The following is a 56,786-nucleotide window of genomic DNA, read 5'->3' as shown; positions in this document are numbered from 1 at the left end:
GCGAATTCATTCGTTTTGCCCCGGTTCCGGTGCTGATTTACCCGCGCTCGGAGGCAGAAAGCTAAACGCCGAAAGCGTGGTACAGATGGGAAGTATGCGCGAACACCCAGAAAACGATCTCTCCTCTCCGGCGGACCGCTTCAGCCGGGTTCGCCCCGAGCCGCAGGATTTTGACGCGCTTGCCGACGAGCCGGATCCTTTCGACGTCGCCCAGCGCAACAAGCGCTCCACGGTGCAGGCTATCGTCTTTGCCGCCTGCGCGGTGGCGATCACGCTCGTCACGGGCTTCGTGCTCAAGTGGATCCCGGGGGTAAGCGAAGACAACTGGGCGATCGTCACCTCCATCCCGCCGGTGGTCGCGCTGTTGGCTTGCGCCGTGATCATGGTGCGCAAGCTCAACCGCTACGAACGGTGGGTGCCGTGGATGGGCGTGTTCTGGCTGCCGCTGGTGCCCTTCACCATGGTCGTGCTCATCATCACCATCGGTGCCCTCGCCACCTAGGCTTGTGCACAGTCCTTACAATATGGGTTGCGCTCACGGCACTCAGGGCAGCTGAGGTACTGCACTCGGCACTCCGGCTCGTTGGCGCAGTTGTAGAAGCGGTTCGTCGCCTCACCACAGTGCACGCAATGGCCCAGCTGCACGTAGTTTGGATCCTCTTCCCCATCACCAAACTCGGTGTGCATGCGCTTGTCAAAGACGTAGAGGGAGCCCTCCCACAGCCCGGAGTTGCCATACTTTTCGCCGTAGCGCACGATCCCGCCGTCGATTTGGTAGACGTTTTCAAACCCGCGGTTGATCATCAGGCTGGAAAGCACCTCGCAGCGGATACCGCCGGTGCAATACGAGATGACTGGCTTCTCTTTCATCCAGTCGTACTTACCGCTGTCGAGCTCCCGGATGAAGTCGTGGGTCGTCTCGACGTCCGGCACCACCGCGTTCTTAAACCTGCCGATCTCGGCCTCGCGGGCATTGCGACCATCGAAAAAGACGACGTCCGGGTTGTTGTGCACCAGCTCGTTGACCTCTTCGGGCTTGAGGTGCTTCCCGCCGCCGACCACGCCGTGCTCGTCCACCTTCAGCTCGCCGGGCGCGCCGAAAGACACGATCTCCTCGCGCGCCTTGACGGAGAGCTTGGGAAAGTCGTCCCGTCCGCCCTCGGACCACTTGAACTCGATCCCGCGGAAGTATTCGCGCGTCTTCTTCGCGTACGTCTTGCACGCATCAATCGGCCCGCCGACCGTGCCGTTGATGCCGTCCTTGGACACGATGATCCTCCCGTGCAGGCCAAGCCCTTCGCACAGGTCGCGCTGCCACAGCCGCACGGCATCTGGGTCGGCGATGGGCTGGAACTTGTAGTACAGGAGGATTTTGTTAATGCTGGCCACGGATATTTACCATCTGATCCTTGTACGCCACCGCGTCGCGCGTGTAGACGCGACGGTGGGTGCCGACCTTGTGCCCGGTGAGCTGGCCCTCGTCGATAAGCTTGACCACAAAGGGGCGAGACACGCCGAGTAAGTTGGCCACCTGCTGGGTGGTCATCTCCTCCTCCGGGCCGGGCGCCTTGACCAGGCGGCCTTCTGCCAGGTCCTCGATAATGTCGCGGAGCCACACTGCCGTTTCCTTCGGCAGCGTGACGGTATCGGCCGCGCGGGTGCGGGCCTGCGAGAGGTTGTTGTTTAAATCTGCCAGTGCTTGCTCTACCGGTGAGAGCTTCTCTTCCGTTGCCATGTGCGCCATCATACGAACAATCCGCAACGAGCGCAATAGGAGAAGCGCAAAGCGTGCAAATTCTAGCGCTTGTGGTAGAGCCCCTTCTTCCAATACTTCGGCTCGGAGGTCACCAGCACTCCCAGGTTGCGGAAGATCCCCTCGTCCACGGAACCGAGGATCGTCGAGGTGTGGGCATCGCACCCGCGAAGGCTTCGTAGCTGGTCGAGTGCTTTCGCCGCATCCTCGTTCGTCGAAGCAGACACCGACAACGCAATAAGCACCTCGTCGGTGTGCAGGCGGGGGTTGACCGACCCCAGGTGCTTCGTCTTGAGGGTTTGGATCGGCTCGATAGAGTCCGGGGACAGCAGGTGCACGGCGTCGTCGATACCCGCGAGCTGCTTCAGCGCGTTGAGCAACACCGCCGCCGAGGGCCCGAGCAAATCAGAGGTCTTGCCGGTGACGATCGTGCCGTCCGGCAGCTCGAGCGCCGCCCCCGGCTGGCCGGTCGCCTCAGCAACCTCAAGCGCCGGCGCGACCACCACACGATCCACCGTAGTCACCTCGGCCTTGCGCATCACGTTGGCAATCCTCGCGGACTCCGTATTCGCTTTCTCCGCGCGACGCTCCGCCACCAACGCCTTGTAGTAGCGGCGGATGATCTCCTGCTCTGCGGCGTGGCGGCACGCTGCGTCGTCGGAAATGCAGTAGCCCGCCATATTCACGCCCATGTCCGTGGGTGACTCGTACGGCGTTTCCCCGGTGACCTCGCGCAGCAGCGCCTTGAGCAGCGGGAAGACCTCGATGTCGCGGTTGTAGGAGGTGACCTTCTCCCCGTAGGCCTCCAAGTGGTACTGGTCGATCACGTTGATGTCGTCCAAGTCAGCGGTGGCCGCCTCGTAGGCCAGGTTCACCGGATGCGACAGCGGCAGGTTCCAGATGGGGAAAGTCTCAAATTTGGCGTAGCCAGCAGGGACACCACGCTTGTGCTCGTGGTAGACCTGGCTCAAGCACGTCGCCAGCTTGCCGGAGCCGGGCCCCGGCGCGGTCATGACGATGAGGTCGCGGGAGGTCTCCACATAATCGTTGTGGCCGAAACCCTCATCGGAGACCACGGTCGCCGTGTCGTTGGGGTAGCCGGGAATCATGTAGTGGCGCGAGACCTTCAGCCCCAGCCGGCCGAGGCGCTCCAGGAAGGCCTCAACGTTCTCGTTGTGCCCCTCAAGCTGCGTAACCACCACGTTTTCCACCAAAAAGCCGCGGTCACGGAACACGTCGACCAGCCGCAGCACATCGTCCTCGTAGGTGATGCCGAGGTCGGCGCGCACTTTCTGGCGCACCACGTCGCCCGCGTTGAAGCAGATGACGATCTCCACCTCGTCCTTGATTCGGTCGAGCATGGCGATCTTGTTGTCCGGGGTGAACCCGGGCAGGACGCGGGAGGCATGGTGGTCGTCGAAAAGCTTGCCCCCCATTTCTAAGTACAACTTGCCGCCGATCTCCCGCCTGCGCGCGGTGATGTGCTCGGACTGCATCTGGATGTATTTTTCGCGGTCAAACCCGATCGTGTACGGCATAGGGGCAATAATACAATTTTGGGCATGCAGTCTCGGAAGTGCCACGATGCCTGAGGGCCACGTCATTCACCGCCTCGCCGCGCGCCTCAACGATGAGTTTCGCGGCGCGCCGCTCGCCGCCTCCTCCCCGCAGGGCCGCTTCGATGCCTCGCTTATCGACGCCCACCCGCTGATTCGTGCCCAAGCCCAAGGCAAGCACCTCTTCCTCGAGTTTGCGCATGTTGTTGTGCACATCCACCTGGGGCTGATCGGCTCACTGCGCTTCGAGCCGGCCGAGGACATCTGGGGCCAAATCCGGCTGCGGCTGGTGCCCGACGGCGGCGAAGGCACAGTCGCCGCGAACCTGCGCGGGCCGCAGACCTGCGCCTACCTCAGCGGCGCAGAGGTCGCCGCCATCCTGGAACGCAGCGGCGAGGACCCTCTCGACAGTGATTCGGACCCCGACGCCCTGTGGGCGCGCGTGCACCGCTCGAAGCGCACGATCGGCTCGCTGATGATGGACCAGTCCTACTTCGCCGGGGTGGGCAACATCTACCGCGCCGAGCCGCTGTTTAGACAACGCATCTCCCCGTTTACACCCGGCCGCGCGCTCGACCGGGCCGAGTTCGACGCGCTCTGGGAGGACCTGGTGGAACTCATGCGCTACGGGTTCGAGCACGGGCGCATCGACACGGTGCGCGATGAGCACTCGCCGGAGGCGATGGGGCGGGCGCCCCGCAAGGACGACCACGGCGGCGAAGTCTACGTCTACCGACGGGCCGGCCAGCCCTGCTACGTGTGCGGCGACGAGATCGCGCTGCGGAAGGTGGAGGGACGCAACCTTTTCTGGTGCCCCACCTGCCAGCGCGACTAGCCTGGCCGGTATGTACGCCTGCACGTTTACCGCCGACCAAGTCCGCGCCGCCGAACAACCCCTGCTTGATGTGCAAACTGCGCCCGACGAGCTGATGCAACAGGCCGCGCACGCCGTGGCCCAGGTAGCGCGCGCCATGGTTGCGCCCGGCGCGCGGGTGCTCGCGGTGGCCGGGCCCGGCGGCAACGGGGGTGACGCGCTCTACGCCGCCGCGGAGCTCGCCATGTCCGGATACCGGGTCGACGCCCTGCTGGTGGCAGGCCGCGCCCAGGAGCGCGCGCTGGGTGCGCTGCGCAACGCGGGAGGAGCCGTGGTCGACGGCGTTTCTGACGAGTATGACCTGGCCATCGACGGCATGACCGGCATCGGTGGCACCGCCGGCCTGCGCGAGGAGTACGCGGAGGTCGTGGCCGCACTGAACCGGCTGCGCGTGCTTTCGGTGGATGTGCCCTCCGGCGTCGACGCCGACACCGGCGAGGGCGGCAACCTGCACGTCACCGCGGAGGCCACCGTGACATTTGGCGGTTTTCGACGCGCCCACGTGCTCTCTGCTGCGTGCGGGGTGCAACTGCTCGCGGACATCGGCATCGGCGGCCGCCATCTGTACGAGACGCTGAGCGATACGCTGCCGGAATGGTCCGCCGACGGCCCCACGCTTTTGACCGCCAACCGCGCCGTCACCCCGGATTTTCCGATCCCGGAGGGGACGCGGGGGCTTCACCCCGCGCCCGTCCCTTCTGTTGAACCCGGTGCGACCGACGACAAGTACTCCGGCGGTGTGGTTGGTATCCGCGCTGGCAGCGCCACTTACCCTGGCGCGGCCCTCCTGTGCACCGCGGGCGCGGTGTATGCCACCCCGGCGATGGTGCGCTACGCGGGCCCGCAGGCATCCGAGGTGGTGCGCGCGCACCCGGAGGTCGTCGCAGCCGGCACGCTTGCTGCGTGTGGACGCGTCCAGGCCTGGGTGTTCGGCCCCGGCGCAGACACGGATGATGCAGCCGCGGCGGAACTGCGTGTATTGCTCGCCGCGCCGGAGCCTTTGCTTCTCGACGCCGACGCCATCACCCTGCTGGCCACCCACTCCGACCTGCGCATTTCCCTGCGCCAACGCGAGTCCTACACCGCGCTGACCCCGCACGACGGCGAGTTCGCCCGGCTGCGGGAGGCGGTAGGTCTTCCGGAGGATGACCGCGTAGAGGAAACGCTGAAGCTGGCGGAGTACCTTGGCTGCGACGTCTTGCGCAAAGGCCGGGCCACGTTAATCTCCGATGGCCACATCGTCTACGGGCTGGACGCCGGGCACTCCTGGGCCGCCACCCCGGGTTCCGGCGACGTGCTCTCCGGCATTGCCGGCGCGCTGCTCGCGCACAATGCGCAGACCTATTCACTCATCGCGGCCGCAACCGTGCACGCCGTAGCCGCCAAACTGGCCGCCGCAACCGAGTACGGCGACGCGACGGCGCCCGCCAGCCGCATCGCCAAATTTGTCCGCGAAGCCACCGCGAAGCTGACTCATGCTTGATGCCGCGATCATCGGCGGCGGCCAATCGGCGCTCGCCACCGCCTACTATCTGCGTAAGTACGGGGTGGACTTCACTATGTTTGGCGACCGCGCCGCCGGTGCCTGGCCCACGTACTGGGATCACCTCACGCTGTTCTCGCGCGCCGAGTTTTCCAACCTGCCCGGCTGGCCCATGCCCGCCTACGACGGCTACCCACCACGCGACCACGTCGTGGACTACCTCACCAGATACGAACAGCGCTACGACTTCCCCGTCGTGCGCGAGCGGGTGGAGCGGGTGACGCATCGCAACGGAATATTCAGGCTGCACCCCCAGAACGTGGTTGCTCGGAATGTGGTCGTCGCCACCGGCAAGACCCCGTTCGTGCCGCACCTGCCAGGCACGTTTGGTGGCACGCAGATCCACGCCGCTGATTATCGCAACCCCGCGCAGTTCGCAGGAAAACGCGTCGCGGTGGTTGGCGGCGGCGACTCGGGCGCACAGATTACCGCCGACCTGCTGCTTGGCGGGGTCGACGCGCAGTGGCTGACGCGCACTCCCCCGCGGTTTATGCCCGACGACGTCGACGGCGCAGCCCTGTTTCGCCGCAACCGCGAACGCTTTCTCGCCATATCAAAGGGCGAACCGGATCCGGGCGGTGCCGACTTCGGCGGTGACATCGTGGCAGTGCCCGAGGTACGCCGCGCACGCGACGCGGGGCTCATACGCAACCTGCGCCTCCCCGCCACCCTGGACAAGATCGAGGCGCTCGGCGTGGACGTGCTGATTTGGGCAACCGGGTTTCGCCCAGCCCTCGGCCCTGTGCGCGGACTTCGACGCGATACTCCTGGCCTGTGGTTCATGGGCTACAACGACATCAACGGCCCGGGTGCGGCGACGCTCGGCGGTGTGAGCCCTTTTGCGCGAGAGGTGGCGCGGGCTATCGCGGTGCGAAACTAAACCACCATCGAGCCGCACATCACAAATATCCTGGCTATGTGATGTGAATCTCGCATTTTTCTTGCAACTTAGCGATCGTTCACTTAATCTTTGATACACCACCCCATCCCGTTCATTCCTGGAAGGATCCACTCATGAGAAATGCTGTTGTCGTAGATGTCGTGCGCACCGCCGTCGGCAAAGGAAAGCCCGGCGGCGCCCTGTCCGGCACCCACCCAGTCGACCTGCTCGCCACGGTGCTCACCGCAATTGAGCAGCGCAATGGGCTCGACCCGAACAAGGTCGATGACGTGATCACCGGTTGCGTAAGCCAGGTCGGCGAACAGGCTTTGAACATTGGTCGCCAGGGCGTGCTTGCGGCAGGGTGGCCCGAGGCAATCCCCGCCACCACCATCGACCGCCAGTGCGGTTCCAGTCAGCAGGCGGTGCACTTTGCTGCGCAGGGCATCATGGCAGGTGCGTACGACATCGTCGTCGCAGCGGGCGTGGAGTCGATGAGCCGCATCCCATTGGGCACATCGCACATAGGCCAGGACGTATACGGCGCACGTCTACCCAAGCGGTACCCAGAAGGACTGGTCAACCAGGGTGTTTCCGCCGAGCTGATCTGCCAAAAGTGGGGCATCAGTCGCGAGGAGATCGACGAGTACTCCGCCCGGTCCCACCGCCTCGCTTCAGAAGCCACCGAGGCCGGGTACTTCGACAAAGAAATCGTCCCCGTCGAGGTCGTAGACGCTGAAGGAAACACCCACATCCACACTGTCGACGAAACGATTCGCCCCACCACCTCGGCCGAAGGGCTCGCTGGCCTCAAGCCTTCTTTCGCCACGGACGCAATGCGGGATCGCTTCCCCGACATCGACTGGAAGATCACGCCAGGCAACTCCTCCCCGCTGACCGACGGTGCCTCGGCGGCGCTGATCATGGAAGAGTCCGTCGCTGCGGCACTGGGGCTTACTCCGCGCGCTCGCTTCGTCTCCTTTTCCGTCGTCGGCTCTGACCCGCTGCTCATGCTCACAGGCCCGATTCCTGCCACCCAGCAGGCACTCAAGCGTGCCGGGTTGAGCATCGGCGACATCGATCGCTTCGAGGTCAATGAGGCCTTCGCACCCGTGCCTTTGGCCTGGGCCAGGGAAGTAGGCGCAGACATAGAAAAGACCAACACCGTCGGCGGCGCTATAGCGCTCGGCCACGCGCTGGGTTCCTCCGGTACCCGCCTTTTCACCACTCTTATCAACGAGCTGGAGCGCACCGGCGGCCGCTACGGGCTCCAAACCATGTGCGAGGGCGCAGGCATGGCCAACGCAACCATCATCGAGCGACTCTAAGGACATAACACAATGAGCAACGATGCAGCACTCTACGAAGTCGACGGCCACGTCGCTACCATCACCCTGAACCGCCCGGACGCGATGAACGCGGTCAACCGGGCCCTGTCCACCGCCGTGGGCAACGCGCTGGAACAGGCGAACAACGACCCCTCTGTGCACGTCATCATCATCACCGGGCAGGGCCGCGCGTTCTGCGCTGGGGCGGACCTGAAGGACATCGCCGCGGGCAACCCAATCGACCACCCAGAGCACCCGGAGTGGGGCTTCGGTGGCATCGCGCAGCACTGGAGCGACAAGCCGGTCATCGCCGCGGTCAACGGTTTCGCGCTGGGCGGAGGCTTTGAGATCGCCGTGTCCTGTGACTTGATCGTCGCCGCCGAAGGCGCGAAGTTCGGGCTCCCCGAGGTCAAGCGGGGCCTGCTTGCCGGCGCGGGCGGGGTCGTGCGCACCGCGCGCCAGATTCCCCTGCGCCGAGCGCTGGAGCTCGTGCTCACCGGTGACTTCATCACGGCGGAAACGGCCGCCGAGTGGGGCCTGATTAACCGCGTCGTGCCCGCGGATGCTGTGCTGGATGCCGCACGGGAACTCGCTGAGGTCATCAGCAAAAACGCGCCGCTGTCGGTGCAGTATTCTAAGGAAGGCGTCCACAAGGCCACCTCCGCCGGGTCGGACTGGCACGCAGACTGGTCCAACTCGGACCCATGGCAGGTCAACGACGAGCTCTGGGAGCGCATCGCAGCCACCAACGACGCCAAAGAGGGGGCTACCGCCTTCGCGGAGAAACGCGAGCCAAAGTGGAGTGGTTCCTAATGCCGCTTCCCCACCGCCCCCTAGAAGGTGTGACCGTGTTGTGCCTGGGCGGCATCGGCCCGATCCCTTTCGCCGGGATGCTGCTGGCGGACTTCGGTGCCCGAGTCATCCGCGTTTCCCGACCTGGACCCGAGACCTGGGAGTTTTCCCACCACATTCTGTGGCGCGACCAGGAGCGTCTCGAGGCTGACTTTAAGGATCCGCAGGATTTGCAGAAAATCACCGACATGTTGCGCGACGTCGATGTGGTGCTGGAGGGCTTCCGCCCGGGGGTGGCCGAACGTCTCGGCCTGGGTCCTGCCGAAGCGAGGGAGGCAAACCCGGCCATCATCTACGGACGGATGACCGGGTGGGGCCAGACCGGCCCGCTGGCCGCTGCCGCTGGGCACGACATCAACTACATTGCGCTCTCCGGCGCGCTGGAGCCAATTGCCGCGGACGACGGCATGCCGGTGCCTCCGCTCAATTTGCTTGGCGACTTCGCCGGTGGCTCCCTCTACCTTGTCTCTGGAGTCCTTGCTGCCCTCTTGCAGGCACAGCACACAGGCCAGGGCACGGTTATCGACGCCGCGATCGTCGACGGTGCCGCTCACCTGACCGCCATGCTCCACTCCATGCGCGAGCGAGGCGCGTGGTCCGACGCACGTGGCACCAACCTGCTTGATGGAGGCGCGCCCTTCTACCGCATCTACAAAACCGCAGATGAGAAATACATCTCTGTCGGTGCGATCGAGCCAAAATTCTACGCGGCTCTACTCGACACCCTGGGCCTGACCGAGGAGCTAGCGGGCGTAGAGCAAAACGACGAGCAAGCCTGGCCCGGCGTGCAGCAGCGCTTCGCGGAAATCTTCGCCACCCGTTCCCGGGACGAGTGGGTCGACGCCTTTTCGCTTGTCGACGCCTGCGTGGCCCCCGTCATCGCACCCCACGAAGTCCTCGATGAGCCCCATCTGAAGGCACGCCGTTCCTACGCGGACGTCGATGGCCAGATCCATCCGACGACCGCGCCCCGTTTCTCACCCCTGCCTACTTCGACCGAATAGCAGAAAGGAGCGCCAATATGACCGGTCATCCCATCCCTACCCTAGAAGTGACTATCAAAAACCGGGTCGCAACGCTTCGTCTCGCCAACCCGCAGAAGCGCAACGCCATCGACATTCTCACCGCCTACGCGATCGGTGACGCTGTGACCGAGGCGGCGCAAAACTCAGAGGTCCGCGCGATCATCATCACCGGCGATACAAAAGCCTTCAGCGCCGGTGCCGATCTCGCTTTTGAGATCACCGATGACATTCTTGACGACGTTGCGCACCACAAACCCGACCCGTACGTCTACCCAATGATGCCGGCCGTTGAGCACATGATCCTGTCCGTGGTCCGCGCCGAAGTCCCCGTCATTGCGGCAGTCGAGGGCGCAGCCGCTGGCATCGGCGCCTCGCTCGCCTTCGCCGCGGACCTCATTATCGCGTCCGAGTCCGCGTTCTTCCTCCTCCCCTTCGGCCGCATCGGGCTGATTCCCGACGGAGGCGCGATCAACACGCTCGCCGCGGCACTGGGCAGGCAGGCCACGATGGCGCTTGCGCTGTGCCAAGATCGCCTTCCCGCGCCGCGCGCCGCAGAAGTGGGCCTCGTGGCACAGCTATCGACTGCGGGTGAGGCATATGAGGCAGCGCAACAGGTCGCTGCAGGTTTTCGCAGCTCTCCCCGCAGCGCACTCGCGGCGACTAAGGCAGCGGTCAACCACGCCACCCTCGCCGGCCTCAAGGACACACTTGTCCAAGAGGCCACAACGCAAACCGAGTTACTCGCAACCCCAGAACACGCGGAGGGAGTGCGCGCCTTTACAGAGAAGCGTGCACCCAACTTCGACTGAATCGAGGAATCATGCAGATCAAGCCAATGAGCGATAACCCTTCACGCGACTTCAGCTACTACTGGCGCGAAGGGATGGCACTGCGTCCAGCACCACCGGTACTCACGGAAGCGCCAGCGTGGGGGCATCTCCGCCACACACTTTTTGACCGGCACCACGCAGTCGCCGATACCTGGGACGACCCAGCTTTTGCCGACGACTACTTCCGCCTGCTGGACGACCATCTCTGGCAGGACGACGAACTCATGCAGGGAGTTGTGGATACCTTCGCGGGCAACCGTCGTATTGCGCGCGCTAAATTCCGGCAGGCCCTGCGCGAAGGCATCGAGACGGTGGAAGATCCAGCGCCGCAACTTGTTGCCCTCTTCGAGCAACTTGACCGAATCCCCGACTGGTTCGACGCAGAAGCCGCGGAACGCGGACGCGTCGCCTTCTATAACGTGATCCCGGTGGCCGAGGAAATCCTCATCGCCTTTTCTTTCTACGGCACCATCATGGAGGATCGCACCGCCGCATCCACCGCGGAAACGCACATGTTTGATGCGCAGCCCCTCAAGCGCAGCCTTGAGACGACAAAGATGCTCGCGAGCGTCGGACTCCACGACGTGTTCAACCGTTTCAGCGTGGGTTTCCAGTCCGCAGTGAACGTCCGACTGGTGCACGCTCAGGCCAACCGCGGTCTATCCCGCATGTGGGGCGAGGGGCACTTCAACCGCTTTGGCCCACCCATCCCATCTACCTCCGTCTCCGCTGGGGCGGGCTGGTTTGCGCTCGTCCCGCTCGCCGTGGAAGAGGTGTTTGGGCGGGTGCACACCGCGCAAGAGTGGGATGACCTTGCAATGTATTGGGCCTACGTCCTCTACATCATGGGCGTGGAAGAAGAGATCATTCCCAAAACCGGTGACGCTATACGCCGCCAAACTGACTACCTCTTTGCTGCTGCAGGTGACGGCAACCAGTTCCGCACGCAGATGGCCGAGACCCTTTTGGGGGCCCTCGAGCGCGCCGACGAGGATCTGCCCTACCGCGCCATGGGTGCACTGTCGCTCATCGTCGGCCGCGAGGCGATCACCGAGACCCTCGAGGGAACACGCTGGGACGTACCACGGATTGATGAGTACGCCGCAGAAGCCAAGCAAAAGGGTCTGCAGCAGGCCCAAGCAGCAATTGCGGCGGACGCGGAACCGGATGCACAAGTAAAGCGCGAAGCCCGCGCTCAGGAGGGGATGCCGCCGTGGATGGCACGACACAAGGCCACCCTAGCGAAGCTCGAGCAGCTGGACATTCCAGTTAAAGCGGATTACTCAAGCCATGACCACGTGCACGATCAGGGCCCGCGAGTACCGCAAGGATTGTAAGAAACCCGTTGCAGTTTAGCGAGCGTTAAGTTAACGTGATCTACAACATATCCACGGGTCGCTAGAGACCCACACCACCCTAAGGAGATCCCAAATGGCATACAACTTCTACGCAAAGCGCGACACCTACGAAGAGGACCACTACGCTTTCCGCGACATGGTTCGCGCCTACCTGGATCGTCACGTCGTGGACAACATCACCAAGTGGGAAAGTGACAACGACATTCCCCGGGAGGCAATCCACGCTGCGGGCGAGCAGGGTCTGATGAGCGTCTCCGTCGATGAAGCCTACGGCGGCGCGGGTATCGACGACTACCGCTTCCGCCAGATCGCCATCGAGGAGTTCGCCCGCGTTGGCGCTACCTCTCTTGCCTCCGCAGTAGGCACCCACACCGACATCGTCGTCCCCTACTTCGAGCACCTCGGCACCGACGAGCAGAAGCAGCGCTGGTTGCCAAAGCTGGCAAGCGGAGAGTGGCTGGCCGCAATCGCGATGACCGAGCCCGGCGCGGGCTCTGACCTCCGCGGCATCCGCACCACCGCCGTGCGTGACGGCGATGACTGGGTAATCAACGGCTCCAAGACGTTCATTACGAACGGCATGCACGCCCACCTCATCGTGGTTGCCGCCCGCACCCCTGATGACGCGCACCCCAAGGGCGGCGGCTACACCCTGTTTGTGGTGGAGGATGACCGCGAGGGCTTCTCTCGCGGCCGCCGACTAGAAAAGGTTGGTATGCACGCCCAGGACACGGCGGAGCTCGCATTTGAAAACGTGCGCATCCCGGATGAGAACCGACTGAGCGAGGTGCACACCGGCCTGCACGAGCTAATGAGCCACCTGCCCCTCGAGCGCCTCTCCATTGCCGTGACCGCCGCTGCAGGAGCGCGCGCCGCGCTGAACTGGACCGTGGACTACATCAACGAGCGCCGTGCGTTCGGACAGGCTATCGCGGAGTTCCAGAACACCCAGTTCCAGATCGCCGACATGGTCACCCGCCTGGAGGTCACACAGTCGTACGTGGATGACTGCGTGGCAAAGCACAACCACGGAGAGCTCACCCCGGTCGATGCTGCGAAGGCCAAGTGGTGGGCAACCGAAACCCACAAGGACATCGTCGACCGCTGCCTCCAGCTGTTCGGCGGCTACGGCTACATGCTGGAGTACCCGATCGCCCGCGCCTTCTGCGATACGCGTGTCACCACGATTTACGGCGGTACCACCGAAATCATGAAGATGCTGATTGCCCGAGAAGTCCTCGGCACCAAGTAAACCTCACTCGAAGGATGCCCCTATGACTATCCCACCCACCACCCAGGCAGACCTCAACGACCTCTACACCGCCCGCGACATCAGTTGGATCAGCGCGATCCGCCGCCACGCAACGATGGTCCCCGACGCCGTGGCAATCGAAGAAGGAGATGTCACTCTCACGTGGCTGGAGTTTTATGACCGCATATGTTCACTGGCGAACGCACTCGCTGCACGTGGCCTCAGCTTTGGGGACCGTGCAATGGTAGTAAGCGGCAACAGCCACAAAATGCTCGAGTACATACTCGCAGCTCAGCTGTGCGGCGCACTCGCTGTTCCGGTCAACTTCCGTTGCACGGTCGGCGAGCTGGTCTACACCGCTACTGACGCTCGGCCGAGCTTTGTGCTGAGCGACGCGAATACGATGGAGACGGTCAGCGAAGCCTGCAAGGTTGTTCCACACGAGTTACGCCACATCACCCTCGCCGATCACGCGCCTGAGGGCGTGTATTGCTACAACGCGCTCATGGATGAAGATTCACCGGATTTCCTCCACCCGGAAATTCCCTCTCGCACTCCGGCATTCATTCTATACACTTCTGGCACCACAGGACGCCCTAAAGGCGCAGTACTCACTCACCAGAATCTCCTTTCAAATGGCGTGACGGTTCTTGCGGCCTTTGAAGGAGTCCGGGAACAGGATGCTTTGCTCGTCTGTACCCCAATGTTCCACATTGCCGCACTGGGAACCATGTCAATCCTTATTCTCAACGGAGGCCGTGTGGTGATTCAACCATCTACCTCGTTTGACGCAGACGAGATACTCACAGCGCTCGAGCAACGCCGCATCACACTTTCTTTTATGGTTCCCACGCAGTGGCAGTTGGTCGTCGACCAGGCGAAAAAGAAGACCTACGAACTTGATGCACTGCGCATCCTAGGCTGGGGTGCAGCTCCCGCCACAATTAAGCTTCTGACCGACATGAACGAGGTCTTTCCAAAAGCGAGTGCGGTCGCTTTCTTTGGCCAGACCGAGATGGCACCCGTGACATGCACACTCGAAGCCCGGTACGCGAGGAAGAAAGTCGGCTCCATCGGCAAACCAGTCCCGCAAGTAACTGCCCGTGTCGTGGACGAAGACATGAATGATGTTCCTCGCGGCGAAGTCGGCGAGATTGTCTACCGCGGCTCCGGCATGATGCTGGGATATTGGAACGATCCCAAGCGCACTGCGGAAGCGATGGAAGGCGGCTGGTTCCACTCGGGCGACCTCGTATACGTGGATGAGGAAGGGTTCTACTATGTCACCGACCGCAAGAAAGACATGATTATTTCGGGCGGAGAAAACGTCTACTCTGCGGAGGTGGAAAATGCACTATCTTTCCACCCAGCCATTCATGAGCTCGCTGTTGTGGGCAAACCACATAAAAAATGGGGAGAGACACCAGTAGTGTTCGTCCAAGTAAATGAAGGATTCGATGTGCCTACGGTGGAGGAAATTCGCGATTTTGTATGCAAAGAACTCGCAAAATTCAAGATTCCCACCGAGGTCTACTCCATCGACGCACTCCCGCGAAACACTGCCGGGAAGGTCCTCAAGACTAAACTGCGAGAACTCCTGTAGGGATTCTCTCTACCGGTCGCCCGCCTCCGCCAAGGCTAGCGCAAGGCGGGCATATTTTTGCGCCACTACCTCAGGAGAATCGGGCCCGTCCATACGAAACCACACCGCTATGCCTTGAATCGCGCTTAACAGGGCCCGTGAGATATCGCTCGGCGAAGCGTACGTCGCGAAGCTTCCCTGATCTTGACCACGCCGAATGATCGAACGCAGCATGAGCTCCAAACGATCTCGACGCTCCGCGTAGACCTGAAGATTCTCACCCTCGAGCGAGCGAATCTCACTATCCAAGAAGGCAAGCTCGCGGTAGTTGGCCATGTAAAGGCTCAACGCCTCTGTGAGGTTTACCAACTGGGCGCGAGGATCATCACCTGCGGCTTCAATACTGGCCTGGGCTTTCTGCTCCGCAATATCCATGGAGAAATCCAGGAGCGCGACGAGCATGTGCTGCTTACTGTCGTAGTGGTAGTAGAGCGCAGGAATAGTGACGCCCACGTCGCGGGCAATCGCGCGGACGGTCGTGGCGTGGTACCCGCGCTTTGCAAAATGCTTCAGGGCTACGGCCAGAATGCTATCGAGTTCCAATGGGGGAAAGTCCCGCCAGTTCGAGGCAGGTGTGGGGGTAACGCTCCTAGACACAACCGGATTCTACCGCGAAGCACCCGTCCACGAAAACCTTCACATCTGGCGCGCAGAACGACCTATCAAAGAAATTCATTTCGCCAAAACCGTTGCGCCCCGTTTACCACAGCGCTATCATTATTTAACGATCGCTAAGTAACGCGGATCACACTACTACCGAGGGAGAGATTTTATGCACATCAATGGAAAGACGGCCCTTGTCACCGGCGGTGCCTCTGGGCTTGGCCTTGCAACAACCCGCGCTCTCACCGCGGCCGGAGCGCACGTCGTGGCGGTGGATCTACCGAACGCTGACCAGCCCCAGCTCGCCGCACTCGGCGACGCGGTCACCTTCGTTGGCGCTGACGTCACAGACGAGCAAGCCGTACAGCAGGCAGTGGAAACCGCGAACGCGAACAAGACGCTGGCAATCGTGGTCAACTGCGCCGGAATCGGCAACGCCATCAAAACCGCCGGCTCGAAGGGCCCGTTCCCACTCGACGCCTTCCAGAAGGTGATCAACGTCAACCTCGTCGGCACCTTCAACGTCATCCGCCTGGCCGCACAGGCAATGCTGGACAACGCCCCGGACGGGGAGGAGCGTGGCGTGATTGTTAACACCGCCTCCGTGGCCGCGTTCGACGGCCAGATGGGCCAAGCCGCCTACACCGCGTCCAAGGCCGGCGTTGCTGGCATGACCCTGCCCATCGCCCGAGACCTGTCCCGCGCACTCATCCGCGTCTGCACAATCGCGCCCGGCACCTTCGAAACGCCGATGCTTGCGTCGCTACCGCAGGAAGTGCGAGACTCGCTGGGCAAGCAGGTTCCCCACCCCTCCCGTCTGGGCCAGCCCGCAGAGTACGCGCAGCTGGTGCAGGCAATTGTGGAAAACCCGATGCTCAACGGTGAAACCATCCGCCTCGATGGAGCGATTCGAATGGGGCTGAAGTAGTTATGCCGAAGATCCGTACCCGCATCACCGAGCTGCTCGGCATCGAGCACCCCATCATCCAAGGAGGCATGCAGTGGGTTGGCCGCGCCGAGCTCGCCTCCGCCGTATCCAATGCCGGCGGCCTGGGCATCCTCACTGCGCTGACACAGCCCACACCGGCTGACCTCGCCGCGGAAATTGACCGCTGCCGCGAGATGACAGGCAAGCCCTTCGGTGTGAACCTCACCATCCTGCCGTCGATTGCGCCGCCGCCATACGCGGAATACCGGCAGGTCATCATTGATAAGGGCGTACCCGTCGTGGAGACGGCAGGCTCCAACCCGGCCGAACACATCCCTTACTTCCACGACGCGGGCATCAAGGTCATCCACAAGTGCACCTCCGTCCGCCACGCAGTGAGTGCCCAACAGGCCGGGGTCGACGCACTTTCTGTCGATGGTTTTGAGTGCGCCGGGCACCCCGGCGAAGACGATATTCCAGGGCTCGTGCTGCTGCCCGCCGCGGCAGAGAAACTTGACGTGCCCTTCGTCGCTTCTGGCGGTATCGCCGACGGCCGCGGGCTTGCGGCAGCGATGGCGCTAGGTGCCGAAGGTATCAACATGGGCACGCGCTTCTTGTGCACCGAGGAGGCACCAGTCCATCGCAACGTCAAGGAAGCCATCGTTGCCAGGGATGAGCGCGAGACGGAGCTGATCTTCCGCCCGTTGAAGAACACCTCGCGCGTTGCCCGCAACGACGTGTCCATTGAGGTGGTGGAAAAGCTCAACCAAGGTGCCCAGTTCGAGGACATTCGCGAGCTTGTCCGCGGCGTTCGAGGCCGGGAGGTTTACGAGACCGGCGACCTCAACGCTGGCATCTGGACCTGTGGCATGGTGCAGGGCATTATCCACGACATCCCCACCTGCCAGGAACTGCTCACCCGTATCGTCGACGAGGCGGTGGAGACCATCTCCGACCGTCTTGCAGGCTTCGTCACTGCTTAATCCCATTCATTTAACCCCGACTAGAGGAAGTCCCTATGCGCATCGCTGTACTGTTCAAGGAAGTCCCGGATACTTACGGAGACCGCGACCTCGATCTGGAGACTGGTCTCACAGATCGCGGTAGCGATAACGTCCCTGATGAGATTGGGGAACGCGCAGTTGAGGCCGCTTTGGCACTCGCAGATGCGCATGGGGCTGAAGTCGAAGTACTTTCTGTCGGCCCCGAGGCAAGCCAAGCGAGCATCCGCAAGGGTCTCGCGATGGGGGCCACCGCCGCTCACGTGGTCACTGACGACGGCCTTATCGGTGCCGACCTCACACTGACCGCAGAAGCGCTCGCCGCCCTGGTGCGTCGCGGGGAATACGACCTGGTCGTGGCGGGAAATATCTCCAGTGACGGCAACGGCGGTGTAATCCCAACGATGGTCGCTGATCACCTTGGATGGCCGAACCTGACCAACCTCACCTCCGTGGAGATCGACGGGCAGACGCTCACCGCACACCGGGCTAGCGACGGGGTCGACCTCACGCTGACCGCTGAGCTGCCCGCCGTCGTTTCCGTCACCGAGGCGTTCCCAGACCCGCGCTTCCCAAACTTCAAGGGACTGATGGCGGCAAAGAAGAAGCCGCTCGATGTGCTAAGCCTCGCAGACCTCGACATCGACGCCGAAGACTTCCGACCCGCCCGCGCCATCATGGTCGATGCCACGAAGCGCCCACCACGCGAGGCCGGCACCGTGATCCAAGACGATGGCACAGGGGCCGAGCAGCTTGCCGAATTCCTTGCCCAGAACAAGTTGATCTAGACCGGAGCTCACCATGACCCAGGCACCTGTACTCGTCGTCCTCGACGAAGCCACCCACCAGGCCATCCCTACGTCCGCAGCTGAACTCATCGGCGCTGCAAGCACAATCGGCACCCCGGTCGTGCTCGCCACCACTACGATGGGTGAAGAAGACGCGGTTGCCAAGGCACTCGGCGAGGCCGGAGCGCAGCGCGTCCTGCTAGCAGACATCCCAACGGACGCACTCACGGTTCCGCTTGCCGACGCCACCAAGGCCGCCATCGCACACACCCAGCCGGCCGCGATTGTGTTTTCCAATTCCGTTGCGGGGCGCGATGTCGCCGCCCGAGTTGCGGTCCGCCTTCGCAAGGCACTGCTTATCGACGCCACGTCGATCCGCCAGGACGAAGAAGGCATCATCACCGACCACTCCGTCTTCGGTGGCAGCTACCTCTCTGTCGCGGCGGCAACGTATGGAGCGCCGGTCATCACGCTGCGCGAAGGCAGTGTGGATGCGCGTGCGGAGGCGGTGCAGGCGAGCGTCGAGAAGCTTGAGCTTGCTGTTGACAAGCCAAGCTCCCGCGCGGCCACAATTACCAACACCGCCCAAGCCGAGCAAACCTCCACCCGTCCTGCCCTGCGCACCGCAGAGAAAGTTGTCTCCGGCGGGCGCGCACTAGGATCCCCGGAGAAGTTTGAAGAAGTCGTCGGCGGGCTCGCCGATGCACTCGGCGCGGCGGTTGGAGCCAGCCGCGTGGCAGTTGATACCGGCTACGTGCCCCCGGAGCACCAGGTGGGACAAACCGGTGTGGTGGTCTCGCCGCAGCTCTACGTGGCGCTCGGCATCTCGGGCGCAATCCAGCACCTCGCTGGTATGCAGACCGCCGACACCATCGTGGCGATCAACAGCGACCCCGAGGCTCCGATCTTCGAGATTGCAGACTTCGGCGTGGTCGGCGACATCTTCGAGGTGGTGCCGCAGCTGATTGCCGCCCTCAACGACCGGAAAGGCTAAACCATGAGCATTGCACTCCGACGGGGCATGCCGAGGGTCAAAGGCGGCGAGCCCTGGCCACCCGGAGACGCAGTCGGGCCAGACGACACCGCCGCTCCTCCGCCGCCAGCAGCAGCTCCGGTGGCTGCCGAGCCGAGTGAACCCGTGAGCAGTCAGGCCGAGCACTCACCCGCTCTCGAGGAGGTAACGCTTCGGCGCGGCCTCCCCCGAGTTCGCGGGGGTGAACTGTGGCCGCCGCAAACCACAGTAAGCGTGGAATCCGCGCCGGAACCGGCAACTACAGCACCGGTAAGCACTGCTCCAGTAGCTGCCGCGTCGGCTCCCGCAGCATCGAAGGCCGAGTCCGACACCGAGCTAGAGCAGGTCACGCTTCGTCGCGGGATGCCGCGCGTCGCCGGTGGCCCGCCTTGGCCAACCACCGCGACCGTCGAAGTACCCGTGCAACGGGTCGCCGAAGCTCCCAAAGCCGCTGAAGCTGCCCCGGTCGTCGAGACACCAACGGAGACGCCAGCGCCCAAACCACAGGGTGCGCCCACACAGGAGCCCGCACCTGCAGCACCCCAGCCGAAGCCGCAGCCAAAACCAAAGGCGGAACCAAAACCACAGGCAAAGCCGCAGGGTGCGACCACAACCGAGCCGAAGGTCTACGGCCGCTACACCGCAGCCGGTTGGTCATGGCGGATTCTGAGCGGGGTACTGGTGCTCTTCATCCTCGCCGGCATGGCTGTGATGAGCGCGCGCTACCTTGTAGAAACGACCGCCTGGGGCCAAGATCTCGTGGCGAAGTACCCGGGGGCGCAGCCGCTCCCCAACGGCGCGCCCGTGGGGATGCCGCGCTGGCTGAACTGGGCTCACTTCTTCAACATGTTCTTCATGGTGCTGATCATTCGCACCGGTCTGCAGGTCCGACACGAGCGTAAGCCTGAGGCGTACTGGGCACCGCCATGGGCACCGAAGAAGAAGATTAGCGTCACGCTATGGCTCCACCAGTGCCTCGACGTGCTGTGGGTGATCAACGGCCTGGTCTTCTACGTGCTGCTCTTTGCCACGGGGCACTGGCAGCGAATCGTCCCCACAAGCTGGGAGACATTCCCCAACGCGCTTTCCTCAGCATTGCAGTACCTCACGCTGAACTGGCCGCCCGAGAACGGGTGGGTGCACTATAACTCCCTGCAGGAGCTCGCATACTTCACCACAGTATTCATAGCGGCACCGTTGGCTATCGCCTCGGGGTTCCGGATGAGCAGTTTCTGGTCCGACAAGTGGAAGGGTGCGGGCCAGGTGTTCTCAGCCAACTTGGCGCGAAAGCTACACTTCCCGATAATGCTCTATTTCGCCGTGTTTATTGTCGTCCACGTCACTCTCGTCCTGCTCACGGGTGCGCGGCGTAACTTCGCCGGCATGTTTGCCGGGCAAGGCTCCGTCGACCCGAGCGAATACGCGCAGAGCTGGACTGGCGTACTGCTCTTCCTCGGATCGCTCGTACTCATAGCGCTGGCATGGGCAGCCGCCCGCCCTATGTTCGTGGCACAGGCGGCCAGTCTGACCGGCAAGGTGAGCAACCGCTAGCCCAGCCGCCGCGCTACCACCGCCTCCCCGCCCACGTCATCGCAGCCCAGACCGCGGGGACACCGGGAACAACAATGAAGAGGTAGTACGGCCACTTGCCAAAGAGCTCGAGGATCGACCATCCGCGCGGGTGGCCGGCGAGGAAGCCGTAATTGCCCCCGGTGAGCTTGTTGGCCTGGGTCGCAAGCCCCGCCCAGGCGATGGTGATCGCTGTGGTGATGCGCCAGTCGCGCCAGCTGGGACGGTAGCCAAGGCCGAAGGTAAGCACCGTGGGGACGACCAGGGCGGCGCAGTGGAAGAACCAGTACGCAAGCTCCTGCAGGCCGGGACGGTCCTGCACGTAGGCCATGTCGGGAAAGAGCAGCGCCATCGGGTTGAGCAGAAAGCCCCAATAGAAGGACAGGGCGGTGACCGTGGGGTGATCCGTCAACAGTGCCACCGGGGTGATCACGCGCAGGAAGTCGGTGATGTGGAAAGGTGCCGTCTCATCCCACACGAGATTTCTGGGTGCGAGCACCCAGAGGTAATAGGCCGCCACCGTTATTCCCAGCACGGCACCGGCGACCTTGCGCGCGGCCTTCACAGTACTGCGCGGCAGGTTCCGGGCGGCAACCACAAGGATGCCGCAGCAGAGGATGAGTACGACGAGCACGGAAAGATGCCGGGCGTCGTATTGCGTCATCGTCCGGTAGGTGCGACCGTTGCGCGAGGTCCAGTCCGCTGGTTGATACGGCATAAGCCTTGAGGATAACGCTCACCTGCCGTGTAAGAATGACACGCATGTAACTTCTAAGCTTTCGCGCCTCATTCTTATCTTTTCTCACCCCCGCTTTAGGGCAATTCCCACCCCAAAGAAAAAGAGAGCGGGGTCACATACTCGCCGGTCAGCGCCGGGGAGCTGGGCGTATATACATAATCCCAGCTGTTTCCGTGTTTTTTATCTAGACAGCAGTAAACGGAAGGCCTTTATTTATACGACGCTCAGCTAGACTGAAAATGTGTTCAACAATCAGAAGTTCGCAGCAGCAGCCACCGCAGTCGCCCTGGGCGTGTGCGCTGTCATTGCGCCACAAGCGCAGGGCGCTACCGTTGGTGCGAACACTGATGGTGTATGCCAGATTTCCCTCAATGACCAGGAGAAGCAGGAGTACCGCCGCGTAGCTCACGCCTCCATCCACTTCAAGATGGATGACACCTGGCGCGACGCTTTCGAGACCGCTTTCCCCGCGGCAGCAGACATTGCCGCCGAATTTAAGGACTACTACCAGGGTCCTAAGCGTCAAGCGTTCAACAATAATTTGATGGAAAACCTCGAGCTCTGGGCGCAGCGCGTCTCCGAGGAGACCGGGGTCTCCCAGGATGCATCCTTCTGGTACTTCTCCTATCTGTGGAACGGCCTTGCCACGTCGAGCGACGCGGATCTCGCCCTCGCTACCTACTGGGAGAACGTCGACCGCGCACTGCAGGCAGGCGAGATCGCTGCCAATGAGGAGCCGAATGAGTCCGTCTTTACCCCGGTGCCGACGCTGGCAGGCCTGGAGAAGGACCGCAAGGCTCAGTTCCCGCAGCTCGCCTCGCACGACGCCGCAGCGTGGGCCGACGCCTTTGACAACTCGGAGGCACTCCAAGACTACCGCCTCGGTGCCGCGTTCGAGACCGTGTTCGCGCAGGCCAGCCTCGACTGCGCGAAGGGCGGGGACACCTTCGCCCTCTTCCCCACCGCAGGGGAGAACCCGGACGCCAAGCGCGCCGCAGCGCGTACTGCAGAGCGCACCGACCAGGGTGCCGTCGTCGTCGCACCTGCGGATCAGGAAAACGACAGCACCGTCGCCCCCACTGAGGAGCGCAGTGTCACGGTGAACGAGGACGGTTCGACTACCACCCGCATCGTGCGCACTGGCGACAACTCCAACGTTGACGTCACGGTCACCACGAGCGCGAACTCCACCACCGTCATTACGGATGATTCCCAAGACAAGGAGAAGCAACAGGCAGCCGCAGACGCATCTCAGGTGAAGACTGTTGCAATGGACAGCGGCCTGATCGCCGCGATTGTCCTCGCAGTCCTGGCAGCCCTCGGCGGCGTCGCCGCAAGCTTCCTTGGCTAAGCGTTACGCACTTGCCACCGCAGTCGCCCTGACCTGCGGTGGTTTTGTCGTCCCACACGCACACGCAGCACCCGCCGAGCAGGCGTGCACGGTCGAACTCGACCCGGAGCCCTTCGCGCAGGCAACCGATACCGCGCACCGCTATCTCGAGCGCGATACCCGGCAAAGCCGGGACCGCTACGCCTCGTTCCGTGCAGCTTTCCCCGAGCTCGCCACCGTCGAAGCGGATGTGCAGCGCCGCATCCGCGACGAGGAACTCGGTGTCTACCTCGCCGAGGAGCACTTCGCCGACCCGTCGACGATCGAGTACCGTTACGCCGTCGAGCGCTTCGCGGAGGAGGATCTCCCCGAAAGCGTCGCTGCCTGGTACCTCTCCCGACACGCGCTGACCCGCATTCAGGTCACCCCGCCGATGGACGAGATTGAGAAGTATCACGCCTTCGTCGCCACGGAGGGCCACATCCCGGTCGGCCCCGACGACCCCAAGTGGTTCGTCCACACCGGCATCGCCACCGACCCCGAGGGCATCGCGGCCGCCCTACAAGCACGTTTCGAACAACTGAGTACACCGATGGCGCAGCGCTGGGCGGAGAAACTCGCCACCACGAGGTCCTATGAGACGGCGCGTGCCGTCGACGCCTACGCCGACCGTTTCGAGTCAGCCCGCCGCGACTGCGAAGCGCAGCGCCTCCAGGGCCAGGGCATGGCCGGGGCCGCAACCCAGGCACCGGCACCACAGACGCGTCCCGCCGCAGTCATCGCCGGCGTCGTCATGCTGTTGGGGCTGCTCGGTTACGGCGCATTCGCGTATGTCACCTACTACGCCTAGATTGTTGGCGTGACCTCCGAGCTGAAATCTCCCCAGCAATTCCCCGTCATACCACTCGCGGCGATGGGCTTCGCCGCCTTCGTCTACGTCACCTTCGAAATGTTCGCCGTCGGGCTGATTACGCCCATGGCGGCGGACCTCGGCGTCTCCGAGGGTCAGATCGGTCTGCTCATGAGCGTGTACGCGGGGCTGGTGGCCGTGGTGACCATTCCGCTGATGGCCGCAACACGCAACGTCAACCGACGCCCGCTGTTCATGGCCACCCTGGGCTTTTTGCTCGCGGGTATCGTGCTCCAGGCCATCGCGCACACCTACTGGGTGCTGGTGGCCGGGCGCGTCGCGGCGGCGCTCACGCACGGGCTGTTCTGGTCGCTGGTCAATCCGATGGCCGCGCGCCTCGCTCCACGCGGCATGACGGGTAAGGCAGTGGCCGCGGTCTCGCTGGGTTCCACCCTCTCGCTGGTGGTCGGCTCGCCGTTGACCACCTCGCTCGGCGGGATGATCGGCTGGCGCGGGGCGACCTGGGTGCTCGGCGTCGCGACGCTTTTCGCGTTTGCGCTGCTGCTCAAGACGCTGCCGAGCATGCCCGCGATCCCGCCGTCCCCGCGGGACGGGGCGCAGAAGACGCGCTCGGCGATCCCCTCGCTCGTCGTCTTCCTCGCCTTCTCCGTGACGGCGGTCTTCGCCACCTTTACCTACCTCGCGCTCTTGGTGGAGGCGACCGCCGGCCACGCGCTCGTGCCGATCGGGCTCGGTGCCTACGGTGCCTTCGGGCTCGTCGGGGTGCTGCTCGCGGGCAAGCGTGTCGACGCCCGCATGATCCGGCTCAACGGCTACGCCGGGGTGATGCTTATCATCGCCGCGCTCGTCGGGATCCTCGCGCTGCGCGCGGGCTCGGGCGTGGGCATGTTTGTCATGATCGCCATCTTCGGTACCGCGGCGGGCGCGCTGCCCACCGTGGCGACCACTATCTTCTTGTTCGCTGGGAAGCGCAACCAGGACCTGGCCAGCTCGATCTACGTGGTGACCTTCCAGGTCGGCATCGCTTCTGGTTCCGCGCTCGGTGCGGCGGCAGTGGATGCGGGCTACCTCGCGGGCACCTTGGTGCTCACGCTGCTGCTCGCGGCCGGCGGGTTTGTCGTGCTTACGCTGCTCTCGCGGCCGCGGCTTCGCTAACCTTGCCGTCCGCGACGCGGACAACCTCGTCGGCGGAGGAGATCAGCTCGGCTTCGTGCGTGACAAAGCCGCATGCGATGTCGCGTTCCTGCACGAGCCTGCGCAGCAGCGCGACGATCTCGTGGGAGCGATCCGAGTCCAGCGCGGCGGTCGGCTCGTCCGCCAAGATCAGTGAGGGCTCGCCCATCAGCGCGCGAGCAATACCGACGCGCTGGCGCTGGCCGCCCGAAAGCTGCTGCATCTTGCGGTCGCCGAGGCCCTCGAGCCCCACGGTGGCGAGCAGCTCGTCGGCGCGGTCGTGGCGCGGTGTGATTCCGCGGATGTGGTCGGTGACCAGCAGCTGATCGCGTACATTCAGCGCGCCGATGAGGTTAGCCTGCTGGAAAATCATGCCGATTTTTTCGAGGCGGACGCGGGTGTCGACCGGTGCACCGTCGATAAGCACGGAGCCCGAATCCGGGGTGAGCAGGCCGGCGGCGGCCGAGAGCAGGGTGGACTTGCCCGAGCCGGACTCACCGACAATGAAGGTGAGGTGGCCGGGGGTGGCTTCGAAAGAGACGTTGTCGAGCGCGGTGAGGCGCTCCTCGCCGTCCTGGAACGTGACGGTGACGTTTTCCATGTGCAACATTTACGCGATACCTCCGAGTGCGAGTTGGGGTTCAACCTTGGTGATGGAGCGGGTGGCAAAGAGGGCGCCGGCCAGGCCGAGGAGCCAAATGAGCAGCGGCGGGCCGAAGGTGGTCGCCGTCGTCAGGGCGAAAGGCACCGTGGAGCCGAGGAGGCCGCCCAGGCCCACGGCGACCGCAGCGCCGAGGATCACGCCGATGCCCAGCACAATTGCGGACTGGCCCAGCGCGTCCTTGCGCAGGTAGCCGTTCGGCGCGCCGATGGCCTTCAGGATGGCCAGGTCGCGCGTGCGCTGCATCGTCCACACGGTGAGGAAGGCGACGATGACCAGTGCGGCGATGATGTAGAGGAAACCCTGAATCATCAGCAGCGAGCCCTGCTCAGAGCCGTACGCAGGCAGGGCGCTGTACGAATCTTCAAGCTTCATGCCGCGGCCGTCGCTGGCCAAAAGGACGGTACCCTGCGCGTCGGTGTGCATGGCCGCCTGCCAGTCGGCGGTCGGCACCCACAGCACCGGCGAGTGCGAGTACTCCAGGTCCTCCACGGTGCCACCCACCGTCATCGGCGCGCCGCCGACGGTGAGCTTTTCGCCCTCGGCCAGGCCGAGCGAGGCGGAGGCGACCACGGCGTCGCCGAGGACGTCCCCGCTGGGCAGCGTGGTGCCCTCCGGCAGGCCCAGGACGGCAACGGACTCTTCGGTGCCGTCGGCGCGGGTGAGCAGCGTCTGGCCGGTGCCCAGCGGCACGTCGCCAGACTGCACATCAGCGCTGTCGATGCGCGAGGTGGTGTAGGAGGGCTCGTCCATATCCGCGAATACCACGGATTCGGGCTCGAGCGCCTCGAGCGCCGACGTATTTTGCTTGCCAAGGCCTGCTGTCAGGCCCGTGAGCACGACGACGAGGAGCGTGATCAGCCCCACGACGCCAATGATCATGCCGAAGCGGCCCTTGGCGCTTCCAATTTCTCTCAATCCAACGAACATGGCTCAATTATGGGTCTGGCCTGCACCTATATACATCGAGCACGTGGTGGAACTTGTGCTCAACCGTTTGGTTGATTCCTCTCCGACCGGGTGGGGAAGTGCGCATTGGTCGTTAGGCTGAAGGGCGTGCAATACACGAACCGTATGCTTGCCGTACTCAGCGTCGGCCTCCACCTCTTGGTGGCGGTCCTGCTGCTCGTGGGGCTTCTCGCCGACTTCGACCCGCTCGCCGTCCTCTTCGGCGCCTGGTATCTGGCCGGCACCGCGCCCTATAACCGCGGCGTGGAGTTTCGTCAGCGCACGCAGTGGGCGTGGCTCGCCGTCATCGTCGCGCTGTGGGGCTGGCTCACCTACCGCTCCGAGGCCTACGTGTGGCTGGAGTTCCCGCTGGTCATGCTCGGCGTCTTCCTGCTCCCCACGCTTGCGGGACTGGCGCTTTCCGCAGCACTGCTCGCGACGACCCTGGCAGTGACGGTGCCCGAATCGGGCGTGAGCGGGGCGATCGGCCCGGTCATCGGCACGGTGCTGGGAGTGATCATCGTGCACTCCTACACCATGCTGCGCGGGGAGGCCGAGCACTACAAGCAGCTTGCCTTAAGGCTCGAGGTGGCGGAGCGCTCCCGCGGCGCGGCAGAGGAGCGCGCCCGCCTCTCCCGCGAAGTCCACGACACGATGGCGCAGGGCCTAAGCTCCATCGTGCTGCTCGGCCGCGCCTTGGACAAGCAGCTTGACCACGACACCGCAGACGCAGCCCGCGAAACGCTCACCACCATCCGCAACGTCGCGGCGGAGAACTTAGCGGAGGCCCGCCGATTCGTCGCCGTCAATGCCGAAGGCGGTGCCGGCCAGCCGCCGCGGCGCACCCTGCCGGAGCAGGTCCGCGAGCTGGCGCGGGCGGCGGAGGACCGGCAACGCGCGCTCGGCGAGCCGCTCGAGGTGCGCGTCAACGTCGTCGACGTGGTGGGACCGGCCGCGGAAGTGGCCGAGCGGGTGGTCCGGGAGGGCCTGAGCAACGTGGTGCGCCACGCGGAGGCCTCCAAGGCGGTGGTCACGGTGGATAGGCTGGGAGACACGATCACCGTCGACGTCTTTGATAACGGCCGCGGCATGTCCGGGAAGGAGGGCTTCGGTCTGAAGGGCCTGCGCGCCCGCGTCGAGGAGGCCGGCGGTGAGCTTTCGGTCGAGGGCAACGTGCTCGCGGCCACCATTCCCGCCCAGCTGAAGGAGGCAGAATGATTCGGGTCATGCTTATCGACGACCACCCGGTCGTCCGCGCCGGACTCCGCGCAGTCCTCAACTCCTTTGGGGACATCGAGGTCGTCGCGGAAGGCACCGACGGCGCCGCAGAGGTCCCCGAGGGCGTCGACGTCATCGTCACCGACATCCAGATGCCCAACGTGGACGGCATCGAGGTGACCCGCCGCGCGGTCGCCGCGGGCGGACCGCCCGTGCTCATCCTCACCACCTACGACACGCAGGCCGACGTGGTGGCCGCGGTGGAGGCGGGCGCGCTGGGCTACCTGCTCAAAGACGCCCCCGAGGAGGAGCTCCACGACGCGGTGGTCAAGGCCGCGAACCGCGAGCGCGTGCTGTCCGCCCAGGTTGCGGGCGTGCTCGCGGAGCGGGTGATGCGGCCGGAGGAGGCGCTCTCGATACGCGAGATCGAGATCCTCAAGGCGCTGCAGACCGGCGCGTCGAATAAGCAGCTGGCGGCCAGCCTGTTCATCTCGGAGGCGACGGTGAAAACGCACCTGATCCACATCTACTCCAAGTTGGGCGTGGACAACCGGACCGCGGCGGTGGACAAGGCGCGGGAGCGCCGCATTATTTGAGTTCGCGCTTGGTGGTCAAACCGAGCACGGCCGCCGCGGCGAGCACCGCGCAGCCGAGCGTGCCCAGCGCCATGGCGAGCATGTGGTTGGTGCCCAGGGCGACGAGCGGGGGCATCGCCGCGGCGATGATGAACTGGCAGAAGCCCAACGCGCCCGAGCCCGCGCCGGTGCCGATGTCGCGGACTTCCTCCACGGCCAGCGCCGAGGCGTTCGCCATGATGAACCCGCCCATCAGCGACAAGACGGCGAAGAAGGGCAGCGCCCACAGGGTGGGCGTGGTCAGTGCGAAGGTGAGGAGGATGAGGGCGACGCAGGCGTCGATAAGCAGGGCCCCGACAAGCAACGAGCGCGGGTGCTTGGCGCGCAGGGCGCGCATATTCAGCGTGTTGGAGACCGGGATGAGCAGGGCCATGCCGCCGAAGATCAGGCCGTAGGCCGTGCTGCCCAGGCCCAGCTGCGACTGCAGGACCAGCGGCGAGGCCGCGATGTAGGCGAACAGCGCGCCGAAGCCCAGGCTGCCGGCGAGCATGTAGCCGACGAACGCGGGGCGGCGCAGGCACTGCCACATGCGCGGAAACAGCGAGCGCAGCGCGCCGGCCGAGCGCTTGTCTTCCGGCAGGGTCTCCGGCATGCGGAAGGCGAGGACGGCCTGGACGACGTTTAAGGCGACGAGCAGCCAGAACACGCCGCGCCAGCCGACGACGGGCAACATGGTGCCGCCGATGATCGGGGCGATCGCCGGGACGAAGCCGGTCAGCGCCATCAGGCCGGAAAACGCGCGGGCTGCTTGTTTTCCGTGCGAGACGTCCGGCACCACCGCCCGCGAAACTGCCTCCAGGCAGCCCGCGGCCAGGCCCTGGATGAAGCGGGCGACGATCAACGGCCAGATGCCCGGCGCGAGCGCACAGGCGACGGAGGCGGCGAGGAAGACTGCCGAGGCCGCCACGATCGGGGCTTTGCGGCCGGTGCTGTCCGAGATCGCGCCGAAGACCAGGTTGCCCAGCGCCATGCCCAGCATGAACCCGGAGATGGTCAGCTGCGCGATCGCTGGGGTGGTGCCCAGCTCCGCGGTGATCGTAGGCATGGCCGGCAGGTACATGTCAATGCCGAAGGGGGCGACCGAGGAGAAGAACGCGAGGGCCACCAACAGCCCGGGTGAAAGTTTTTGCACGGCAGGTACCATACCCGTATGAGCACCGAGATGAGCAACGTAGTGGGCGCCTGGTGCGGCATCGTGCTGCCTCCGCGCGCGGATGCCGTAACTGTGGCGGGGAGCCTTGCTGAGGTCGCAGGTTCGACAGTGCGCTTCGGCGGCCTGGAGCTGGACTATGCCGGCCCTTCGGCCACTGGGTCGTTTACCCCAGAGCCTTTCACGCTGCGCTCGGTGACGACGCGGGTGAGCGGGAAGGCGTATGTGTTGGCCGGCTCGCTGTTCGGGCGACAGTCGCCTTTGAATACCCCGGAGGGTGTGAGCGCCGCCGTCCTTATTGTTGAGCCCGGCGCGGAGATCGCCTTTACGTGCGAGGACACGCTCGCGTACGCGATGGTGGCCTGCACCGAGGGTTTGCACTTTGACAATGTCGCCGTGCCCGCCGGCTCCTTCGGGCGCACGCGTGCAGGTCACGCCACCCACGCGGTGAAGAACACGGCTGACCAGCAGGCAGTAGCTGTGATTTTGGGCGGCCGCCCCGTGACAGACTGATGAGCCGCGGGCTCACCTTCGACACCCTGCCGCCGCCGGGGCCCGCCTGGGGCGGCAGCCTCATGGGCACCTCGCTGATGGCCACGCTCATGCTCACCAGCGGGTTCGAAGGTGTGGCGTGGCCCTTTGCAGTGTTAGGCGCGGCGATCTTCGTGCTGCTCTTGGTCGGCTTCGCCGTCTACCGCACCCCGCGCTTCCAGCAGGACCTCATGGCGCCGTGGGCGATGTGGTTTATCGGCATCATGGCGCTGGGCACCGCGTGGACCAAGCTCACGGGCGCGCACTGGTGCATCCTCGCCGGGTTTTGGGTGGGCGCGCCGCTGAGCCTGGTGGCATACGTCAACCAGCTGCGACGCTTCAGCGGCACGCCGAACTTTGCGTGGGGCCTGCCGCTGGTGGGGCCCATTATGGCGTCGAATACCGCGGGCTCGATCGCCGAGCTGACCGGGGTGCGTACCTATTGGGCGCTCGGCATCGTTTTCATGGTGCTCGCGGTCATCGCCGCCTACCCGCTGTTTTTCCGTGTCTACCTCGCGGCTTTTCGCGGCGAGGCGGACATCGCGGGACCGGCCGCCGCGACCACGTGGATCCCGCTGGGGGTGGTGGGCCAGTCCACCTCCGCGATCGCGCTGCTTTTTGGTACCCGGGTGGAGATCGTGGTGGGCAGCGCCCTGCTCGTCCTGGCCATCCCCATGGTGCTGTTCGCCATGTGGCACTTCTACCCGGCGGTACTCAAGTGGGTCGACTACTCACCGGCCTGGTGGGCGTCCACCTTCCCCACCGGGGCGATCGGGGTGGGCGGCTACTCGCTGGCGAGTGCGTGGGACTTGGAGTGGCTCAGCACAATCGCCGCGGTGTTGCCCGCGCTGTTGATCCTGCACTGGAGCCTGTGCGCCGCCCGTTTCCTTTCCTGGTGGGTTGCGCTCCGCCGGTGAGCGGGCGCTGCGGCACGTAGGCTGGTGGCCATGATCGTCACAATGCTGTTCACCGTGGAGGGGGCCCGACCCGAGATCAGTCGGTGCGTGAATGTGGAATCCCACCTGGATCTGAGCCGCCTGGCCCAGATCATCGACGCATCCCTCGGGTTCTCGGGCGCGGCCGGACACCTGTTTATCCACCAAGACGAGGCGAAGCGGGAGGTGTTCGCGGAAAACCCGGGCCCGGGCGAGCGCTCGATGGCCTCGCTCACGGTGGGCGAGATGCCGCCGCTGCTCTACGTCTACGACCCGGCGGCGAATTGGAACGTGACCGTCCGCCGCATCGGGCAGTCCTCGCTGGAGGGTCCCACCCCGCTGCTCGTGCACGCCCAGGGCCCGGACGTGGTGGAGACTGCCAACGGGCCGGAGATGATGACGCGCCTGCACGAGGAGGCCCGCAACCTGGCCGCCGGCCTGCCGCCGAACATGGAGCTCACCCCGCTGCTGCTCGGCTGCCTGCCGGTGATGACCCCGGATCGGATGCTCGACCGGCTCAGCGTGGTCGACCAGGTCGCGGTGGCCACGCGCATGGGGTTCGTGGGCGAGGAGATCGAGGTCCCGGAGCAGGATCTCAGCCCGCTTTTCGACGCCTTCCTTACCCACCGCCCCGACCTCAAAGAGGTCCTGGACACTGACCCGGCCCCGGAGAACAACCCCACGCTGATCGCGGCGTTCAACGAGTTCTTCGAGGACACCGTGCTGCCGATGCGGGGTGCGAGCGCAGCCGACATGGAGGCACCGAAGGGCTTTTCCCCGGTGCTCGCCCGCTTCTTGGCAACGCTCGGCCCGCGCGCCCCGCTGACGCAGCGGGGCAGGCTGAAACTCAACGTCGTGCGCTCGCTTGTCGACGAGCTCGGGCTGCCGCCCTTCCCCCACAAGCCCCGCGAGGACACCTGGGAGCCCATTGCGCTCGGGCGCGTACTGCTGGAAAAGCTCGGTCTTGTGGCTCGGGATGGCGAGTACCTCGTACGCACCCCAGCCGGCGAGGCCTTCCTGGCCAACCCGTCGATTCAGGGCCGCGAGGCCGAGATCTTCGACGCCTGCGAGGACTTCTTCGAGGCCTGGATCTGGGACTTGCTGGTGGAGTTTCTCACCGGGGACCTGATGCACGCCACCTCGCCGGTCGTAGACGGCCCCATCGACACGCTCTTCGTGCTGGGCGGGCTCTACGAGATGGGCGACATCAGCGTGATCTCGGACGAGCTGACCGCGGTGCTTACCGCTAGGCCACGATGACCACGTAGAGGGCGAGCCCGCCGAGGACGCACATCGCCAGCGTCATCGCGAACACCGCGGCCACGTTCGGCGCGGAGTGCTCGTTGGCCAAGTGGAGCGCGTCGTGCCGGTAGACGCGCCTGTTCAGCGCGATGATCACCGCGGCCACCAGCGCCAGCAGGACAATCACGGTGAAGATGACACCGGGGTACGCGCTCGACCAGCGCAGCAGCACCGAGGAACACACCAGCATCGCGAGCGCGGTGCGCCCCCAAGACAGCGCGGTGCGCTCCGGCTGCAGGCCCGGATCCGCGACCGGGATGTGGCGTGTCAACTCACACTCACCAGTACGACCACTGCGGCGATGAAGATGCCTACGCCCAGCACCGGCACGATCGCCGGGGCCGGCAGCGGCCGCCCGTGGCGCAGGGCGCGCTCGAGGCGTACCCAGCGAACGGCCGCCCCCAGCGAGATCGCCATGGCCAGCACCACGATCAGCGCCGCGATCAAGGTGCGGGTGGCCGGCTCGATGCCGGGCAGGTCGAAGGCCTCGATCGCGATCCCGCCGGCAAGGAACGCGAGCGCCGTGCGCGTCCAGGCGAGGAAGGTGCGCTCGTTGGCCAGGGTAAAGCGCGGGTCCGGCTCCGCGCCGTCTGGGAACACCACGCGCGTGAACCAGCCGCGCGAAGGCTTCGGCGGGGTTGCTGGTTGACTCATGCCGCCCAGCCTACCTACCGTGCAGGGCTCCCCAGCGCGACGTAGGGCACGAGGATCACCACGGCGCACGCGATGCACAGCCACACCGTGGTGGGCGACTTGTGCAGCCGCGCAGCGTACGCGCCAAGCAGCCCGCCCGCGGTGTTGAAGACCAGGTCGTCCATATCGCTGTAGCCGGCGGCGAGCAGGTATTGCGCTGCTTCGACAGAGAGGCTGGCGATGAGGCAGAAACAGGTGGTGGCGGCGACGGAGCGTCGATAAGCGAGATAGCCCACGGGGAAGAAGAGGGCGAGGTTGCCGACGAGATTGAACCAGGGGCCCCACCACACGCGGTAGTGCTCGAAGGAGACGAGGGGGTCGAGGCGGATCTGCCGGATCTGGTGCACCTCCGCGTCCCACACCCCGGGGACGGAAATGTAGGCCTTGCCCACGGTGAAAGCGAGCACGAAAAGCACGCTCACCAGCAAGGCGAGCGTGTGTAAGGCGCGGGAAATTTTCACTGACGCGACAGTAGCGGCGCAAGCTGAGTGCTAGCTGGTAGCTTCCTCTGGCAACGGTTGGCCGGAGACTTGCATGTACGCGTGCGCGAACGCGAGCAGGCTGAACGGCAGCGTGAACAAGAGCCCCAGGCCGGCGAGGGCAAGGCCCACGAGGTTGAGCACGGTCGAGGCGAGGCTGATTGCGAGGAGTGCGCCGTAGTTGCGCAGGCCCGCTCGCATTCCGGGGCGGGCCGCGCGCCACACGCTCATCCCGTCGGCCGCATACAACATGACCATCGAAGCGAGAGGGGCGAGCAGGTTGATCCACACAATCACGCCGGCGACCAGCCAGAACACGCCGGTCTGGTAGAAGGGCGCGCCCTGGTTGAGGCCGCGCGCGGCGAAGAGCTTTGCCAGGGGGCCGGTGACCGCAGTCGACCACGCGGTGAGCACGCCGACGCACGCGGCGACGACGAACAGGGAGGTGAGCAGCGTTTCCTGGTATTCGGTGGCGCGTACCTGGGTCAGGCGGAAGCGGCGCTCGCGGGTCTGGCGCAGCGCAGTCACCGAGGAGATGGGGATGATCAGCGCGGCGATCACCAGCGGAGTGGTCACCGGCAGGAGGACGAAACTCAAGGCGATGGCAGCGATGCCGATGGCGCTCAGTGGCACCCACAACCGCCAGTTCCCCACCGCCGTGCGCCAGCCCCAGGCAAGTGCTGTGCCCGCGCGGATGGTGCCGAGGGCGAAGGAGTCACTGGAGGCGGGCTGCATACCTTCGAAGGTAGCAAGAAGCACTCGCCCGCGGGCTGGATCGGTCAACCGGATATCTGCCGGTAGCCCCGCGCGAACGTGAGGGATAAAAACGCGATGATCGGCATGGCGATCAGCGGGGCAAGGCGCGCGTATTCGTGCGGGATAAGCGTGCGCAGGTAGATTCCCGCGGCCGTGGGTAGCGCGGCGAGTACGAGGGCGAAAAGCGTCTTGTCCAGGTTCTTCGCGCCTGCTTTCAGGCCTAGGGTGGCGGCCTCTGGCAGCGGGAAGCGGCCGTCGGCGGCGTAGGTGAAGATGAAGACGCAAAGCGCGAGCACCACGGCGAACACGGCCGTGGCGATGGCGAGCGCGACAAACTCGGGCCCAAGGAACCAGGGGCCGGAATCCGGCGGCGGGGGTGCGGGAAAGTCTTTGAGGCCGACGGCCATGAATATCCCGAAGGTCACCAGGGCGTACATGGCCGCAAAGCCAGCGAAGGGCGCGGCCACGACGATAACGCGGAAGAAGCCGGAGTAGGTAAGCTGACGCAGCTGGAGATTCGGATTCGCCGAGTTCTGCACCGCCACCACCAGCAGCAGCGGCGCGGCCAGCCAGCCGAGGAAGGGCAAGGCGATGCCGGCGAGACAGGCGAGCAGGATGGCCGGCAGCCACAGCCGCCAGCCCGTGACCAGCGCACGGGCGGCCCAGGCGTAGGCCGGCACCACAGCAAAGCCGCGGATCGGCCTGGGCTGTTGGGGCTCCATGCGCGCGGGTGGTGCTTAGAACGTCTGCGGGGCCGGTTCGCCTGGGACCGGGCCACCGGAGATCTGGCGGTAGGCGTGCGCCATCGCCAGGACGACGGCCGGGGCGGTGGCAACGAGGCCGACGAAGGCCAAGAGCGAACCGAGGCCGATGAGCAGGCCGCTGAGAATCGACAGGCCCAGCAACGGCAGGTAGTTGCGCTTGCCCGCGGCGAAGCCCGCCTTCATGACCTCGCCGAAGGAACCGGCGTTGTCAGCGGCGTATAAGGTCTGCATGCTCAGGAACGGGGCGGCCAGCAGCGCCACCAGGATGAGGACGCCGACGAGACCCAACATCCGGCCGAAGAGCGGGCCGAAGGCCATCGGGTCCTCTTCAATCATCGAGGGGTCAGTCGGTAGCGTGCTCGGATCCAGGCTGGAGAAGATGCCGATGCCAAAGATCAGGGCGAGGACGAACATCACGGCGAACATGATCAGACCAACGACGACGGATACGCCGAGGGTCTTGCCGTAGGCGGGTGCCTTCACGTCGCCGAAGCCGAACTTGCGCGACAGCGTCTGCTGCAGGCCCGCCGACCACACCACCGGGTAAATGAAGATGGAGGCCAGGCCGAGCAGACCGGTCGGCTCGAAGGTGCTCGCCGCCATGAAGACTGCCGCGAGCAGGCCGAAGAGCAGCCAGGTCTGCCAGTTGCCAGAGGTGGTCTTGAAGCCCCAGGACAGCGCCTCCATGACGCTGAGCTTGCCGGTGCCCTTAGTGTGCGTGAAGCCGTTGTTGGCCGGGTCGTTGATCGGGTGCGGGCTCGTGCCGTCGCCGAAGGTGCCGTCGACAAGCTGCTGGCCGTGGTAGCGCAGCGCCGTAGCGCCGGCGGCACCGGCCGCGGCGTTGACGTCGAACTGGTCAAAGCTGTGCTGGTCGTAGCTGTTCTGGTCGTACGACGCCTGCTCGTAGGAGTTCTGCTCGTACCCGGGCCACCCCGAAGCACCAGCGTTTTCCGGGTGGCTGCCGGCCGGGTTCTCCGGGTACGGCTCGAAGCCCCCGTAGGGGCTCGACCCGCCGGTGCCGCCAGTGTCGCCTGCGCCGTTCGGGTTGGTATTTCCGTCGTTCGGTGTAGTCATGCGGCCGATAATAACAGCCGTTTTGCACACACCGCCGACGCACAGGCAACGCCCAGTCTTCGGAGACGGCGCGTTTACTTCACGACCAGGTTGACCATGCGGCCCGGCACCACGATCGTCTTCACGATGGTCTTGCCGTCGGTGAGTTCGGACACGCGGGCGTCGGCAAGCGCGGTGGCCTCGATGTCTTCCTTGGACGCGTCGACGGCAACGTCGATGCGCGCCTTGACCTTGCCGTTGATCTGCACGGGGACTTCCACGGTGTCGTCGGTAAGCAGCGACTCGTCGAAGGTGGGGAAAGGCTCGAAGGTGAGCGTGTCGTCGTGGCCGAGCTTTGCCCACAGCTCCTCGGCGATGTGCGGGGCGACCGGCGCAACCATCTGCACCAGCGGGGTCACCGCGGCGCGCGGGGCGCTATCCGGGTACGTCTTGGTGAGGTAGTTGACGTACTCGATCAGCTTCGCCACCACCGTGTTATCGCGCAGGTGCTCGTAGTCCTCGCGCACGCCCGCGATGGTGCGGTGTAGCTGCTTCGCGTCGTCCTCGGAAAGCTCCGCGTCGCGCACGGTGGACTCGCCGGTCTCCTCGTCGACCACCAGGCGCCACAGGCGCTGCAGGAAGCGGTGCGCGCCGACGACGTCCTTCGTCGCCCACGGGCGGGAAGTGTCCAGCGGGCCCATCGACATCTCGTAGACGCGCAGGGTGTCCGCGCCGAAGTCGGCGGCGATGTCGTCCGGGGCCACCGCATTCTTCAGCGACTTGCCCATCTTGCCGTACTCGCGGTTCACTTCCTCGCCGTCGTAGAAGAACTTGCCGTCCTTCTCCTCCACCTCGGCGGCCGGGACGTAGACGCCACGGGAATCGGTGTAGGCGTAGGCCTGGATGTAGCCCTGGTTGAACAGGCGGCGGTACGGCTCCTTCGAGGAGACAAAGCCCAGGTCATAGAGCACCTTGTGCCAGAAGCGCGCGTAGAGCAGGTGCAGCACCGCGTGCTCCACGCCGCCGACGTACAGGTCCACGCCGCCCGGGTCGTTCTCGCCACGCGGGCCCGTCCAGTAGCGTTCGTTTTCCAGGTCGCAGAAGGCGTTCTCGTTGGTCGGGTCGATGTAGCGCAGCTGGTACCAGGAGGAACCGGCCCACTGCGGCATCACGTTCGTGTCGCGCCAGTAGGTCTGTTCGCCCTCGCCCAGGTCCATGCGCACCTCGACCCAGTCCTTCGCCTTCGCCAGCGGCGGCGAGGGCTCCGAGTCCGCGTCCTCCGGGTCGAAGGAGACCGGCTTGTAGTCCTCCACGTCCGGCAGCTCGACCGGCAGCTGATCCTCCGGGATCGAGTGCGCCTGGCCGTTCTCGTCATAGACGATCGGGAAGGGCTCGCCCCAGTAGCGCTGGCGGGCGAACAGCCAGTCACGCAGCTTGTACTGGATCTTCTCGGTGCCCTTGTGCTTCTCGACGATCCACGCCAGCGCCGCCTCAATCGCCTCGTCCTTGCCCAAGCCGTTCAGGTCGAGCCCGTCCTCGTTGGCGGAGTTGATGTGTGCGGCGTCGCCGGTGAACGCCTCCTCGGTGACGTCGCCGTCGAGCACCGGGACGATCGGCAGGCCGAAGACGGTCGCGAACTCGTAGTCGCGCTCGTCGTGCGCCGGCACCGCCATGATCGCGCCCGTGCCGTAGCCGGTGAGCACGTAGTCCGCGATGAAGATCGGCACCTGCTGCCCATTGACCGGGTTGGTCGCGTACGTGCCGAGGAAGACACCCGTCTTCTCCTTATTCTCCTGGCGCTCCACGTCCGACTTCGCGGCGATGGCGCGCTTGTAGGCGTCCACCGCCTCGCGCGGGGTGGCCTTGCCGTAGGTCCAGCGCTCGTCGGTGTTTTCGGGATACGCGTCGGCCAGCAGCTCGTCTACCAGCTCGTGCTCGGGCGCAAGCACCATGTAGGTGGCGCCGAAGAGCGTGTCCGGGCGGGTGGTGAACACGGTGAGGTCGCCCGCCGGGGAGGCGAAGTTGACGTCGGCACCGCGGGAGCGCCCAATCCAGTTGCGCTGCATGCTCTTGACCTTCTCCGGCCACTCAAGCAGCTCCAGGTCATCGAGCAGGCGATCCGAGTACGCGGTAATGCGCATCATCCACTGGCGCAGACGCTTGCGGAAGACCGGGAAGTTGCCGCGCTCCGAGCGGCCGTCCGCGGTGACCTCCTCGTTGGCCAGGACCGTGCCCAGGCCCGGGCACCAGTTGACCATGGAATCGTCGAGGTAGACCAACCGGAAGGCGTCGATAGCCTTGTGCTTTTCCGCCGTAGTGAGCTCGCGGAAGTTGCGGCCGTCCTTTGTTGTGCGAGCCCCCGTCATCAGGTCGCGGACCAGATCCTCGATCGGGCGGGCCTTCTGCTGCTCCTCATCAAACCAGGCGTTATAGATCTGCAGGAAGATCCACTGCGTCCACTTGTAAAACTCCGGGTCCGTCGTTGCCACCGCGCGACGTTTATCGTGCCCCAGACCCAGCTGATCCAGCTGGCGGGTCATGTTCTCAATGTTCTTCTCCGTCGTCGTGCGCGGGTGCGTGCCCGTCTGAATGGCGTACTGCTCCGCCGGCAGACCGAAGGCATCGTAGCCCAGCGTGTGCAGGACGTTCTTGCCCAGCATGCGGTTGTAGCGGGCGTAGACATCCGTGGCGATATAGCCCAGCGGGTGCCCGACGTGCAGGCCCGCGCCCGAGGGGTACGGGAACATGTCCTGGACGTTGAGCTTCTCCTGCGGCAGCTCCCCGCCGGTGGCCAAGTCGCCGACCGGGTTCGGAGCGTGAAACGTACCGTGCTCGCGCCAGTACGTCTGCCAACGCTGCTCGATGTCGTTGGCCAGCTTCGCGCCGTAGCGGTACGCGGGGCCTTCAGTGTGGGAGTTCGCGGGAGTCTTCGCCTCAGTCATAGGTATGCAGTGTAGTAGGCCCGGCACAGTCAGGGCTCATTGCTTATCGACGACTACGTGCCGCGCGTTTTCCCAGGGAATTCTTTTTCCGGCGATTTTTGGGCGCGAAAAGATATAGGAAAGATATAGGAGCGGATTTTGGGGCTGGTTATTGACGTTTTTGCTGGTAGCCGAATTGTTTCGATATCTTTTTTAATTGTTTTGGGACGGTTATGCTTTGATCCAGCGCGTGCCGCGACCGCGGGGCGGGCCTGCCGGGTCGATCTTTGCCTTGCCCTGGTCGCGCAGGTCACGCAGAATTTTTCCTGCTTCCTGCGTACTTATACCCGCACGGTCTGCAATCTCCGCGGCCTGCAACGTCCTCCCTTTTTCGAGCTGCGACTCCGCCCAGGACTGCACACCGTCGGAGAGCGCTTCGTCCGTGCCCTCGCCTCCGAGTAGCGACCGTGCCTCGGTAAAAAGACCCCACTCATCTGTGCCATTGAGCTTTACAAGTACGCCGAGTTCTTCAAGCGAATGCAGCAGCTCCCGGGTCTCGTTTGTCGCCTGTTGCGTCTTGTCCCGAGCCACTTCCAGGGAAATTACCGGCGCATCGTACAGGTGTCGCAGGATGATCAGTGCCCCTACCGTAGATATCGGCGCACCGAACCGCTTGGCCAGCGCGTGCAGCCCTTGCACGAATGGGACGTCCGGGTTCGCCCCCGCGAAGATCACGCTCACCGCAGTCTCGGTCGCGATCACTTCAGGGATCTCACGGCCCGAACTAATCATTGCAGCCCACATGCGATCAAAACCACGGGAGCTCTCCTCCGCCAGACCAAGCGCGCGCATCGCAGCCATCAAGCGGTTGTTCCTCGGCTCGGATGTCACTGTCAGCAAGCGATCCACGGATACACCTGGCGGCAAGGGCCCCGGCGATGTCACTTTGAGAAGACGCCTCGACTGCTCGACGACGATTGGTTTGGCTATACGCCAATCACGGTGAATAAGTGCATTAGAGATCGCCTCGTCGATGGCCTGACCTGGGATGGCGGGGATGGCGGTCTCCTGGCCGTCGTCGAATTGCACCCTCGCGATCTCCTGCTGCACATGCGAATCGATGAGCGCGCGCAGGCGGGGAAGCGCCAGGATGACCGGTGCGGAAATCTCAGTCACCTTGGGATCTTCCCCGGGAAAGTCTCGCCACAAGTGCCGGACCGTCACGTGCGTGGGTTCCGGTTGGGCAAGCAAAATCTCAGCGGCTCGCTTGAGGCTCCCGTCCTGGCGAAGCAGTCCGAGCTCGCGGAGTAATCCCGTGCGAGTCTTCGCCATCGCCGGCTCTTCTTCCCCCCTGCTCTTTCTATATAGGACGAGTCGGCGATGCGCTTCTTCCACGACGCTGAGACTCAGGTCTTCGGGCACCATATCCGTCTCACCATTGGAGTAATCGGGGTTGCGGCGAAGTGCATCAATTGCGCGACGAGTTTCTTCCGGGATCGGCTTGCACGAGAATTTGCCGCCATCGGTTTCTCGGCGTTTCGCCGCCCCGTCCGTGCGCGTGTACAACGCCCTCGCTTCTGGGATGTGCACCGCTAGTAACCTCGTCCCGCGGAACAGCACACCGGTGGCCGAAACATTCATATTCGGCTTCGAGGCGTTGAAAATCTTCTGCTCGATATCCGCTTCACGCAGATCAGTGCCAGTAAACGCTTCCGGTCCACCAACCTTATCGTGAACGCCGACGATGATGATACCGCTGCCAACCTCGCTGTTGGCCATGCAGATCGCTTCGTCGACAAGCTTCTCGACGAGCTTTGGACGCGCCCGATCAGCCCCCTCGCGGTGTGAGGGGTCCTCCTTGAATTCAAGCGTCATTGACTCCTGCGAGTCCGCAGTGGCGCCATCCCAAATGGCCTCCAGGGCACCTTGTATGTATGCAGGGAGGCGACTTAAACCGTCCGACAACGTCATAGCGCACAGTCTACATTTCCCCAGGGAATTCTTTTTGGCGAGAATTTCAGGGTGAAAAAGATATCGGAAAGATATAGGGGCGTTTTGCCGCGAAATTTTTATTATTTATGCTGGTAGCCGAATTGTTTCGATATCTTTCTTAATTATTTTTATTTGTTCTCCGCCTCGCACCACGCAACAATCTCGTCGAGGCGCGAGAGATCGACGCAGTCGGTGTCCTTCTTATACATCTCGATCATCGAGCGCTCATTTTCCGACTTCCGCGGCTTCAGTTTGAGCGCGCCGATGAGCCCGCGCATCACGCCAGCGTGGGCAGGGGTGAGTTCGGAGTAGTTCAGGCGACCAGGCAGGTAGAAGCGCTTGATGCGGGCGGCACGGTCACCGAGCAGCTCTGCCGTCGGGTCCGTCTCCTGCACAACGTGGTCCAGCGTCATCCCCACCGTGACGACGCAGGTGGGGCGGGCCTGGACCGTCTGCTCAGGCAGCGCTTTTACGAACTTGGCCGCTGCGTTCATCGGCCCGTGCGCCGGGGCAAGAACGACGATGGGGCCGTCTCCGGCCGCAGCTTCGGCGGCGTCGGGAATTTCCTGCGCGGTCGTGCCGAGACGACGCGCGAGCTCCTCAGCGTACTGCCGCGTGGAACCGTAGACGGAGGAGAAATAGATGTGCATAAGGCCATTGTGGCATGGATGGGGAGCTGGAGAGCGCTCTTAGAACTATGACTGTAAACCGTCTCGCAGCAGCGGGGGATGATCCGCTGGGGTTCAGTTCTTATTACCCCTGATAGACTTCACCGCGCACTAAAGCGATGAAGACAGACGCTGGGGTTCAGTTCTCATTACCCCTGATAGACTTCACCGCGCACTAAAGCGATGAAGACAGACGCTGGGGTTCAGTTCTCATTACCCCTGATAGACTTCATGGACATCCTCGCGGAATCCCTGGGCAGCTGGGGTTCAGTTCTCATTACCCCTGATAGACTTCGTAGCGAAGTGCGACCGGCGAAGGGTCTGCTGGGGTTCAGTTCTCATTACCCCTGATAGACTTCTGGGGCCGATCAGGGCGGGTCACCCCATGCTGGGGTTCAGTTCTCATTACCCCTGATAGACTTCCACCGTGCGTCTCGTCCTCTGCCCAGGTGCTGGGGTTCAGTTCTCATTACCCCTGATAGACTTCAGTCTTTCGCCCAGCCGACGGGGGCCTTGCTGGGGTTCAGTTCTCATTACCCCTGATAGACTTCTCGCGGTTGGTGATGCGGTGGTTCATCGGCTGGGGTTCAGTTCTCATTACCCCTGATAGACTTCGCGGATGTTCCACACCGTGTCGCGGTGCGCTGGGGTTCAGTTCTCATTACCCCTGATAGACTTCCGCGTGCTGCCTGCCCGGTCTGCGCGGTGCTGGGGTTCAGTTCTCATTACCCCTGATAGACTTCCCCCCGCCGCGCCTGCCGTGTGAGGCGCGCTGGGGTTCAGTTCTCATTACCCCTGATAGACTTCTGGGTGCGCCCCGCTACGCGGTGCGGTGGCTGGGGTTCAGTTCTCATTACCCCTGATAGACTTCACCCCTCAGGCCAATCCACATGCCACGAGCTGGGGTTCAGTTCTCATTACCCCTGATAGACTTCTATCGGCGCATTTACCGTGTGGGGCGAAGCTGGGGTTCAGTTCTCATTACCCCTGATAGACTTCGAAGGCCACACATGAGCACCGGCCCGTGGCTGGGGTTCAGTTCTCATTACCCCTGATAGACTTCAACATCGCCGACATCACCGTCTCGATGCGCTGGGGTTCAGTTCTCATTACCCCTGATAGACTTCAGCTCAAGCGTGACACGACGGCCACCCTGCTGGGGTTCAGTTCTCATTACCCCTGATAGACTTCACTCCGCCGTGGTGGCGGGGCGTAGGGTGCTGGGGTTCAGTTCTCATTACCCCTGATAGACTTCCGGCGACGATGACGTAGATAGCCAGGCGGCTGGGGTTCAGTTCTCATTACCCCTGATAGACTTCCGGTGATTCTTCGGTGGGTGTTTTCGCTGCTGGGGTTCAGTTCTCATTACCCCTGATAGACTTCTAGGCCGAGCGCAGATGCCGAAGCCCCAGCTGGGGTTCAGTTCTCATTACCCCTGATAGACTTCCGCGAGGGCGTCCAGCAGCTCGACATTGGCTGGGGTTCAGTTCTCATTACCCCTGATAGACTTCTGACCGGAGTGCGGTCTGCATCGTCGTTGCTGGGGTTCAGTTCTCATTACCCCTGATAGACTTCCCGGGCACCACGCCAAAAGGCGCACCACGCTGGGGTTCAGTTCTCATTACCCCTGATAGACTTCCGTGACATGGTTGTCGACCTTGACGACGGCTGGGGTTCAGTTCTCATTACCCCTGATAGACTTCAGCATGCCTGAAAAACGGGCTCTTACCTCCGGTTATCCAATTCGCAGACGCTAAAAAATCGTGAGCTGAGAAGGCCTTTCTTCAACTTTTCGTTCACGTGCATCAGAAAAGCGTATAGCTTTAGCCCACTGAGTATCGGTAACAGTTAGGATTTGGACATCTCCGCCGGCGGGTAGATGCAGCTTTATAGATTTCACGGTTTTCGTAATTCGGGCTGCCAAAGGGAAGTACTGCACATACACGCTGAACTGGGCGCGACAGAATCCCAAGTCTTTCAAGGTGTTCCGGAAACGCGTTGCCTCTTTCCTCTCTGTACTTGTGTTGGTGGGCAGATCGAACATCACAACGCACCACATCGGTTCACTCTCTGTCCGGGGCACGGAACTCCCCCATCCACTTAGGCGGCGTGAACTCTTTCAGCTCTCCTTCGACATACTTCCCATACATCTGAGCGGTCTCCTCCAATGCAGTCGGCACAGTTCGCCCTGTCGCATCAAAGGGTGCAAGGTTGATGGCGTTGATAACTATCTGTTTAGTCTCTCGCGTCAGCTCTTCACCATCGAACTCACACGTATCAAAAACAACTTGATCTACCATCGGCCGAAAGGGCTCTATTAGATCATCCACCAGGTTAAATTGGTTACTCCTGCCCCGATGGAACACCCCCAGTGATCCCACCAACCCAGCGGCGTTCACAGCGCGAATTCCATGTCCTCGCAACACTGTGTAGCCATAATCCAGGGCTGAATTCAAAACATCACCGCCCGCACCAGGAACTCGTTTGAATACATTCGACGAGCTCAAAATGCCCCAGTATTTCTTAGCCGCTACGGCTTCTACGTTTCCTGAATCACCGGAACGCACGCTCTTCGCTAGCTCGCGCAGTCCCTGCTGCTTCTTACGACTTAGAGACTCTGCTGTGGCGACCTGGCCCCAAACTTTGGCACGGACTGTAGCGGCCCACACTTGCTTTCTGCGTGGGGCTGTGAGGGCACTTTGCGCCTTTTGCCGAGCGCCAATCCTAGTGTGAGGACTCCAGGGGTACGCACCAGCGATAGGCACGCCTTTCCAGTCGCACACTAATAAGGCAACGTCATACTCACTGAGTTTTGCTATTGCGGCACCCGATATGGAGGCACGAACCCCAATCAACACGACCGCTAGTTGAGCAAGGGGAAGAGTCTCATCAATCTCAGCGTTGACGAGTCTGATCTGCCCTCTTTCATATTTCACACTGCCACAAAATCCGGTGAGGTCAACGATTCGCCAGCCCGGGTTCATTTCATCGCGACTTCCAAGACAGGGGCAAATGTGCGTCTGAGCTCCAGCGCTCGGTACCGAGAGTAGTTCGCCGAATGATCTGAACCTCACCGGCAGAGAACAGCGCATTCACGCTCTTGATCAATCCCTTAGTTTTCACCAGCTTAACCACTCTTGCGTTGGCGTCTTTCGACAGGCCTTCGGCGCTAATCTTCAGCGGGAATAGAGTCAATTTGCTCGGCCCGTAAAAGCCTTTTAGGACCCAGCGGTCAATTGGTCCGTACGCGTTGAAGAGCGCATCAGTATCTGGACCAGAAATCATTTCAGGATCAATCACAAATTCGTCGTTCGGCACCACCCAGCCGAGGTACTCCGCTGTCCCTTCAGCTAGCGCAGTTCGCAACTTCTTGGGCTCGGTCTGACGCATACTCATCGTCTGCGGCGGCAAATCTACAGTGAAGACGTCAACGTCTTTCTTATTCCGCAGATCGTAGTCGTAGACGCGGAGCATTCCGTAGGTTGGCTTTTTGCCAGTATCGATCTTGTAAATGCGCGCGTGATGGAACCGGCTTAACTCGGCGTACCCACCACGGACCGCAACTGCTCCAGACTTGATTGGGAAGAACCCAATATCGTCATCAGCGGCGAGGTGAGTGCCATGCACCTGAATCTCGCGATGTGGGTCTTGCGGAAGTCCATTCTTTGCATCGAAATCCGGGTGACGCGTAAGCGCGCACCACAACGCTTCGCTTGAAGCCTGGTCAATGGTTTCAACCGAGAGGGCATCGCCGACCTTCAACGTTGCTAGTGATCCGATCGTGTCTTCGTGCGCGCGACTATTACCCGGCGTCAACCGACGGTTCGATGTGACTACGACCTGATCATTCTTCATAGCTGCAGCTAGCAGTTGAGCGAGGGCATCCATACGTCGCACCCATGCTGCCCACGCCGCGCGGTGTTCCGCATCCAAACCCCGCATCTCACGCCACTGCTCTGACCGTCCAGTAAGCCGGTGATTACGTCGCTGATTCCGCCTCAGGGAGAGTGTCTCTGCAACGTATGGCGAAGTCATACTGATTACCGCCGCATCCACCGCATGGTGACGCCGGTCAAGTCGGGTCTTTCCTACTCCGTCAATAAAGCGAATTCTGTCGTGGATGCCCGACGCAAGACGAGCTTCGTGAGTGAGTTCGCCGCGGTAAACGTTAACCTTCGTACCACTATCTTGGAAGTGTTGCGCGATTCGTGCATGCAGTTCATTCGCCATCCAAGCTACTGACTCCAGCGAGCGATTGTCGAGAGGCTCGTCCAAAGAAGTTCGCCTTAGACGGGTTTGGACGCTGCGCCTAAACTTATTGAACTGCGCACGCGTGAGTCCCTCGTCTTCGCACCAGAATCGAGTTTGTTCAATCGCGTTTTCCAGGCTCACCCCGGGAATACCACATTTTGCGGCCCAGGTTGCGAACGGAACATTTTTCTTCGCGAGGTTACAGCGATGGCACACTGCAACAAGATTGTCACGAGTATTAGTCGATCCAGGACCTGCTTGAGGAACAATATGATCCATCTCAGCGGTATGGTACGTAATCTTCTCTCCGCAGTATGCGCACTTGCAGTTTTGCCGCTGAACAGATTGGTATTTCCAGATATCGCCAGCGCGCACCTTCCCCTGAACACCAAGTACCTGGTGCATTTCTTGAACCAGTTTCTCGTTGCGCTTCCGGCGACGCTCGTTATCGCGTTCTAGTTCTCGCGTCTTCGCTTCACTAATGAAGCCGTCCCTCACATGCTCCACGATGATTGCAGTAGGAGCTCCCCACTGGTGCTCAGCGGCAGACAAGAAACGGGCAACTTGTTTGAGAACTCTATCCACAGCAGGATTACCTACCCTCTCCCCTATCGCAGGGGCAGGCGGGCGCCAATCATTGGAGATCCCGAATTCCTTTTTGCGTGCCTCAAAAAGGTCGATACCTTCCTCAACCATCCTGGAGGTGAGGCGGTTCAGCGTATCTTCGCTGTATGCTGCGCGTCCCATTGGTAAATGGAAACCATCTAGTTTTGCCTGCTCTTCTTCTGACAGCGAGGCGAAGAATGATTCAACTTCAGCAGCTGCTTCCGAGGACGCTTGCTCGATAGCGCCATTAGACATGGCACCGACCATCGCGTCTCGAGCTTCGGTTGACGCTAAGCTCCACCATTCTTTCAACGGCTTGATCTTAGTGGTCAAGAAAATTTTGGAAGTCTCATGGATCGGTGGACGATTTCCTGCACGCTCGAAATCCGCCGTTACCGCAGCCGTTCCCCGCAAGTCTCCCCGATCGATGCCGAGGAGATCTGCCACGTCATTCCACGACAATTCCTTTTTCGGATCCGCATTGACGAGGAAATTAAAAACCAACGCGAACTGGTCCGCTGAAAGTGGTCCGCCGTCTTTGATTCTGAGATTGCCGATAATCGAGGCAATTCTGTAGCGCTGAAAAGCGTCTGAAGCTTTTAACGCACGAGGCAGCTTTGGCTGCAGTGGATCCTTGCCGACTCGTCCAGATTGCGCTCCCTTTGGTGACTCCGCAGCGAAAATGTGGTCGATAAGCTCCTTACGCAATGCGTCCTCGATACGCTGTACCTTGCAGATCTCGTTTACCTCTCGTGCGAGATCCTTCTGGTGCAGACGCGCAGACAGGACCGCACTCTTCACCTCTGATGCCGGCTTCTTTTCGTCTTTCTTCTTGCCGCCCCCGCGCAGACGGTCCACACCGAACGAAGCAAACGAGATGAGCTGGCCGACAGTGCAATCCGCCGGGATTGCTACCCCCTTTGTCTCAGCAAGCTCAGAGCGGATCTGCTCAAAGTTTTCGCTTGCCTCCCCGGGGCAATAGAGAGTGGAGACCTCTGTGTAGGGGTTCCGCCAACCACGATGGTTTGCGATGTGCCTGAAAGCAACTGAAAGCTTCTCGCCTCTCTCTTCCGCATCCGAAATGTACCCATTAGCGAGCGCAGCACGAGCCTTCCACGGGTAGTAGGGATCGCTATATGCCTCGAATGGTTCAGTGCGCCAGCCCAGTTTCGAAAGATAAGCTTCCAACTTGCGGAGACGAGCGCGACGCCGCTTATAAAGTCGACGCGTCCGACGTGCAACACCCGATTTAGCTAAGCGAGAAATAGCGGTCTTGTTCTCATCCGGATCTACACCTGAATCATGGATGAGCGAGACTGCACTCAAGATCCGAAGTGGAACGTCACGCTCATCCACTTCAATTGCTGCGAATCCGACAGAATGGGTACCAACGTCGATTCCGACTCGATAAGGAACAGGACTTACGGCCATAGCGCTTTATCTTCCTATGAGAAAACCGACGCACAAGGCGTCGGTTGGAGCAATCAGTACCGCAATCGAGGCGGCACCTTACTGAGGTTCAATTCTCTTGGCTTACGTTAGTCGATGTTCAAGATATTCACTTGAATTTGCCGCAGTATATTCATAATTCCAGGTTGGAGTAGGCAGCATCACTGCACCGGGTGGAGCATCGCCAGGGCGCAGAGGAGGAAGTACGGAGGGACAGCGGGGCGTCGATAAGCGAGGGGCCCTGCGGTAGCGTGGACCGCATGACTGATGCACTCGCGCCTAAGCCCGAAGACCTCTCGATTGACGCGCCGCCGTCGGTGCGCACGCAGCTCACGCACCGCACGATCCGCGAGTTCACCGACCAGCCGGTCAGCGACGAGACGATGGAGACGCTGTACCGCGTGGCGATGCGGACCGCGAGCTCGCGGGGGATGCAGCACGCGAGCATCATTCGAGTGACGGATCCGAAGCTGCGGGCGCGGCTCGCGGAGATTGGTGAGCAGGAGTACGTCGAGCGGGCGCCGGTGTACTTGCTGTTTATTGTGGACTCGGCAAGGAATGCCGCTATCCTGCGGGAACAAGGCTACGACCCGGTGGCCGCAGGCAAAACGAAGGTGTTCGTCGAGGGGTTCACCGACGCCTGCTTGATGGCCCAAAACGTAGTGAATGCCGCCGAGTCGCTTGGGCTGGGTGCGAACTTCCTCGGCAATATTCACAACAACACGGCTGCGGTGATTGAGGCGCTGCGGCTGCCGCGCTACACCTTCCCCGTCGTCGGGCTGACGCTCGGCTGGCCAGGGCAGAACCCGCAGCTCAAGCCGCGCATGGCACCTGAGTTCCGGGTGATGGAGAACGGCTACCAGCACCGCACGAGCTGGTCCGAGGCGCTCGCCGACTACGACAAGGAGATGACCACCTACTACGACCTGCGCAACGCCAACAGCCGCGTGGACAGCTACATCAACCAGGTGGCCAAACTGCTCACGCCGCAGCGCGAGCGCGAGGATGAGTCGTTGCAGGCCGCACGCTGGCAAGGCTTCGTGATCTAGGAGGATTATGCGGATCTATACGCTCGGGTTCTCGCACAAGAGCGCGGAAGAGTTCTTCGACATCCTGCGCGAGTCCGGTGTGCAGCGGGTGGTGGATATTCGCCGCTCCAACACGAACCAGCTCGCCGGGTTTACCAAGAAGGAAGACCTGCGCTACTTCCTGCGGGTCATCCTGGATATGCCGTACACGCACGAGCTGGCCCTTGCGCCGTCGGCGGAGCTCATGCGGGCCTATCGGCATGACGAGATCGGTTTTGATGAGTTCGCTCGCCAGCTGCGCGAGGAGTACCGCGCCGGTGAGGTCTCGTCGCTGGATCGCTCAATGCTTAGCGACGCCGTACTCCTCTGCTCCGAATCCGACCCATAAACCTGCCACCGGTTAGTCGCCGCCGAATACCTCGCCGAAATCTGGGACAACGTGGAGATCGAGCACCTTTAGATTTGTTTAGCTGTGCCGTTCGCCGGTGAGCATGCTGAGCAACAGAATGTTGCCCTCCGACAGGGCATCGACCGGGCAGTAGACGGCGTGCGGCACGTGAGCGCGCAGGTGGACGACCTCGCCCTGTTTAAGCGGGAAACGCTCCCCGCCGCACTCGAATTCCAGGGAACCGTTGAGACACTGCACGGTGATGGGGTGGGCCGCTTTGTGGTCGGGAAGCGTCTGGCCAGGGCAGAAGTTAAACACAATGAGGTTCGCGCCGTCGCCCTGCAGCAGGCGCTTGACCCCCGGGCGTGCGTTGTCCGGCTGCGGGGCGACAGCGTTGATGGTTTGGATGCGCGTGGCGTGGTCGGTGGAGTCGCTGGAATCGGCGCTGCCGAACATCTCGGGACTGTTGACGGGTAGGTCGTCTTCTTGCTGAGACATCGTTGGGTCCAATCTTTGGGGTTTCGGCGGTGGCGAGGGGTCTTTGGGGTGACGTTCACGCACCACTTTATCGGCTTCTCGCGCGGGGTGTGGGAGGTTTTCCGGGTGTGCGGGGCGCAGGTGCAAATGGAGCTAGCTCCGTTTGCGGTTTTCGGTTTGGCGCGACCTCGGGTTTTAGCGGCGGCGTGTGTGCAAATGGAGCTAGCTCCTTTTGCGCCCCATTCATTGAGCACCCGCACCCCGCGTCACCGGTCACATTTCGGTCAATTCCAAGAAACTCCAGACATGACGTAGCTCATATTGCTAGCTTTATTGGAGTCAGGACACATACATCCCATCCCCTATCCTGATTGGAGAACACAATGCGTATTCGTTCTACAGCCGCCGCCGTCGCAGCCGCTGCCCTATTGCTTACTGGCTGCTCCGACTCCGGCTCGGACGCGGGCGGAGACTCCAGCAACTCGGCGAGCTCCGGCGAGTCCAGCGTGGACTTCGTCACCATCGCTACCGGCGGCACCTCTGGCCCCTACTACCAAATTGGCGCTGCCATGTCCCAGGTCTTGGGCGACACGCTGGGCGCTGATGCGTCCGTCCAGGCCTCGGGCGCCTCGGTAGAGAACATCCAGTTGCTCACCGATGGACGCGCGGAGGTCGCTTTCGCCATGGGCGATGCCACCCGCCAGGCCATTGAGGGCACGGGCCCCTTCGAGGGCAAGGAAGCGCTGAAGGATCTCAAGGCGATTACCGCGCTGTACCCGAACTTCGTGCAGATTGTCACCACGAAGAGCTCGGGGATTACCTCGGTGGAGGATCTGAAGGGCAAGCGCGTTGGCGTCGGTGACCAGAACTCGGGTGTTGAGCTCAACGCTCAGATGATTCTCGAGGCCCACGGCATGAGCTACGACGACATCAACCAGGACTACCTTTCCTACGCCGACTCGATCGACCAGATCAAGAACGGTCAGACCGACGCGGCGTTTGTCACCTCTGGCCTGCCAAACAGCTCCGTGATGGACCTGGTGACCACCGACGATGTGGTCATCGTGCCTATTGAGGGCGAAGGCATGGAGAAGCTGCAGGAAAAGTACCCCTTCTTCGAAAGCGATGCGATCCCGGGCGGCACCTACGACGAGGCAGAGGATGTGCCGACCGCTTCGATCACCAACCAGCTTTTGGTCTCCCCGAGCCTGGATGATGACCAGGTCTACGAGATCACCAAGGCGCTCTTTGAAAACTTGGACCAGATCCAAGGGGCGCACAACGCCGCAAAGCAGATCACGCTCGATTCCGTCGAGGATGGCCTGGCCACCGAGCTGCACCCCGGCGCGCGCCGCTACTTCGAAGAGGTAGGCGCGCTCTAGGGCAGTGCTTGTCGACGCCCACGTGCACCGACTCCGCGCCTTCGCCCTCACTCTCCTGCTCGCGCTCAGCCTGACGAGTTGCGCTAGCTCCCCGGAGCTCGTGGTGGCGGACGCGGAGTCTGGCACCGAGTTCTTCCACGTCGACGTCGACGAGGTGGATGCGCTTTCGCTCGCTTGGATCCACTCGATTGAGAAGACGCCGTGGGAGGAACGCTACCGCGTTGCAGACGATCACCTCGTCCTTACCGACGTGTACCTCAAGTCCTTCGGTGCGGGAGCCCCGACCGATCTTGAAGGCATAACACGCAACGAGGACGGCATGGTACACACCAGCAGCATCGATCGCGAGATTCCCCGGCTGCAGTGGGTCCACTCCCACGAAACGTCACACGCCCTGACCATCACGTTTCTGAACGGAGAGCCACCACTGGTTCTCGACGATGAAATCCCACATCACACCTTCGCTACCGTCTACGTGCGGTAGTACCCACCGAAACTGAGAGAAGGCAGTACCTATGGACAGCACCAACTCGGTATCCCGCAAAGTCGATCTCGACGCCACCAGGTCGGACAACGAACCTGAACAGATTACTGACGGCACGCTCGAGCAAGACGCGCAAGAGTTGCTGGAAAAGTTCGACCGCGAATCGCGGCTGCGAGAATTCGCGTCTCCGCGGACGGCTTGGGTCATCACAGCGTTTGCCGTTGTCGTTTCGCTGTACCACATGTATACGGCCTACTTCGGCACGCCGCCGGTGCTGGTGCACCGCGCTGTGCACGTGGCGATGATCCTGGTGCTGGCGTTTACCTTGTATCCCGCATACAAGGGAGCCAGCCGGACAAAGGTGCCAATCTACGACATCGTGCTCGCACTCGCGGCGATCGCACCGGCGGTATACATTTGCCTCAATTTCGAGGACCTGGTCCGACGCGCAGGTGTGCCAACCCAGATGGACCTCGTCTTCGGCATCTTGTTGGTCGTGCTGGTGCTCGAGGCTGCCCGACGCATCACGGGTTGGGCCCTGCCCATCCTGGGCATCCTTTTCATGGCGTATGCGCTTTTCGGCCGCGAGATGCCAGGCATGCTGCGCCACCGCGGCTACACCTGGGAAAACCTGACCAGCTTCTTGTACCTGACTACTGAAGGTATCTTCAGTACCGCCGTCGGCGTCGCCGCGTCCTACATCTTCCTCTTCGTGCTCTTCGGCGCAGTCCTGCAAAAGTCCGGCATGGGCCAGTTCTTCAACGACATCGCGCTCGCGCTCGCCGGGCAGTCCCGCGGCGGCCCGGCCAAGGTGGCCGTAGTGGCCTCTGGTTTTCTGGGGTCCATCAACGGCGCAGCCGTGGCCAACGTGGTGACCACCGGTGCTTTCACCATCCCGATGATGAAGCGCGTGGGCTACAAGCCGGTCTTTGCCGGCGCGGTCGAATCCTCCGCCTCCGTCGGTGGCCAGATCCTGCCGCCGGTGATGGGCGCCGCTGCGTTCATCATGGCTGAGACCCTGGGCATGCCCTACCGCGATATCGCCATCGCCGCGCTCGTGCCCGCCCTGCTGTACTACCTCGGCGTGATCGCACAGGTCCACCTGCGCGCGACAAAAGAAGGGCTGCGCGGCATCTCGAAGGAGAACCTGCCTGCGGTCAAAGAGGTCATGAAAGAGCGCGGCCACCTCATGCTGCCGCTGCTGTTTTTGATCTACATGCTCTTCTTCACCGGCCGCACCATCATCTTCTCCGCGCTGCTGACCATCATCGTCACCGTGGTGATAGCGCAGCTGCGCCCAGCAACCCGCATGTGCCCCAAAGAGATCATCGAGGCGCTTGCCGACGGCGCGAAGACCGCCGTGTCCGTGTCCATCGCCTGTGCCGCCGTCGGCGTCATCGTGGGCGTGGTGACCCTGACCGGCTTCGGTGTCACGCTGGCCAACGCGATTGTCACCATCGGCGCGGGCAACCTCCTGCTCTCGCTGATCCTTACAATGATCGCCTGCATCATCCTGGGCATGGGCCTGCCGTCGATCCCGACCTACATCATCACGGCCACGATGGCTGCTCCGGCGCTGGGACAGCTCGGCGTGGAGCCGCTGGTCGCTCACCTCTTCGTCTTCTACTTCGGCCTGTTTGCCAACATCACCCCGCCGGTGGCCCTGGCCTCCTTTGCCGCGGCGGGCCTTTCCGGCGGCGATCCGGTCAAGACCGGTTTCCAATCGATGCGTCTTGCGCTGGCTGGCTACATCATTCCGTTCATCTTCGTGTTCAACCCGGCAATGTTGATGCAAGACGTCAGTCTCGTCGAAGCGTTGCAGGTCACGGTCACGGGCGTCGTCGGTGTCCTCTTGCTCTCTGTGGCAGTGGAGGGCCATTTGATGGTGCGGGTGAACCCGATCCTGCGAATCGTGTTCGCGGCCGCAGCGCTGACGATGATGGCACCCGACCTGGTCACCGACCTGATCGGCGTTGCTGTTGCGCTTGTGTGCATTGTGGTTCAGTCTGTGCTGGCGAAGAAGGAAGGACTGCTCTCGGTCAAGAACATCTAACCCGGCAACGTGATGCAGCGCACACGGTTTGCTGCCACACTGGGGCCACGCATTCCCCGACGAAAGGCCCACGCATGAGCGATGACTTGACACTGAAAGAGTTTCTGGTGACCGGGGCAGTCGCATTTGTTGTGCTTGCCGTGGTGCTTGCCCTGCTCCCCGATGATGAGGAGGACGGGGCGTCGGGAAGCGAAGAGACCACGGTGGAGGGGACGGCGGTCTTCCCTTCGCACGGGATGGTCGACGAGAAGATTTCGGCAGCGAAGGAAGCGGGCGAAGCCCCGGCTACGTTCGGGGCCACAGGCGAAAGCATTGAGCCGGAGGGGGCGCGGCTGCAGGATCGGGAAGCGCCGGCGAAGGAGAGTTTCGAGCTTGTCCCGCTGGAAACCGGGGAAACCGCCAACGTGGTTGGGCAGCGTGTCTACGTCGGCCCCTTGCGCAACCTGGGCAAAAGCTTCGAGGGCAAGGATCTCGTATGTCACGATGTGTCCTTCCTCAACGGCATGGACTACGAAACATGGCTCTCGGCTAGCAACTTCTCGCTTATCACCCCAACTGGGCAAAAGATGGAGTACTCGCAGCCTTCCGCATTTCCGCGCTGGGACGGCTCCGTTCTCCCCGGGCAAACCACCAGTGGGGTGCAGTGCTATCAGGCTCCGATTACCGAGGGCACATACACCGTCAACTACACGCCGTTCAACGCAAAGTACCCGCTCGCAGCATGGAAATCGGGGCTGAGCAGCCCCGAATAGCGTAATTGTTCGAAAGATTGCGGGGGAGGCGGAGGGGACGTCGATAAATGGAACAGCTCGGCCCCCGGATGAACGTTCAGATGAGCAATTGAGCGTATCCGCTGGTCTGTGTTGTAAGTTAAATGAAAACTATTAAAGAAGCGGGACGTGTTGGGGCACTGGCACGCCTTCTCAATCGGGGTCATGGGGGACTGATGCACTTTTCTACAAACGAGGTGTCTGCCAAAGAAGCGGCGCTGATCTTAGAGGCGCTCCCGGAGCCAAGAAAGACAACTTATCTGCATTTAGCCGCACAGTACGCTGACGCTGAGACAGAGGTTCTCATCTTGGCTGCTCGCCTTTACATTTGGAATGGAGATGTGGCTGCTGCTGTAGACCGCTCTGCTTGTGAAGTCGAAATCCAACTACGCAATTTCATGGATCACGGATTCTCCCAATGGAATACGAGCCCATCACGTTGCGGGTCGCCAGAATGACTCTTGTACCCGATGGGCAAACTGGCCGAAATAACCACAAACAAGAATGGCATTGCGCTTGCGAGCATGGCTGAAATTCAACCGGGCACCGAAACGCCCACGCATGATGATTACGTAGCGGGGCTGACATTCGGTCAGTGGGTGCATCTTCTCCCCAAGCCACATGCGGGCGAACGTAATGCTCGCGTTGTTCTCTGGAATGAAGCGCTTGAGCCGAATCTCTCGCCCTATGGCCAAAACTCCACTAATCGCAGGCGTTTCCAAGGCCAGGCGCTAGCAGTCAAAGAATTACGAAACCGAGCTACCCACCGACGCCCGCTAGTCAAAGACCAAAACAGAATTCAGAATGCGCACCGAGACTGCATCGAATTGCTCCGCGCAATCAATCCTGAGTTAGGGGATTGGTTTAAGAACCAGAAATGGATACCAAACGTATTGGCCACGTCGCCGATACCAAGAGAATAAAAGATGGCCCCCGATTTCTCGGGGGCCAGAGCCTATTTGCCTTGCGGCTTGATGACTCAAAGATACGTGGATTTCAACATTGAGTCAACACGACCCACCGTAAGCGATGATCGCGCCGAATTTCCCCAACTACACTGAGGCCGACCGCACCTACAACGACCAAGGTGGTTTCCATGCAAGGCGCACGCCCGATCATCCAAGTGTTTGACGGCCAGCACCGCGAGCTCATCATTCCCGTATATCAGCGCAATTACGACTGGCAGCGGAAACAGTGCGAGCAGCTCTTCGATGACTTGGAGGAGATTATTCGTGAGGAGCGGGAGGCTCACTTCTTTGGTGCGATTGTGGGCGGCGGGACGTCGTTTGAGTGGTTAGTTATCGACGGCCAGCAGCGCCTCACCACCGTGAGCATCTTGATGCTCGCGTTGTCGAAGGCGATCGAGAACGGGGACATCCAGGCTGATGACGACTCCTTGGGTGTGAAGATTGTCGATTCCTTCCTCATGATCGGTGATCAACGGCAGGAGGTCCGGTTCAAGCTCAAGCCGGTCAAAGACGACAAGAAGGCGTATGACGCACTGTTTGGGGAACCGTCAGGGTACGTGGCGGCGTCGAATATTACGGCGAACTTCAAATACTTCCAAGACCGGCTGCGCGTGACGGAATATACGGCGGATGAGATTTGGGGAGCCGTCGAAAAGCTGCAGGTAATGCTGCTTGAGCTGGACAAAGATGACGATCCGCAGCGAATCTTTGAGTCGCTGAACTCGACGGGCTTGGACCTGACTGAGGCCGATAAGGTGCGCAACTTCATTCTGATGGGGCACACACCGAAGGTGCAGGAGAAGCTCTATGAGGACTTGTGGAACCCCATCGAGATGAATGCGAAGTTCCGGACTTCGGCGTTTATCCGCTGGTATCTCACGACGAAGAATTCTCGTACGCCGCGCGAGAAGGATGTGTATGAAGAGTTCAAACGCTTCACCCATGCTTACAGCACTAGCCTTTAAGGTTTTCGGGAACCTTAAAGTTTAGGGGCCTAAGTTTGCATCTTTCACGGAACGTTAAAGCTTAGCGCGTAAAAGGAAGCAACCGGCAGCAATTACGTATCCGTTCCAAGCCACTCTGGGTTCCCCCACTTCGCGGCGGCACCCATTAAGTCAGCCCCCAACTCTGTGTTGTGGAATCGCTGGTACATCGTGCCGCCGCGACGCATCATCCGCACGTTGAGGGCGTATGCTCCTTCCAGCATCACGTCGAGAGCAGGAAACTCTTCTTGCCCCATGATGACGTCATAGAGGTAGAAGGCATTGAAGATCCATCGCGTCGTTTCCGCGATCGGATACTCTCCATAACCCACTT

Annotated in this window: 55 protein-coding genes and 1 CRISPR repeat array (2 of these 56 running past the window's edge); of the genes, 33 read left to right on the top strand and 22 right to left on the bottom strand. The window is 62.6% G+C overall.

The features are described from left to right. Both M3G14_RS03355 and M3G14_RS03350 read left to right on the top strand, forming a co-directional pair. Window positions 1-65 carry the final stretch of a universal stress protein gene (locus tag M3G14_RS03355; protein ID WP_259924632.1) on the top strand. It extends 916 nt beyond the left edge of the window, so 65 of the gene's 981 nt are visible here — the last part of the coding sequence; its start codon lies off the left edge, out of view; it ends in the stop codon at window positions 63-65. Window positions 66-94: 29 nt separating this feature from the next. Then, on the top strand, window positions 95-502 hold the full coding sequence (locus M3G14_RS03350; protein ID WP_259924631.1) for a hypothetical protein: 408 nt from the start codon (window positions 95-97) through the stop codon (window positions 500-502). On the opposite strand, the gene M3G14_RS03345 is transcribed toward M3G14_RS03350, so the two are convergent. The 3 genes from M3G14_RS03345 to M3G14_RS03335 all read right to left on the bottom strand — a co-directional run bounded on the left by M3G14_RS03345 (window position 499) and on the right by M3G14_RS03335 (window position 3,291). Next, a complete protein-coding gene (locus M3G14_RS03345) occupies window positions 499-1,389 on the bottom strand; it encodes a rhodanese-related sulfurtransferase (RefSeq protein ID WP_396122180.1) in 891 nt (296 codons plus the stop codon). The two genes, M3G14_RS03350 and M3G14_RS03345, sit on opposite strands and share 4 nt — an antisense overlap. Further along, the gene (locus M3G14_RS03340; RefSeq protein WP_259924630.1) at window positions 1,376-1,735 is read right to left on the bottom strand and encodes an excisionase family DNA-binding protein; all 360 of its coding nucleotides are present in this window, start codon (window positions 1,733-1,735) and stop codon (window positions 1,376-1,378) included. The genes M3G14_RS03345 and M3G14_RS03340 overlap by 14 nt, the downstream gene beginning before the upstream one ends. Window positions 1,736-1,797: 62 nt before the next feature. Continuing rightward, window positions 1,798-3,291, bottom strand: a complete 1,494-nt coding sequence (locus M3G14_RS03335) for a DUF1846 domain-containing protein (protein WP_259924629.1) — start codon at window positions 3,289-3,291, stop codon at window positions 1,798-1,800. Between the two features lie 46 nt (window positions 3,292-3,337). Here M3G14_RS03335 and M3G14_RS03330 point away from each other — a divergent pair, with 46 nt between their 5' ends. The 10 genes from M3G14_RS03330 to M3G14_RS03285 all read left to right on the top strand — a co-directional run bounded on the left by M3G14_RS03330 (window position 3,338) and on the right by M3G14_RS03285 (window position 14,854). Beyond that, window positions 3,338-4,144 carry an Fpg/Nei family DNA glycosylase gene (locus M3G14_RS03330; RefSeq protein WP_259924628.1) on the top strand — a complete coding sequence of 269 codons (807 nt, stop codon included), beginning with the start codon at window positions 3,338-3,340 and terminating at the stop codon, window positions 4,142-4,144. Between the two features lie 10 nt (window positions 4,145-4,154). Next, a complete protein-coding gene (locus M3G14_RS03325) occupies window positions 4,155-5,666 on the top strand; it encodes a bifunctional ADP-dependent NAD(P)H-hydrate dehydratase/NAD(P)H-hydrate epimerase (RefSeq protein WP_259924627.1) in 1,512 nt (503 codons plus the stop codon). Next, entirely contained in the window at window positions 5,659-6,606 is a 948-nt protein-coding gene (locus tag M3G14_RS03320; protein ID WP_259924626.1) for an NAD(P)/FAD-dependent oxidoreductase, read from the top strand. Before M3G14_RS03325 ends, M3G14_RS03320 begins: the two co-directional genes overlap by 8 nt. 134 nt (window positions 6,607-6,740) lie before the next feature. Continuing rightward, a complete protein-coding gene (locus M3G14_RS03315) occupies window positions 6,741-7,934 on the top strand; it encodes a thiolase family protein (RefSeq protein WP_259924625.1) in 1,194 nt (397 codons plus the stop codon). Window positions 7,935-7,946: 12 nt separating this feature from the next. Beyond that, complete coding sequence (locus M3G14_RS03310; protein ID WP_259924623.1) at window positions 7,947-8,747, top strand: crotonase/enoyl-CoA hydratase family protein; 801 nt, start codon at window positions 7,947-7,949, stop codon at window positions 8,745-8,747. Further along, window positions 8,747-9,790, top strand: coding sequence for a CaiB/BaiF CoA-transferase family protein (locus tag M3G14_RS03305; RefSeq protein ID WP_259924622.1), 1,044 nt, complete (start codon window positions 8,747-8,749; stop codon window positions 9,788-9,790). Before M3G14_RS03310 ends, M3G14_RS03305 begins: the two co-directional genes overlap by 1 nt. A 47-nt stretch (window positions 9,791-9,837) precedes the next feature. After that, window positions 9,838-10,620 (top strand): enoyl-CoA hydratase-related protein, encoded by a 783-nt coding sequence (locus M3G14_RS03300; protein ID WP_259924621.1) that lies wholly within the window; start codon window positions 9,838-9,840, stop codon window positions 10,618-10,620. Between the two features lie 11 nt (window positions 10,621-10,631). Then, on the top strand, window positions 10,632-11,978 hold the full coding sequence (locus M3G14_RS03295; protein ID WP_259924620.1) for an oxygenase MpaB family protein: 1,347 nt from the start codon (window positions 10,632-10,634) through the stop codon (window positions 11,976-11,978). A gap of 94 nt (window positions 11,979-12,072) precedes the next feature. Beyond that, window positions 12,073-13,251, top strand: a complete 1,179-nt coding sequence (locus M3G14_RS03290) for an acyl-CoA dehydrogenase family protein (RefSeq protein ID WP_259924616.1) — start codon at window positions 12,073-12,075, stop codon at window positions 13,249-13,251. A 22-nt stretch (window positions 13,252-13,273) separates the two neighbouring features. After that, window positions 13,274-14,854: a long-chain-fatty-acid--CoA ligase gene (locus M3G14_RS03285; RefSeq protein WP_259924612.1), complete on the top strand. Its 1,581-nt coding sequence runs from the start codon at window positions 13,274-13,276 to the stop codon at window positions 14,852-14,854. 9 nt (window positions 14,855-14,863) lie between these two features. Here M3G14_RS03285 and M3G14_RS03280 read toward each other — a convergent pair whose 3' ends face one another. Then, complete coding sequence (locus M3G14_RS03280) at window positions 14,864-15,490, bottom strand: TetR/AcrR family transcriptional regulator (RefSeq protein WP_259924611.1); 627 nt, start codon at window positions 15,488-15,490, stop codon at window positions 14,864-14,866. 175 nt (window positions 15,491-15,665) lie between these two features. Between M3G14_RS03280 and M3G14_RS03275 the strand changes: the two genes are divergently transcribed. Genes M3G14_RS03275 through M3G14_RS11640 form a run of 5 tightly spaced genes read left to right on the top strand, consistent with a single transcriptional unit; the run spans window position 15,666 to window position 20,776 of the window. Continuing rightward, a complete protein-coding gene (locus M3G14_RS03275; RefSeq protein WP_259924606.1) occupies window positions 15,666-16,424 on the top strand; it encodes a 3-hydroxyacyl-CoA dehydrogenase in 759 nt (252 codons plus the stop codon). 2 nt (window positions 16,425-16,426) lie between these two features. Beyond that, on the top strand, window positions 16,427-17,407 hold the full coding sequence (locus M3G14_RS03270; RefSeq protein ID WP_259924604.1) for a nitronate monooxygenase family protein: 981 nt from the start codon (window positions 16,427-16,429) through the stop codon (window positions 17,405-17,407). A gap of 35 nt (window positions 17,408-17,442) precedes the next feature. Then, window positions 17,443-18,213 carry an electron transfer flavoprotein subunit beta/FixA family protein gene (locus tag M3G14_RS03265; protein ID WP_259924603.1) on the top strand — a complete coding sequence of 257 codons (771 nt, stop codon included), beginning with the start codon at window positions 17,443-17,445 and terminating at the stop codon, window positions 18,211-18,213. A 13-nt stretch (window positions 18,214-18,226) separates the two neighbouring features. Continuing rightward, window positions 18,227-19,207, top strand: coding sequence for an electron transfer flavoprotein subunit alpha/FixB family protein (locus M3G14_RS03260; RefSeq protein WP_259924602.1), 981 nt, complete (start codon window positions 18,227-18,229; stop codon window positions 19,205-19,207). A gap of 3 nt (window positions 19,208-19,210) precedes the next feature. Further along, window positions 19,211-20,776, top strand: a complete 1,566-nt coding sequence (locus M3G14_RS11640; protein WP_311201344.1) for a cytochrome b/b6 domain-containing protein — start codon at window positions 19,211-19,213, stop codon at window positions 20,774-20,776. 13 nt (window positions 20,777-20,789) lie between these two features. Here the strand turns inward: M3G14_RS11640 and M3G14_RS03245 are convergent, their stop codons facing one another. Beyond that, window positions 20,790-21,512 carry a TIGR02206 family membrane protein gene (locus M3G14_RS03245; RefSeq protein ID WP_259924600.1) on the bottom strand — a complete coding sequence of 241 codons (723 nt, stop codon included), beginning with the start codon at window positions 21,510-21,512 and terminating at the stop codon, window positions 20,790-20,792. 262 nt (window positions 21,513-21,774) lie between these two features. Between M3G14_RS03245 and M3G14_RS03240 the strand changes: the two genes are divergently transcribed. From M3G14_RS03240 to M3G14_RS03230, 3 genes are all read left to right on the top strand, one after another. Beyond that, window positions 21,775-22,884, top strand: coding sequence for a hypothetical protein (locus M3G14_RS03240; protein ID WP_259924598.1), 1,110 nt, complete (start codon window positions 21,775-21,777; stop codon window positions 22,882-22,884). After that, on the top strand, window positions 22,877-23,713 hold the full coding sequence (locus tag M3G14_RS03235; protein ID WP_259924597.1) for a hypothetical protein: 837 nt from the start codon (window positions 22,877-22,879) through the stop codon (window positions 23,711-23,713). Before M3G14_RS03240 ends, M3G14_RS03235 begins: the two co-directional genes overlap by 8 nt. A gap of 63 nt (window positions 23,714-23,776) precedes the next feature. Continuing rightward, window positions 23,777-24,889: an MFS transporter gene (locus M3G14_RS03230; protein ID WP_259924683.1), complete on the top strand. Its 1,113-nt coding sequence runs from the start codon at window positions 23,777-23,779 to the stop codon at window positions 24,887-24,889. Here M3G14_RS03230 and M3G14_RS03225 read toward each other — a convergent pair. Then, a complete protein-coding gene (locus M3G14_RS03225; protein WP_259924596.1) occupies window positions 24,858-25,517 on the bottom strand; it encodes an ABC transporter ATP-binding protein in 660 nt (219 codons plus the stop codon). The genes M3G14_RS03230 and M3G14_RS03225 overlap by 32 nt on opposite strands. Continuing rightward, complete coding sequence (locus tag M3G14_RS03220) at window positions 25,518-26,498, bottom strand: FtsX-like permease family protein (RefSeq protein ID WP_259924595.1); 981 nt, start codon at window positions 26,496-26,498, stop codon at window positions 25,518-25,520. It abuts the gene before it with no gap. Between the two features lie 126 nt (window positions 26,499-26,624). Between M3G14_RS03220 and M3G14_RS03215 the strand changes: the two genes are divergently transcribed. After that, a complete protein-coding gene (locus M3G14_RS03215) occupies window positions 26,625-27,734 on the top strand; it encodes a sensor histidine kinase (RefSeq protein ID WP_259924594.1) in 1,110 nt (369 codons plus the stop codon). Next, window positions 27,731-28,330: a response regulator transcription factor gene (locus M3G14_RS03210; RefSeq protein ID WP_259924593.1), complete on the top strand. Its 600-nt coding sequence runs from the start codon at window positions 27,731-27,733 to the stop codon at window positions 28,328-28,330. The genes M3G14_RS03215 and M3G14_RS03210 overlap by 4 nt, the downstream gene beginning before the upstream one ends. Here M3G14_RS03210 and M3G14_RS03205 read toward each other — a convergent pair. Beyond that, window positions 28,323-29,501 carry a multidrug effflux MFS transporter gene (locus M3G14_RS03205; RefSeq protein ID WP_259924592.1) on the bottom strand — a complete coding sequence of 393 codons (1,179 nt, stop codon included), beginning with the start codon at window positions 29,499-29,501 and terminating at the stop codon, window positions 28,323-28,325. The two genes, M3G14_RS03210 and M3G14_RS03205, sit on opposite strands and share 8 nt — an antisense overlap. Before the next feature lie 30 nt (window positions 29,502-29,531). Between M3G14_RS03205 and M3G14_RS03200 the strand changes: the two genes are divergently transcribed. The 3 genes from M3G14_RS03200 to M3G14_RS03190 are packed head-to-tail and all read left to right on the top strand — an operon-like array spanning window position 29,532 to window position 32,245. Further along, on the top strand, window positions 29,532-30,032 hold the full coding sequence (locus M3G14_RS03200) for a hypothetical protein (RefSeq protein WP_259924590.1): 501 nt from the start codon (window positions 29,532-29,534) through the stop codon (window positions 30,030-30,032). Continuing rightward, window positions 30,032-30,967 carry a hypothetical protein gene (locus tag M3G14_RS03195; RefSeq protein WP_259924588.1) on the top strand — a complete coding sequence of 312 codons (936 nt, stop codon included), beginning with the start codon at window positions 30,032-30,034 and terminating at the stop codon, window positions 30,965-30,967. Before M3G14_RS03200 ends, M3G14_RS03195 begins: the two co-directional genes overlap by 1 nt. A 30-nt stretch (window positions 30,968-30,997) precedes the next feature. Further along, entirely contained in the window at window positions 30,998-32,245 is a 1,248-nt protein-coding gene (locus M3G14_RS03190) for a plasmid pRiA4b ORF-3 family protein (protein ID WP_259924583.1), read from the top strand. Here M3G14_RS03190 and M3G14_RS03185 read toward each other — a convergent pair. The 12 genes from M3G14_RS03185 to cas9 all read right to left on the bottom strand — a co-directional run bounded on the left by M3G14_RS03185 (window position 32,232) and on the right by cas9 (window position 47,901). Continuing rightward, window positions 32,232-32,558: a DUF202 domain-containing protein gene (locus tag M3G14_RS03185; protein WP_259924582.1), complete on the bottom strand. Its 327-nt coding sequence runs from the start codon at window positions 32,556-32,558 to the stop codon at window positions 32,232-32,234. The genes M3G14_RS03190 and M3G14_RS03185 overlap by 14 nt on opposite strands. Next, window positions 32,555-32,941 (bottom strand): YidH family protein, encoded by a 387-nt coding sequence (locus M3G14_RS03180; protein ID WP_259924581.1) that lies wholly within the window; start codon window positions 32,939-32,941, stop codon window positions 32,555-32,557. The genes M3G14_RS03185 and M3G14_RS03180 overlap by 4 nt, the downstream gene beginning before the upstream one ends. Window positions 32,942-32,955: 14 nt before the next feature. Next, window positions 32,956-33,441, bottom strand: coding sequence for a VanZ family protein (locus tag M3G14_RS03175; RefSeq protein WP_259924579.1), 486 nt, complete (start codon window positions 33,439-33,441; stop codon window positions 32,956-32,958). Between the two features lie 30 nt (window positions 33,442-33,471). Next, a complete protein-coding gene (locus M3G14_RS03170) occupies window positions 33,472-34,194 on the bottom strand; it encodes a hypothetical protein (protein WP_259924578.1) in 723 nt (240 codons plus the stop codon). 44 nt (window positions 34,195-34,238) lie between these two features. Then, window positions 34,239-34,937 carry a hypothetical protein gene (locus M3G14_RS03165; protein WP_259924577.1) on the bottom strand — a complete coding sequence of 233 codons (699 nt, stop codon included), beginning with the start codon at window positions 34,935-34,937 and terminating at the stop codon, window positions 34,239-34,241. A 15-nt stretch (window positions 34,938-34,952) separates the two neighbouring features. Then, complete coding sequence (locus M3G14_RS03160) at window positions 34,953-36,053, bottom strand: hypothetical protein (RefSeq protein WP_259924575.1); 1,101 nt, start codon at window positions 36,051-36,053, stop codon at window positions 34,953-34,955. A 74-nt stretch (window positions 36,054-36,127) separates the two neighbouring features. After that, window positions 36,128-38,974 carry a leucine--tRNA ligase gene (leuS, locus tag M3G14_RS03155; RefSeq protein ID WP_259924574.1) on the bottom strand — a complete coding sequence of 949 codons (2,847 nt, stop codon included), beginning with the start codon at window positions 38,972-38,974 and terminating at the stop codon, window positions 36,128-36,130. 210 nt (window positions 38,975-39,184) lie between these two features. Continuing rightward, window positions 39,185-40,924: an ATP-binding protein gene (locus M3G14_RS03150; protein WP_259924572.1), complete on the bottom strand. Its 1,740-nt coding sequence runs from the start codon at window positions 40,922-40,924 to the stop codon at window positions 39,185-39,187. Window positions 40,925-41,073: 149 nt separating this feature from the next. Beyond that, window positions 41,074-41,595 (bottom strand): flavodoxin domain-containing protein, encoded by a 522-nt coding sequence (locus tag M3G14_RS03145; protein ID WP_259924571.1) that lies wholly within the window; start codon window positions 41,593-41,595, stop codon window positions 41,074-41,076. A gap of 85 nt (window positions 41,596-41,680) precedes the next feature. Further along, a CRISPR array of direct repeats spans window positions 41,681-43,316; the repeat unit is 36 nt; unit sequence GCTGGGGTTCAGTTCTCATTACCCCTGATAGACTTC. Between the two features lie 50 nt (window positions 43,317-43,366). Beyond that, window positions 43,367-43,672 (bottom strand): CRISPR-associated endonuclease Cas2, encoded by a 306-nt coding sequence (gene cas2, locus M3G14_RS03140; protein WP_259924682.1) that lies wholly within the window; start codon window positions 43,670-43,672, stop codon window positions 43,367-43,369. A gap of 4 nt (window positions 43,673-43,676) precedes the next feature. Then, window positions 43,677-44,597, bottom strand: coding sequence for a type II CRISPR-associated endonuclease Cas1 (cas1, locus tag M3G14_RS03135; RefSeq protein ID WP_259924570.1), 921 nt, complete (start codon window positions 44,595-44,597; stop codon window positions 43,677-43,679). Window position 44,598: 1 nt separating this feature from the next. Then, window positions 44,599-47,901, bottom strand: coding sequence for a type II CRISPR RNA-guided endonuclease Cas9 (cas9, locus tag M3G14_RS03130; RefSeq protein ID WP_259924565.1), 3,303 nt, complete (start codon window positions 47,899-47,901; stop codon window positions 44,599-44,601). A gap of 278 nt (window positions 47,902-48,179) precedes the next feature. On the opposite strand from cas9, the gene M3G14_RS03125 reads away from it, so the two are divergent. Beyond that, window positions 48,180-48,968 carry a nitroreductase family protein gene (locus M3G14_RS03125; protein WP_259924564.1) on the top strand — a complete coding sequence of 263 codons (789 nt, stop codon included), beginning with the start codon at window positions 48,180-48,182 and terminating at the stop codon, window positions 48,966-48,968. Between the two features lie 7 nt (window positions 48,969-48,975). Continuing rightward, window positions 48,976-49,335 (top strand): DUF488 domain-containing protein, encoded by a 360-nt coding sequence (locus tag M3G14_RS03120; protein ID WP_259924561.1) that lies wholly within the window; start codon window positions 48,976-48,978, stop codon window positions 49,333-49,335. Window positions 49,336-49,413: 78 nt separating this feature from the next. Here the strand turns inward: M3G14_RS03120 and M3G14_RS03115 are convergent, their stop codons facing one another. After that, window positions 49,414-49,791 carry a cupin domain-containing protein gene (locus M3G14_RS03115; protein ID WP_259924681.1) on the bottom strand — a complete coding sequence of 126 codons (378 nt, stop codon included), beginning with the start codon at window positions 49,789-49,791 and terminating at the stop codon, window positions 49,414-49,416. Between the two features lie 404 nt (window positions 49,792-50,195). Here M3G14_RS03115 and M3G14_RS03110 point away from each other — a divergent pair, with 404 nt between their 5' ends. From M3G14_RS03110 to M3G14_RS03085, 6 genes are all read left to right on the top strand, one after another. Further along, complete coding sequence (locus tag M3G14_RS03110; protein WP_259924559.1) at window positions 50,196-51,194, top strand: TAXI family TRAP transporter solute-binding subunit; 999 nt, start codon at window positions 50,196-50,198, stop codon at window positions 51,192-51,194. Between the two features lie 4 nt (window positions 51,195-51,198). Next, window positions 51,199-51,678: a DUF1850 domain-containing protein gene (locus tag M3G14_RS03105; RefSeq protein WP_259924558.1), complete on the top strand. Its 480-nt coding sequence runs from the start codon at window positions 51,199-51,201 to the stop codon at window positions 51,676-51,678. 31 nt (window positions 51,679-51,709) lie between these two features. Continuing rightward, the gene (locus tag M3G14_RS03100; protein WP_259924557.1) at window positions 51,710-53,731 is read left to right on the top strand and encodes a TRAP transporter permease; all 2,022 of its coding nucleotides are present in this window, start codon (window positions 51,710-51,712) and stop codon (window positions 53,729-53,731) included. A gap of 74 nt (window positions 53,732-53,805) precedes the next feature. Further along, a complete protein-coding gene (locus M3G14_RS03095) occupies window positions 53,806-54,483 on the top strand; it encodes a DUF4352 domain-containing protein (RefSeq protein ID WP_259924555.1) in 678 nt (225 codons plus the stop codon). A gap of 488 nt (window positions 54,484-54,971) precedes the next feature. After that, window positions 54,972-55,424, top strand: coding sequence for a hypothetical protein (locus M3G14_RS03090; RefSeq protein ID WP_259924554.1), 453 nt, complete (start codon window positions 54,972-54,974; stop codon window positions 55,422-55,424). A gap of 173 nt (window positions 55,425-55,597) precedes the next feature. Beyond that, window positions 55,598-56,434, top strand: coding sequence for a DUF262 domain-containing protein (locus M3G14_RS03085; protein WP_259924553.1), 837 nt, complete (start codon window positions 55,598-55,600; stop codon window positions 56,432-56,434). Window positions 56,435-56,526: 92 nt separating this feature from the next. Here the strand turns inward: M3G14_RS03085 and M3G14_RS03080 are convergent, their stop codons facing one another. Next, window positions 56,527-56,786: the 3' end of a GIY-YIG nuclease family protein gene (locus M3G14_RS03080; protein ID WP_259924552.1), read on the bottom strand. It continues 715 nt past the right edge of the window; the window shows 260 of its 975 coding nt (coding positions 716-975); its start codon lies off the right edge, out of view; it ends in the stop codon at window positions 56,527-56,529.

Origin of the sequence: Corynebacterium sp. p3-SID1056 (assembly GCF_025152525.1) — a bacterium.
Classification (GTDB): Bacteria; Actinomycetota; Actinomycetes; order Mycobacteriales; family Mycobacteriaceae; genus Corynebacterium.
Note: the sequence above shows the minus strand (reverse complement) of the source record. Positions and strands in the feature narration are given on the sequence as shown.

Bases quoted from the DNA above. Each gene is read 5' to 3' on its own strand.
- M3G14_RS03350 (WP_259924631.1), top strand. From the start codon at position 95: ATGCGCGAACACCCAGAAAACGATCTCTCCTCTCCGGCGGACCGCTTC.
- M3G14_RS03340 (WP_259924630.1), bottom strand. From the start codon at position 1,735: ATGGCAACGGAAGAGAAGCTCTCACCGGTAGAGCAAGCACTGGCAGAT.
- M3G14_RS03335 (WP_259924629.1), bottom strand. From the start codon at position 3,291: ATGCCGTACACGATCGGGTTTGACCGCGAAAAATACATCCAGATGCAG.
- M3G14_RS03330 (WP_259924628.1), top strand. From the start codon at position 3,338: ATGCCTGAGGGCCACGTCATTCACCGCCTCGCCGCGCGCCTCAACGAT.
- M3G14_RS03325 (WP_259924627.1), top strand. From the start codon at position 4,155: ATGTACGCCTGCACGTTTACCGCCGACCAAGTCCGCGCCGCCGAACAA.
- M3G14_RS03320 (WP_259924626.1), top strand. From the start codon at position 5,659: ATGCTTGATGCCGCGATCATCGGCGGCGGCCAATCGGCGCTCGCCACC.
- M3G14_RS03315 (WP_259924625.1), top strand. From the start codon at position 6,741: ATGAGAAATGCTGTTGTCGTAGATGTCGTGCGCACCGCCGTCGGCAAA.
- M3G14_RS03310 (WP_259924623.1), top strand. From the start codon at position 7,947: ATGAGCAACGATGCAGCACTCTACGAAGTCGACGGCCACGTCGCTACC.
- M3G14_RS03305 (WP_259924622.1), top strand. From the start codon at position 8,747: ATGCCGCTTCCCCACCGCCCCCTAGAAGGTGTGACCGTGTTGTGCCTG.
- M3G14_RS03295 (WP_259924620.1), top strand. From the start codon at position 10,632: ATGCAGATCAAGCCAATGAGCGATAACCCTTCACGCGACTTCAGCTAC.
- M3G14_RS03290 (WP_259924616.1), top strand. From the start codon at position 12,073: ATGGCATACAACTTCTACGCAAAGCGCGACACCTACGAAGAGGACCAC.
- M3G14_RS03285 (WP_259924612.1), top strand. From the start codon at position 13,274: ATGACTATCCCACCCACCACCCAGGCAGACCTCAACGACCTCTACACC.
- M3G14_RS03275 (WP_259924606.1), top strand. From the start codon at position 15,666: ATGCACATCAATGGAAAGACGGCCCTTGTCACCGGCGGTGCCTCTGGG.
- M3G14_RS03270 (WP_259924604.1), top strand. From the start codon at position 16,427: ATGCCGAAGATCCGTACCCGCATCACCGAGCTGCTCGGCATCGAGCAC.
- M3G14_RS03265 (WP_259924603.1), top strand. From the start codon at position 17,443: ATGCGCATCGCTGTACTGTTCAAGGAAGTCCCGGATACTTACGGAGAC.
- M3G14_RS03260 (WP_259924602.1), top strand. From the start codon at position 18,227: ATGACCCAGGCACCTGTACTCGTCGTCCTCGACGAAGCCACCCACCAG.
- M3G14_RS11640 (WP_311201344.1), top strand. From the start codon at position 19,211: ATGAGCATTGCACTCCGACGGGGCATGCCGAGGGTCAAAGGCGGCGAG.
- M3G14_RS03245 (WP_259924600.1), bottom strand. From the start codon at position 21,512: ATGCCGTATCAACCAGCGGACTGGACCTCGCGCAACGGTCGCACCTAC.
- M3G14_RS03230 (WP_259924683.1), top strand. From the start codon at position 23,777: ATGGGCTTCGCCGCCTTCGTCTACGTCACCTTCGAAATGTTCGCCGTC.
- M3G14_RS03225 (WP_259924596.1), bottom strand. From the start codon at position 25,517: ATGTTGCACATGGAAAACGTCACCGTCACGTTCCAGGACGGCGAGGAG.
- M3G14_RS03220 (WP_259924595.1), bottom strand. From the start codon at position 26,498: ATGTTCGTTGGATTGAGAGAAATTGGAAGCGCCAAGGGCCGCTTCGGC.
- M3G14_RS03210 (WP_259924593.1), top strand. From the start codon at position 27,731: ATGATTCGGGTCATGCTTATCGACGACCACCCGGTCGTCCGCGCCGGA.
- M3G14_RS03200 (WP_259924590.1), top strand. From the start codon at position 29,532: ATGAGCAACGTAGTGGGCGCCTGGTGCGGCATCGTGCTGCCTCCGCGC.
- M3G14_RS03195 (WP_259924588.1), top strand. From the start codon at position 30,032: ATGAGCCGCGGGCTCACCTTCGACACCCTGCCGCCGCCGGGGCCCGCC.
- M3G14_RS03190 (WP_259924583.1), top strand. From the start codon at position 30,998: ATGATCGTCACAATGCTGTTCACCGTGGAGGGGGCCCGACCCGAGATC.
- M3G14_RS03180 (WP_259924581.1), bottom strand. From the start codon at position 32,941: ATGAGTCAACCAGCAACCCCGCCGAAGCCTTCGCGCGGCTGGTTCACG.
- M3G14_RS03170 (WP_259924578.1), bottom strand. From the start codon at position 34,194: ATGCAGCCCGCCTCCAGTGACTCCTTCGCCCTCGGCACCATCCGCGCG.
- M3G14_RS03165 (WP_259924577.1), bottom strand. From the start codon at position 34,937: ATGGAGCCCCAACAGCCCAGGCCGATCCGCGGCTTTGCTGTGGTGCCG.
- M3G14_RS03160 (WP_259924575.1), bottom strand. From the start codon at position 36,053: ATGACTACACCGAACGACGGAAATACCAACCCGAACGGCGCAGGCGAC.
- leuS (WP_259924574.1), bottom strand. From the start codon at position 38,974: ATGACTGAGGCGAAGACTCCCGCGAACTCCCACACTGAAGGCCCCGCG.
- M3G14_RS03150 (WP_259924572.1), bottom strand. From the start codon at position 40,924: ATGACGTTGTCGGACGGTTTAAGTCGCCTCCCTGCATACATACAAGGT.
- M3G14_RS03145 (WP_259924571.1), bottom strand. From the start codon at position 41,595: ATGCACATCTATTTCTCCTCCGTCTACGGTTCCACGCGGCAGTACGCT.
- cas2 (WP_259924682.1), bottom strand. From the start codon at position 43,672: ATGTGGTGCGTTGTGATGTTCGATCTGCCCACCAACACAAGTACAGAG.
- cas1 (WP_259924570.1), bottom strand. From the start codon at position 44,597: ATGAACCCGGGCTGGCGAATCGTTGACCTCACCGGATTTTGTGGCAGT.
- cas9 (WP_259924565.1), bottom strand. From the start codon at position 47,901: ATGGCCGTAAGTCCTGTTCCTTATCGAGTCGGAATCGACGTTGGTACC.
- M3G14_RS03125 (WP_259924564.1), top strand. From the start codon at position 48,180: ATGACTGATGCACTCGCGCCTAAGCCCGAAGACCTCTCGATTGACGCG.
- M3G14_RS03120 (WP_259924561.1), top strand. From the start codon at position 48,976: ATGCGGATCTATACGCTCGGGTTCTCGCACAAGAGCGCGGAAGAGTTC.
- M3G14_RS03115 (WP_259924681.1), bottom strand. From the start codon at position 49,791: ATGTTCGGCAGCGCCGATTCCAGCGACTCCACCGACCACGCCACGCGC.
- M3G14_RS03110 (WP_259924559.1), top strand. From the start codon at position 50,196: ATGCGTATTCGTTCTACAGCCGCCGCCGTCGCAGCCGCTGCCCTATTG.
- M3G14_RS03100 (WP_259924557.1), top strand. From the start codon at position 51,710: ATGGACAGCACCAACTCGGTATCCCGCAAAGTCGATCTCGACGCCACC.
- M3G14_RS03095 (WP_259924555.1), top strand. From the start codon at position 53,806: ATGAGCGATGACTTGACACTGAAAGAGTTTCTGGTGACCGGGGCAGTC.
- M3G14_RS03090 (WP_259924554.1), top strand. From the start codon at position 54,972: ATGGGCAAACTGGCCGAAATAACCACAAACAAGAATGGCATTGCGCTT.
- M3G14_RS03085 (WP_259924553.1), top strand. From the start codon at position 55,598: ATGCAAGGCGCACGCCCGATCATCCAAGTGTTTGACGGCCAGCACCGC.